Source organism: Mesorhizobium hunchu (genome assembly GCF_040081975.1).
Taxonomy (GTDB): Bacteria; Pseudomonadota; Alphaproteobacteria; order Rhizobiales; family Rhizobiaceae; genus Mesorhizobium; species Mesorhizobium hunchu.
The window spans coordinates 508,543-555,000 of the sequence record NZ_JBEBMG010000002.1 but is presented as its reverse complement, the minus strand read 5'-3'; the positions used below and the strand labels follow the sequence as shown (position 1 = coordinate 555,000).

Here is a 46,458-nt window from a genome sequence, read left to right as displayed (position 1 = left end):
GCACTGCATGGGCTAGGGGGACTCACCGTCTTACCAAACCTAAGCAAACTCTGAATACCCAGGAGTACTAGTCGGCAGACACACGGCGGGTGCTAACGTCCGTCGTGAAAAGGGAAACAACCCTGACCTACAGCTAAGGTCCCCAAGTTATGGCTAAGTGGGAAAGGATGTGAGGATCCCAAAACAACCAGGATGTTGGCTTAGAAGCAGCCATCATTTAAAGAAAGCGTAACAGCTCACTGGTCTAAATAAGGGTCTTTGCGCCGAAAATGTAACGGGGCTAAAGCCATACACCGAAGCTTAGGGTTCACGAGCAATCGTGAGCGGTAGCGGAGCGTTCTGTAAGCTGATGAAGCCGTACCCGTGAGGGGCGGTGGAGGTATCAGAAGTGCGAATGCTGACATGAGTAACGTAAGGGGAGTGAGAGACTCCCCCGCCGAAAGACCAAGGGTTCCTGCTTAAAGCTAATCTGAGCAGGGTTAGCCGGCCCCTAAGACGAGGCGGAAACGCGTAGTCGATGGGAACCACGTTAATATTCGTGGGCCTGGAGGTAGTGACGGATCGCACAAGTTGTCCAATCTTATCGGATTGAACGGGCAGCGGAGCGGTTCCAGGAAATAGCTCCTCCTTATAGACCGTACCCGAAACCGACACTGGTGGTCTGGTAGAGTATACCAAGGCGCTTGAGAGAAGGATGCTGAAGGAACTCGGCAAATTGCACGCGTAACTTCGGAAGAAGCGTGACCCTTCATTACGCAAGTAGTGGGGGGTGGCACAGACCAGGGGGTAGCGACTGTTTATCAAAAACACAGGGCTCTGCGAAGCCGCAAGGCGACGTATAGGGTCTGACGCCTGCCCGGTGCTGGAAGGTTAAGAGGAGGGGTGCAAGCTCTGAATCGAAGCCCCAGTAAACGGCGGCCGTAACTATAACGGTCCTAAGGTAGCGAAATTCCTTGTCGGGTAAGTTCCGACCTGCACGAATGGCGTAACGACTTCCCCGCTGTCTCCAGCATCTGCTCAGTGAAATTGAATTCCCCGTGAAGATGCGGGGTTCCTGCGGTTAGACGGAAAGACCCCGTGCACCTTTACTATAGCTTTACATTGGCATTCGTAGTGGCATGTGTAGGATAGGTGGTAGGCTTTGAAGCCAGGGCGCCAGCCTTGGTGGAGCCACCCTTGAAATACCACCCTTATTACTATGGATGTCTAACCGCGGCCCGTTATCCGGGTCCGGGACAATGTATGGTGGGTAGTTTGACTGGGGCGGTCGCCTCCTAAAGAGTAACGGAGGCGCGCGATGGTGGGCTCAGAACGGTCGGAAATCGTTCGCTGAGTGCAATGGCATAAGCCTGCCTGACTGCGAGACTGACAAGTCGAGCAGAGACGAAAGTCGGTCATAGTGATCCGGTGGTCCCGCGTGGAAGGGCCATCGCTCAACGGATAAAAGGTACGCCGGGGATAACAGGCTGATGACCCCCAAGAGTCCATATCGACGGGGTTGTTTGGCACCTCGATGTCGACTCATCGCATCCTGGGGCTGGAGCAGGTCCCAAGGGTATGGCTGTTCGCCATTTAAAGCGGTACGTGAGTTGGGTTCAGAACGTCGTGAGACAGTTCGGTCCCTATCTGCCGTGGGTGTAGGAATATTGAAAGGATCTGTCCCTAGTACGAGAGGACCGGGATGGACGGATCTCTGGTGGACCTGTTGTGGCGCCAGCCGCATTGCAGGGTAGCTATATCCGGACGGGATAACCGCTGAAGGCATCTAAGCGGGAAACCCACCTTGAAACGAGTATTCCCTGAGAACCGTGGAAGACGACCACGTTGATAGGCCGGGTGTGGAAGAGCGGCAACGCTTGAAGCTTACCGGTACTAATAGTTCGATCGGCTTGATCGTTCTCATTCCTCATGCTCATCGAAAGATGACGGCACAAAATTCAGCTTCTCGAAACAACATGCTCTTCGCCGACCTGGTGGTTATGGCGGGGTGGCTGCACCCGTTCCCATTCCGAACACGGCCGTGAAACGCCCCAGCGCTGATGGTACTTCGTCTCAAGACGCGGGAGAGTAAGTCGCTGCCAGGTCTACAAAGCGCATGTTGTACAATCTTCTCTTTCGATTGCCCGCCAGCAATGGCGGCTTGAGGCCGCCTCGTGCGGCCTTTGTCGTTCAGGGCTTTGAAAACAGGTAAGCGAATGCTTATCTTGTAGCGGTTGACGCGGGATGGAGCAGCCCGGTAGCTCGTCAGGCTCATAACCTGAAGGTCGTAGGTTCAAATCCTACTCCCGCAACCAGCGTTGAAAGGCCCCCGGCATCCGTGCCGGGGGCCTTTGCGTTTGCAGGTGCCGGCGCAGCATGGCGTGGCACCCATCAGGTTCAGTCCGGTTCCATGATGCCGTCGTTGCCCAGCATGGGCATCAGCAAGCCGAAAAGCTCGGCCTGCGAGGAGATTCCGCACCGCGCGTAGAGCTGCTTGCGGAATACCTTCACCGTTTGCGGGCTGATCCCCAGATGCAGCCCGATCGAGGGCGACGAGTGCCCTTGCAGAATGAGCAGCGCCACCTCGGCCTGGCGCCGGCTCAGCCCGACGCCGTGACGGCTTTTCAGGGATACGATCAGATTGTCGATGATCGATGTCGGCCGGCGTTCCCCTGCCGCGCGGACCCCGGAGGCGCTGAAATGCGCGCGCAGCAACGCCATCACCACGGGCTCGTGCTCGCGAAGCTGGTCCTGCGCCTTCGGTGAGAAGAACTGGCCGGACGAGCTGTCCTTGCCGAGCGAGATGGTGATCGTCGTGTTCTCGCCGATCGGCAGCAGCACGGAAATCTCGTCGATTATGCCGATGCGGCCATAATACCATTTGAAGTAGCGGCTGCGACGGAACTGGTCCGGCGCGATGTCGAGCAGGCGGTAGAGACCGGGCGCACCGCGCCTGAGATGGAAATGATAGACCGGATCCAGAAGATACGCGCCGGGAAGATATTGCTCGGCGACGTAGCGGAAGACGTCAGGCCCGCGCACGCTCCGGTAGAGCACATCAGGCACATTGGTGCCGACGAAGACGATGACGATCACATTGTCATAGTCCATGCAGGCGCGCAGGTACTCGGCCAGCGTCGGATAGAAATCGCTGTTCCCGACCCTGTCGATCGCCTGCGCCAGCCTGTCGAAGACTGTCTTTGTCACAGAGAATACCCCGTTGGGGGTATATACCCCCTTATGTCCTGACATATTAGATTAAATCGAGAAAATAGGGGTATATCATTCGGCGGTCTGCAACAGGCGCTGGGAGAAGGTCTCGCGATCGTGAAGAAAAGCGTCGTCCACGACGCCATGGCGGTAGTCGGCTATACATTTCCCTGGCACGCGCCGGCGGGCGGCGCGGTCGATCTGCATCTTTCCACGGACTCGGCCGTGCGCGCCGTACACCTGATGCGCCTCGACACGCCCGAACCTCGGGTCATGGACTGGCCCGTAAAGCGGCTCGGCGATGCGCCCGGGCATGAATGTCTCGACCTCGGTTCCTTCCTCCGCATCGGCACGCCGCAGGTAGCGGCTGCCGGTAATATCGAGGGCATATCCTTTGAGGTCTTCCTCACCCGCAATCATGGCGAGCGCGTCCTCGTCGAGACCGACAGTTTCGCGCTTCTCGTAAATGACGGCGGCCTGCGGTTCCGGCTTGGCGACAAGGTGCTTTTATCCGATCAGCCGCTGCCGCAGCGCGCCTGGCTGCGTGTCGAGATCGGCTCCACCGGTCTCGGCGTTGCGCTCGATATCGTCGGCGGCGACCTGCTGGCACCCTTCCGCTTGCATCGCGAATTCGACGAGAACTGGAAGGCGCCGGGTCGGGAACTGCTCTTCGGCGCCGGCCTTGCGCATGATCGTCCGACGCTCAATGCCAAGTTCGCTGCGGTGGCGCTGCGCCTTTCATCCGGCACGGCGTCCTGGACGTTTCCGACACGGCTGACCGACGCGCCGATGGTATCGTCCGGCGCCGCGGCGCTGGAGCTCGAAGCGATCAACCTGCCCGCCTTCTGCATGACCTCGGCGCGCTGGACCGGAACGAGCTTCGATCCCCGGCTGGTGCCCTCCCACTACGACGCGATCCATTGCCATGACGACGATCTGGGGCCGCTTGACTGGCCCGCGCGCTTCCGCACCGATCTGCCGGACGGTGCCGCTTCCGGCATCTACGCCTTCGAGGTCGAGCATGAACGCGGCACGGAGCAGATCGTCTTCTTCGTCGTGGCGAGCGCGCCGCGCAATCGGCTCTTGTTCCTGGTGCCGACCGCCACCTACCTCGCCTATGCCGACGAGTTCCTGCCCGAGCATCTCTATGAGTGGAAATGCGGGGACCGGGGTCAGCAGTTCGCGATCGATAACAATCTTCGTTCGCTCTACGACTATCACAGCGATGCCAGCGGCGTGTCGATCTGCTCCTACCGGAAGCCGAAGACGACGCTTCGCGCCGACTACAAATACCCGCTGTGCGGCGACCCGCACAATCTTCCGGTCGACCTGCACTTCCTGCGTTTCTGCCATGCCAACGGCATCGCTTTCGATCTGACGACCGACCATGCGCTGCACGAGCGGGGACTTGCGGGCCTCGAAGGCTACGCCGCAGTCATGACGGGCAGCCATCCCGAATACATGTCGGTGGAGATCGAGGACGCGCTGCGGCGCTTCGCTGCGGCGGGCGGCAGCATCGCCTATCTCGGCGGCAACGGCTTCGCCGGCAAGGTCGCGTTCAAGGACGACCTGATGGAACTGCGCCGGTCACCGCTGGAGGCCGGCCGCACATGGGACGGGCCGGTCGCCGAACAGGCGCTTGCCATCACCAACGAGCCGGGCGGGCATCTGCGCGCCAGCGGACGCGGCGAATTCAGCCTGACGGGGGTGGCGATCTCGCTCATGGGCTTCGATCGGGGCCGCCCCTTCACCCGCACGCCGGCAAGCCGCGATCCGGCGGCCGCCTGGCTGTTCGAGGGCGTCGACAGTGATACGTTTGGGAACGACGGCATCGTGCTCGGTGCCGCCGCCGGCTACGAGGTCGACGCGACCGACGCGCATCTCGGCACCCATCCCGACACGATGGTGATCGCCCGCGCCGACGGCTTTCCCGACAGCTTCGTGCATGATGCGACCCGCTGGTACGAGGGCGGCGAGCCGCAGCGCGAGGACCGCCGCTGCGCGGAGATGACGCTGCGCCCGCTGGCGTCCGGCGGACTGATCTTCTCGGCCAGTTCCGTTGCCTGGCTCGGCGCTTTGCCGGCGTCGGGCATGAACGAGGTGGGCCGGATAACGCTCAACCTGCTGACCAGGCTGAGCGCCGCGTCCACCGACAAGACCAGCGAAGAATGACGATAACCACAATGGGAGCAAGGAAAAGATGATGACTATTCGCAAGCACATAGTCGGGGCCGTCGCGGTCGCCGCACTTCTCGCCGGCGCGCTGACGATGCCCCGCGCGGCTTTTGCCGAAGACCCGGCCGTCGAGCCAGGCGTGTTCAAACTGGCGATCCAGCCCTGGCTCGGCTACGGCATGTGGTACATCGCCAAGGAGAAGGGCTTCTTCAAGGCCAACGGCCTCGAAGACGTCGAACTGGTCAATTTCGTCGAGGACAAGGACATGGGCGCGGCGATCGCGTCGGGCCAGGTCGACGGCGACAACGAATCCATCCAGCAACTGCTGGTCAAGGTGCAGGCGGGCATCCCGCTCAAGGGCGTCCTGTTGATGGACGCCTCGACCAAGGCCGACGCCATCCTGGTGAAGGGCGACGACATCAAGACGCCGGCCGATCTCAAGGGCAAGCAGGTGGCCTTCGAGAAGGGCGCGACCAGCGACCTGCTGCTGAACTACATCCTGCAGAAGAACGGCATGACCATCGGCGACATCAGCGAATTGCCGATGCCCGCCGCCAATGCCGGCACCGCCATCATCTCGGGCACCGTCGGCGCGGCGGTCACCTACGAGCCCTACATCTCGACGGCGCTCGCCGCCGACAAGAGCATCAAGGTGCTGGCAGAGGCCGGCGAGGCTCCCGGCCTGATCAGCGACATGCTGACCATTCCCGAAGACGTGCTCAAGAACAAGCCGGGGCAGGTGCACGCCCTCTTGAAGAGCTGGGACCAGGCGCTGGACTTCTACCGCACCCACACAGAGGAAGGCCGCGCCATCATCTCCAAGGGCGTCGGCGCCGAACCGTCCGAGTTGGCCACCGCCTTCGACGGCGTCTCCTATTATTCGGTCGCCGAGAGCCAGGACGCGCTGAACGGCGTCTTCAAGACTGAGACCTATCCGAGCATCGTCAAGGCGGCGCTCGCCGCCAAGATGATCGACAAGGACGTCCCCTACGAAAGCGCCGTCGACGCCAGCGTGTCGACAGCGAAGTAACGGCCGGCGGCGCCGGCTGACCGGAGAATTGGACCGCCGCGTCCGAATGGATGACGGCGGTCCGGACCGGTCGCGCTCCCGAACCGGCATCGGGCATCGCCTCTCGCGAAGGCCAGCGCGAGCCTTCGTGCGACCGATGTCGGGCCGATATCCGGCAAGAGCGGAACAACCAGACCCAAGAGAACGCCATTCATGGACGCCATCGCATTCCACGACCTCAGCAAGCTTGCGCCGGCGCAGCGGGCGGCGCTGCTCGCGCGCACCGAAGCCGACCTTTCGCCGTATCTGCGCGCCGTCGAGCCGATCATCGCCGCCGTCCGCGAGCAGGGCGATGCCGCGCTTGTCGATTGCGCCCGGCGTTTCGACGGCGTGGCGCTCGACATGCTGAAAGTGCCGGTCCAGGCCATAGGCGAAGCGGAGAAGGAACTGGACGACCGCCTGGTCGAGGCGATCAGGCTTTCGGTCGGGCAGGTCAGGCGCTTCCACGAAGCGCAGATGCCCGAGGAACTGTGGCTGTCCGAGCGGACGCCGGGCGCCATGATCGGCGACCGCTGGACGCCGATCGACTCCGTCGCCTGCTATGTGCCGCGCGGCAAGGGGTTCTTTCCCTCCAGCGCCATCATGACCGCGGTTCCCGCCACGGTGGCGGGCGCCGGCCGCGTCGTCATCGTGACCCCGCCCGGGCCGGACGGCACCGCCGATGCGGCGACCCGCTTCATCGCCTCGCTCATCGGCATCGACGAGATCTATCTGTGCGGCGGCGCGCAGGCAGTGGCGGCGGTGGCCTTCGGGACGCAAACCGTGCCGCGCTGCGCCAAGATCGTGGGACCGGGCAGCCCCTGGCTGAGCGCCGCCCGGCAGTTGCTGTCGAGCCGCATCGATCCCGGCAGTCCCGCCGGTCCCAGCGAACTGATCGTCTATGCCGACGACACCGTGCCGGCGGAACTCGCCGCGCTGGAACTGCTGGTCGAATCCGAGCACGGCCCGGATTCCTCGGCCTTCCTGGTCACGGCAGACCCGAAGGTCGCGCGCGCGGCGGCGGCCGCCATACCCGGCCTGTGGGAGAAGATGGGTGACTACCGCGCCGGCTTCTCGCGCACCGTCCTTGGCGGCGACAAAGGCGGCATCGTGCTTGCCCCGTCCGTCGATGCGGCGTTCGATTTCATCAACGACTATGCCGCCGAACACCTGGCCGTGCTCTCGACCGCGGCCTTCGACCTCCTGCCGCTGATCCGCAATGCCGGCGAGATCCTGCTCGGGCCGCATTCGGCCATTCCGATCGCCAATTTCGTGCTGGGGCCGAGCCATGTGTTGCCGACGGGCGGCCGGGCTGCTACCGCATCGCCGCTGTCGGTGTTCGACTTCCTGAAGCGCTCCTCGATAGCCTATGTCTCGCGCGCCGCCTATGAGCGCCTGGCGCCGGCCGCCCGGGCGTTCGCGCACTACGAGGGCTTTCAGGCGCACGAGAATGCCGTATCGGAAATCCGGCAGGACATCCTCTCGCGCGCCCCGGCCGCAGATCGGTGACAAGGACATGAGCGATCCAAACGCGAAAAGTCAGGCTTCGGGAAGGGCGCCCGCCCAGCGCCGCCGCAAGTCCCTGCTCTCCATGAGCGCGGAGTTTTCGACGCCGACCTATGTCGGCATCGCGGTCTGCGCCTTCCTGCTCTTGCTCGCGGCGTGGACGATCGTCGCCATGCTCGGGCTGGTGCGGCCGATTTTCCTGCCATCGCCGCTCGCCGTGGTCACCAAGCTGGTCAAGCTGGCCCAGGACGGCACCCTCGGCAACGATGTCGCGGTCAGCGTCTACCGCATCAGCATCGGCTTCCTCATCGCCTCGGTGATGGCGCTCGCCACCGCGATCCTGATCGGCGCCTATCGCTTCTGGGAAGCGGCGATCGAGCCGGTCCTCGACTTCGTCCGCTACATGCCGGTTGTGGCCTTCGTGCCGCTGTCGATCCTGTGGAGCGGCACGGGCGACGTGCAGAAATTCCTGATCATCTGGATCGGCACCTATTTCCAGCAGGCGCTGATGTTCAAGGACAATATCAAGCGCGTCCCTCCCGATTTCGTCGGCTTCGGCCGCACGCTCGGCATGAGCGATTTGCGCGTGCTGATGCGCATCGTGGTGCCTTCGGCCATGCCGCAGATCTGGGACACGCTGCGCATATCGCTCGGCTGGGCCTGGACCTGGGTGACGCTCGCGGAACTGGTCGCCGCCAATTCGGGCCTTGGCTATCGCATCACCGTCGCCCAGCGCTACCTGCAGACCGACATGGCCATCGGCTACATCCTCGTCCTCGGCGTGCTCGGCCTCGCCACGGACCAGATCATGCGTTTCCTCGGCCGGCAGTTCTTCAAATACGAGAAGAGGAGCTGAGATGGCGCAGCATCCCAAACTGAAGATTTCGGGCCTGAACAAGTCGTTCCGCAACGGCACGGTCAGGGCGCTTTCCGACATCAACCTCGAGGTCGCCGACAACGAGTTCGTCTCGCTGGTCGGTGCCTCGGGCTGCGGCAAGAGCACGCTGCTCGCCATCATCGCCGGCCTGCAGGACAGCGACGACGGCGACGTGCTGGTCGACGGCAAACCCATCTCCGGTCCCGGTATCGACCGCGGCGTGGTGTTCCAGTCCTACACGCTGCTGCCCTGGCTGACGGCGCAGCAGAACGTCGAGTTCGCCCTGCGCGAGACGCGCCACGACCCGAAGGAAATCACCGAGATCGCCCGCCGGCATATCGAGCTGGTGAAGCTGACGCGGTTCGCCGACAGTTTTCCGAGCCAGCTCTCTGGCGGCATGAAGCAGCGCGTCGCGATCGCGCGCGCGCTCTCCTACCGCCCCAAGATACTGTTGATGGACGAACCGTTCGGCGCGCTCGACGCGCTGACGCGCGGCCAGATGCAGGAACTGCTGATGCAGATATGGCAGGAGCACAGACTGACCGTGGTTTTCGTCACCCATGATGTGAGCGAGGCGGTCTATCTCTCCGACCGCATCTTCGTCATGGGCCTGAATCCCGGGCGCATCAAGGAAACCATTCCCGTGCCGTTCGACAGGCCGCGCGCCAGCGAGGAAGGCCATGATCCGAAGCTCCTGGAACTGCAGGCCCGGGTGCTGAGGTCCATCCGCGAGGAAACCGCCAACCACGAAACGCTGGCCTGACCCGACGCCGCGGCCGCCCCGATGAGCGACCCTCTCCGCTTCCCGGCGTAGCTTCCTCAGCCGCCTTACCGGTGTCGGTTGATTCCATCCGGCTGCGAACGTTTTAAAGAGCCAGTCGTGCAACCGTTCCCGTTGCATCGGAATGGAGGGTAAAGGTTCCGCCCAGGGCTTCGCTGCGCGCCCGCATATTGGCAAGGCCGCGTCCGCCGCCCCGGGTGAGCGCGCTGGCATTGTCGATGCCGACGCCGTCGTCGATGACCAGGATGACGAATGAGGGGGTTGTCCCGGCCGCGGAATCCGGCTGCAAGGCCGCGCCGGAGCGTTCGATCCTGAACGTCACCACCCTTGCCTGGCCGTGCCGCACGGCATTGGTGATGCACTCCTGGACGATGCGGAGCACATGGAGCGTCGCTTCGGCGGACAGGACGATGTCCTCCACACCCGGCCCGAGTTCCCAGCGCGTTTCCACGCCGGTGGCGGCCAGGCGGGGGTCCAGCCGGTAGCGCAGGTTGGCCAGCGCATCGGCCAACGTTGCCGTACTGGGGCCGCGCGCGTCGAGAAGCAGGTGGAGTTCCTCCAGCGAGCCTCGCACTGCGTCCTCGACCTCGCCGGCTGCGATCTCGCCCCGGGTAAGACCGCTCAGCAACAGCGACAGCCGGGTCCCGACGCCGTCGTGCATGTCGCGCATCAGCCGCATCCGCTCCTGCGTGCCGATCGCCTCGCGCTCGGTGGCGCGCCTGCTTTCGTACATGGCTTCAAGGTCGCGGCGGGCCGCCGCGACGCGTGCCTCGAGAAGCTTGTTCATGTTCCCGAGCGCAGCCCTGGTCTTTGCCATGTCGTCCGCCAGCAGCACGCTGGTGATGATGAGGACGAGGGGGAAGCTCAGCGCCATCCACAGCACGCTGGAAAAGGAGCCGGTTCCCTGTATCCACAGGATGTCGTGGACGGCCGGACCGATCTGGCCGAGCACGCCGACCAGCAGAACGACGCGATGGAGCGTCGGTCTTGCGAACGTGCCATAGGCGAAGACCCCGACGCAGAACAGGCCGACGACAAACAGCGGAATGTACCAGAGCCAGGGCGCCAGCGCCATGAAGTGGGCGGTCGGAACGGCAAACAGCATGATCGAACCGGCGGTCGCGAAGACCGCCAGCGCGATCTCGAAGGCGCGCCAGCGATAGTCGCACAAGCGCAGCAGGAAGACGAAGATGAAGCAGAGCGACCAGCCGAGGCTGGCGCTGACCAGCGGCCACCAATAGGCGACCGGCAGCGGAAGAAAATCGAATACGCCGTGGAAATTGCGCAATCCGAAGAGGATCGACCCCGCCCCGAACAGTCCGTAATTGGCCGAGCCGACGGGGTCGCGCAGCCAGTTGAACAGCAGCGGCACGGCAAGGATGACGACGGTGAGATTGGCGATCCACAACAGGTCGACCTGGAAGAACCACCGCAGGCGATAGGCGTCGCCCAGCAGTTCGCGCGGGCCGACATAGATATCCGAAAGGCCGGCGCGGCTGTTGGCCAATCCCGTGACGGATATGACGATGCTGTTGTCGCCGGCGTGGAGGTTGTCGGCTGGGATGGCGAGGTAGAAGGGGCGGTTCCAATGCCAGGCGGCGTTGCCGATACCGCCGGGCTCTGTGAGCGGCGCGCCGTTGATCTCGATGGCGCCGTGATTGCTGAGACGCGGCACGTAAAGGGCGCGGTCCGCCAGCGCGTCCGGTTCCACGCGGATGGTGAAGCGATAATGGCCGGTCCCGCCAAATCCGGGATGCTTCCTGTTCCACGGATCCGGCAGGCTGACCGGCGAGTCCGGGGATGGAGCGCCCGAGAGAGAACCGCGGTCGGAGGACCCGCCATCATCGGGAACCAGCGTGAGCGCGGCGCCGCCCAGCCGCCACGGCGCCAGATTCGCGGATGGCGTCAGCCACTCCGCTGCCAGTGGCGCGACGACCAAGACAAGGATGATGCCGATCACCGCAGCCAGACGATGTGTGCCCGAACGCTCGCCTGTCTCCATTCCCGGCCGGCTCAAATCAGTCCCAGGGCGGACGCCTCGAATACGGCTTCGCCGCGCGAGCCGACTTCGAGTTTTCGATAGATGGCCTTTGCATGGCCACGGCTCGTATGCGGCGACATATTGAGGAACTTGGCGACCTCGACAAGCGTGAAGCCCCTGGCGACAAGCTGGAGCACCTCCATCTCCCGGGCCGTCAGTCCGGGATCGTTCAAACTCGTCGCTTCGTCGTCCGCGTTCGGTGCCTGGTCTCCGGCCGGTTGCCGCCCCAGGCCGCCGCGTCCGCGCTGGACGGCGCCGAGGATGTGGCGCGCGATTTTCGGGTCGATCGGAGAATTTCCGGCCCGCAGCTCATCGATCGCGGCGATCCACTGGTCCGGCGCGCTCTCCTTCAGCAGGTATCCCGTGGCGCCGGCATAGATGGCCGCGACCACATTCGCCTCGTCGGCGAAAACGGTCGCGACAAGGATATCGGCTTCGGGCTGATGCCGGCGGGCCGCCCGGATGACGTCGATACCCGAGCCGTCCGGCAGCCCGAGATCGACGATGATCAGGTCGAAGACCGTTTCCTGGACGGTTCGAAGTGCCTGCACAACGTTGCCGCACGTGGCCACGACCCGGTATCCGGGACGATGCTCGATGATCGCCCGGATCGCCTGCTGCCAATAGGGATCGTCTTCAATAACGACGAGCCGCATCTCTATGATCCATACCTCCTTTGTCCGACCGACCGTAGCCGGGCCGTGCAGATCTGTGCGCGCGGCGCGACAGATGCAGATATCGTTTGCCGTGGCAGCCGGGACCACCGAGCCGCCGAAGGGTAGAGCAGCCCGGCGGTGTCAGGCAAGGTTCAAACGCGGCAACGATCGAAGAAAGCAACGATGAGAAGCAGGCGTCGATGGCGCGATCCTACATGTTGCTCGCAGGCCGGTAGGTCGGGGGCTTGGGCTTGTATGCCGGAACCTGGCGCATGGCGCGTGGCTTGCCCGTCGCCAAGGCTTTCGGCGCAGGCCGGGCGCTCTTCAGCTCCGCGGCGTGAACCGCCTTGAACCGGGCAAGCAGCACGGTCATGAAGTCGCGTGTCCTGATCATGGGCGTCTCCTCCACACCCTCCGCGAACGCAATCTGCCCACAACTTGCAGGATGCCGCAATAAACTTTGACATGACGACGGGCCGGAGATGCGGGATCGTCCCGCCGGCGCCTCACGACCGGCCGAGACCGATATCGTGCATTGCCGGCCCGGCGTCGGCTCCGTCAAGGCGCATCGTTCCTGTTCGCCAGGAGGATGTGACAGCAGCTGGAACCGTGGCCGGGCGTCCAGGTCACGTTCTCGAAACGGATGCCGGTCGCCTCGAACAGGCCCCGGTCGAAGGCGCCGGCAATCCGACAGAGCGTCGCCAGCTTCTCGTCGCCGACGCCGGCTCCGACCCAGGCGTCTTTCAGCGGGCAGCGCTTCACCTTGAAGGCGATGCTCGCGTCGGTGCGCGCCACCTCGGTCGGATACATGCGGCCGTCGTCGGGACTGACGGCCAGGAACGCCTCGCCGATGCGCCGGGCGTCGTTCTGGCCGAAATCTGTGAACGCCACAGCCGCGACCTCGCGGCCGCGCTTTTCGATAGCGCGGACAAGCAGCTCTTCGGCCTTTTCGGCGCCCAGTTCCGCCGTCAGTTCGTCCAGCATCAGCCGGTAGAGATCGGCACGGTTGCGGAAGGCCGCGTCCAGTTCGCGCGACAGTTTCTCAGCCCTGGCGGCGGCGTGCGAATATGCGTCGATGTCGGTCATGATGCGTCCTGACGTGTCCTGTGGAGTCTCGGTGCCGCCGCCACCAGCGCCTCGCCGATGGCCGATTGCGGCGAGTCGATGATTTTACGCGCATCGCCCTGCTCGGCGATCCGGCCCCGGTCGAGAAGGATGACGCGGTGCGCGACCGCCCGCACCAGTCCGAGATCGTGGGCGATGAAGAGATAGGCGATCTTCTCCTCGCGCTGAAGGTCGAGCAGCAGTTCGACGATCTGCGCGCGCACCGAGACGTCGAGCGCCGAGACGGCTTCGTCCAGCACGATCAGGGACGGCTTCGTGGCGATGGCGCGGGCGATCGCCACGCGCTGCCGCTGGCCGCCGGAGATTTCATGGATCGCCCGGCCGGCGAGGCTCGCTTCCAGCCCGACGCGTTCGAGCAACTCGGCGATGCGGCGCGGCCGTTTCGAGCGTGGCGCGACGGCATGGATGCGCAGCGGATCGTCCAGAACCCGCGCTACCGTGGCGCGCGGGTTGAAGGCGGCGAGCGGATCCTGGAACACCATCTGCAGCCGCGCTCTTGCTGCCCGCAGCGCCGACCCGCGCAAGGCCAGCCAGTCGTTGCCTTCGAAGGCGATGGTGCCGGCGTCCGGCTCGATCAGCCGCAGGACCAGCCGCGCGACGGTCGATTTGCCGCTGCCGGACGGACCGGCAAGCGCCAGCGTTTCGCCCGGCTGTATCCGGAAAGACACGTCGTCGACCGCCGTGACGGTTTCGCCGCTGCGGGAGAAGCGTTTCGTCAGGCCCTCGACGGACAGGAGCGGGCCGTTCATCGAGCTGTTCCCGCCGTTCTCGCGACCAGCGGAGCCGCGTCGAGGCCGATATGCGCATCGAGCAGCGCGCGCGTGTAGGCGTGGCGCGGCGCTTCGATCACCTGCGCGGCCGGACCGATCTCGACCGCCCGGCCGTGACGGAACACCGCGATGCGGTCGGCAAGACCGGCTGCCAGCGCGATATCGTGGCTGATGAACAGCAGTGTCATGCCGTCCTCTTCGGTCAGCCGGCGAAGCAACGTCACGATCTCGGCCTGCACGATGGTGTCGAGCGCGCTGGTCGCCTCGTCGGCGATCAGCAGTTTCGGTCCGGCGGCAATGGCCGCGGCGATGCAGACGCGCTGCTTCTGGCCGCCCGAGAGCTGGTGCGGATAGGCGGCGAGGGCGCGCCGGGGATCGGGCAGACGGACGCGGCCGAGCAGGTCGGCCGCGCGGGCATAGGCCTCCTTCCAACCGAGGCCGAGATGGGTGCGCGCCACCTCCGCCACCTGCTCGCCGATGGTCAGCACCGGATCGAGGCTTGCGGCGGGATCCTGGAAGACGAAACCGATGTCGCGACCGTGCGCCGGGCCTCGCCGAAGGCCCGGCCACTCGATCTTCCCTTCGATTGTCGCGGAAGCCGGCAGCAGCCCGGCGATGGCCAGCGCCAGCGTGCTCTTTCCCGAACCGCTCTCGCCGATCACCGCCAGCCGCTCGCCGGCCGCGATGTCGAGATCGGTCTCCGTCAGCGCCGGTAGCGGGCGGCCCTTGTGCGCCGCCTCGCCGCCCTCGTAGGTCACGGTCAGGCCGCGGATGGAGACGAGCGGCATCCTTGCCGCCGGCGTGCTCACGACAGGCCCCTGCGCACCGCGGTGCCTTCGACCGCGCCTTCGCCGGCGAGGTAGATGCCGAGCACGGTGAGCACCAGCGCGATACCCGGCACGATCGACAGGAACGGCTGGGAACGCAGCACGGCGCGGCCTTCCGCGATCATGCCGCCCCAGGTGACGCGGTTGGGATCGCCGAGACCGAGAAAGGACAGCGCCGCCTCGGTGAGGATGGCGGCGGCGACGATGACGGACGACAGCGCCAGTACCGGCGGCAGCGCGTTGGGCAGCACCTCGCGAAAGGCGATCTCGAGCGGGTGCATGCCTATGACGCGGGCGCCCGCCACATAGTCGCGCTCGCGGATCGACAGCACTTCGGCGCGGGCCACGCGCGCCGGGCCGGTCCAGGCCGAGAGCGCGATGGCCGCCACCACGACGCCGAGCGACGGGCCGACGACGCTGACGAAGGCCAGCGCCAGCAGGAAGCCCGGCACGGTCTGGAAGGCGTCGGTGACGCGCATCAGCACCTCGTCCGTCAGTCCGCCTGCGAAGCCGGCCAGGGTGCCGACGACGGCGCCGATGGCGAGCGAGGCGGCGGCGGCGGCGAGCCCGACCACCAGCGAGGTGCGGGCGCCGTGGAACAGTTCGGCCAGCACGTCGCGGCCGAGCCGGTCGGTGCCGAGCGGCAGCGCCCAATCCTGGAACGGCGGCGTCAGCGGCGGACCGGCGATGGCCAGCGGATCGCCGGGAAACAGAAGAGGGGCGACAAGTGCCATCAGGGCGAGGGCGGCGAGGATGAGCGCGCCGGCAATCGCCTCGGGCGAACGGAAAAAGCGGGCCCTGCGGCTCATGCCTGGGCCTCTCATGTCCGGGCCTCGCTTGTGCCGACGCGCGGATCGAGGAAGGCGTAGGCGATGTCGACGGCGAGGTTGACGAGGACGACCAGCACGGCGCTGACCAGGATGATGCCGAGTAGCAGCGGCGTGTCGCGCGCGGCGACGGCTTCCTGCGCCAGCCGGCCGAGGCCCGGAACCGAGAACACGCTTTCGATGACGACGCTGCCGCCGAGCATCTGCGCCGACTGCAATCCCAGCATCGTTATCAGCGGCAAGAGCGCGTTGCGGGCGACGTGGCGGATGACGATGCGGCGGCGCGGGATGCCGCGGGCGACCAGGGCGCGGACGAAATCCTGGCGCCAGACCTCCGCCATCCCGGCCCGCATCATCCTGAGGTAGAGCGCCAGGTAGATGAAACCGAGCGCGGCCACCGGCAGGACGAGGTGGTTGGCGATGTCGGCGGCGCGGGCGAACCCGGTCTTGCCCGACGCTATGGTCTCGATGCCGGCGATCGGCAGCCAGCGCAGTTGCACGGCGAAGACGACCGAGAGCACGAGGCCGAGCCAGAAGCCTGGCACGGCGTACAGCGCCAGCGAGCCGATGGAGAGGATGCGGTCGCGCGCCGAGCCCGGCCTGGCGCCGGCGACGACGCCCAGCAGGGAGCCGAGGCCGAACGACAGGGCGGTGGCGCTCACCATCAGGAGAAGCGTGTTGGGCAGGCGTTCCAGGATCAGGTCGCGGATCGGCCGCGAGAAGGCGACCGACTGGCCGAGATCGAGATGGGCGAGCGCCCACAGATAGTTCGCCAGCCGGGTCGGCTCGGACTGGTCGAGGCCCCAGCGTTGGCGCAGCGACTCGACCAGTCCGGCGTCGCCGCCGGTCGAGACGATATAGGCATCTACCGCGTCGCCGGGTGCGGCTTCGAGCAGGAGGAAGCTGCCGACGACGACGATCAACAGCACGAAGACGGAGCCGATGAGCCGGCGGCGCAGCAGGCGGAGCGCGCGGGTCATGAAGATGAACCGGCGCAATGCGCATAACTGTCGGACAGGGCATCCCCTCCTGGCCTGCTTGATATCGTCGGTTCAATGGCAGGCTCGTTGCACATGGATGCTTCCAGAATCCCGATCGTCGTCGCGTACCCCCACCCCTGTCCTTGTCGGGGCGAGCCACGGGTCTCGCCCGTCCTTCGGACCCCCACAAGGAGGAGGGAGACGCTGATGCCACCGCTTTGTCCAACACTGCCTGCGTTAGAAGGGTGTGGCGCAGCTGCAAAGTTCCCCTCCCCCTTGCGGGGAGGGGTTAGGGGTGGGGGTGCGGCGCCATGCGTGATGATACCGCCATTCACGCGCGGATATCGGGCAGGACGGAGTGGGGTTACTTGGGGCCGGCACATGCCAGACCTTACCCGCCGGCGAAGGCCGTGCTCAAGCCGCCACCGTCACACCTGGTCCAGCCAGGTGTCGGCCCAGTTTGAGACCGCCCAGCGCGGATTGTCGGCGATGTTCTTGACCTTGTCGCTGGCGACCGAGATGAAGCTCCATTCGGCGACGTTGATGAGCGGCAGGTCTTCGACGACCTTCTTCTGGAAGTCCTTGTAGAGTTCGGTGCGCTTGTCGGCGTCCAGTTCCACCGCCGCCTTGGCGATGACGGCGTCCAGTTCGTCGTTATGATAGCCGCCCTGGTTGGAGAAGGGCACGCCGTCGGGAATGCCGCTCTGCACCAGGATGGTGGTGGAGATCGCGGGATCGCCGCGGAACACCGGCGGGCCGACGGCGAGGTCGAAATCATGGTCGGTGTAGACCGCCTTGATGTGCGCGGCATCGTCGTTGTTGACCAGCCGCGCGTCGATGCCGACCTTGGCCAGCGCCTGGCGCAGATAGTCGCCGAACTGTTTGGTCTCGTTGAAATAGGGCGCCGGCAGCAGCTTCAGCGTAAAGCGCACGCCGTTGTCGGCGCGCTTGTAGCCGGCCTCGTCGAGCAGCGCGTTGGCCTTGTCGACGCTGAAATCGTAGGTCGGCACGTCGGCCGTGTAGAATTGCGGGTCCGTGGTCGGTACCGGCCCGGTGGCAGCCCTGGCGTAGCCGAGGAACACCGTCTTGACGACGAAATCCTTGTCGATGGCGTGGGCGATGGCGCGGCGCACGCGCAGGTCGGCCAGTTCCTTGCGGCGGTGGTTGATCTCAACCACGAGCTGGTAGGTCAGGCCCTCGTAGCCCTTGGTGACGACCTTGAGGCCGGGGACCTTCGATATGCGGTCGAGGTCGGCCAGCGGCACGGCGGAGAAGGCGGCGAGCTGGATTTCCTCGGCTTCGAGGGCGCTCGCAGCCGAAGCACGGTCGGGCAGGACCTGATAGACGATCTCGTCGAGATAGGGCTCTCCCTCGCCCCAATAGTCCGGGTTCTTCGCTAGGCGGTAATACTGGCCGGGCTTGTATTCCGCGAACTTGAACGGGCCTGTGCCGACCGGTGCGTTGTTGGCCGGGTTGTCCTCAATCTTGCCGGTCTCGTAGATGTGCTTCGGCACGACGCTGGAGAGCGCCGGCAGCGCGTTGCGGATCAGCTGGAAGGGTGTCGGCGCGGCGAATTTGAAGACGGCGGTGAGATCGTCCGGCGTGTCGACCGCTTCCAGATCCTTGAACACGGTGCGGCCGAGATTCTGCAGCGGCTTCCACACATTGAGCGCCGAAAAGGCGACGTCGGCCGAGGTGAAGGGCTTGCCGTCATGCCATTTGACGCCTTCGCGCAGCCTGAAGGTGGCCGAAAGCCCGTCAGGCGCCCCTTCCCAACTCACCGCAAGCCGCGGATCAAGGCCATCCTTGCCATCGTAGGAGGCTTCGGCAAGCGTTTCGACCACCTTGCTGGAGACGAAGAAGACGCCGTTGGAGGCGACGATCGCCGGGTTGAGGTTGCGCGGCTCGGAATCGGCGGCGACGACCAGCCGCCCGCCTTTGGCCGGCGCCTGCGCGCGCGCCATCGTCGGCAGCGCGGTCGAGGCGAGCAGCGCGGCGGAGCCGGCAAGCACCTGGCGTCGCGAGAGCGTGAATTCTGACATGGGCTGGACTCCATCTGGCCGGCGACCGGCATTCGCACGGCCGCCATCGCCGCAGGGTGATTATGGACCACTGGGCCGGTTGCGCCAGAGAAGGAATTGGCGCGGCGACGATCGCCGATGGAATATTTCTCCACGGCGCCTGCGGAAATTCAAGTGCCCGCAGCGGCGATGTCGATTTCGTCGCGGCGGCGGCCGCACGGCGTGTGAAGGATATCTTGAAAATATTCCTATTCCGTCTACCGTGGCGAGTGGTGGGACATTCCAACGGGAGATGACAGATGACCCACCAGGACCATTTCGACTTTATCCGCGAACCCGACCTGCGCCGGCCGCTCAAGCCGGAGCGCGTGTTCTTCGGCCTGTTTGCCGGCGAAGCGGGCGGGCCGATCGTGGCTTGTCGCGAGAGGCTCATGCGCGAGCAGCGCATCTTCGGCAGCCGGATCGCGGAGGAGCGGTTTCACCTCAGCCTCTCCCTTGTGGGCGATTTCAAGCGAATCCCGAGCAAGGTTCCATACGGCGCCGGGATTGCGGCGGACCGGATCGCGATGCCGCCTTTCGAAGTCGTGCTGGACTACGCGGCGACCCTTGAAGGCGGCCGGCCCGGCCGATGCGCGACGGTGCTTCTCGCCAAGAGCGATGCGCTGCATGACCTTGGCGGCAGCCTTTTCCATGAACTTGGCCTGCAGGGCATGAAGGCAAGCCTCCTTACTATGCCGCATGTCACGCTGTTCTACGGTTCGCGGCGCATCCGGCCAACCCGGATCAAGCCGATCCGTCTGTGGATCGACCGGTTCTACCTGATCCATAGCGAACGCGGACTCGGCCGCTACACCATACTGGGCTGCTGGTTCCTTGGCGGCGCGCCGACCGCACCAGTCCATGCTGTGACGCCGCCACTAGCCTTTGGTTCGATGGCTGCCTAAGCTCCCTCGCGCTAGAAAGGCAGCCGTATTCGGATGCTGTCGCGGCAGGGAGGAAGATATGGATTTTTCGACGGTCGACCGGACCTATGCGCATGCCCGCAAAAACTTCAGGTTGGCGATCCCGGAAAGTTTCAATTTCGCCTTCGACGTCATCGACGACTGGGCGCGCCGCGATGACCATACGGCGGTGATCGCCGTTTCGCGCGACGGCGAGACGGTGCGGGAATTGCCGTTCTCGTATTTTTCCGAACAGTCCGGCCGTTTTGCCAACGCCCTCAAGGGCCTCGGCGTGACGGCCGGCGATTTCGCCTGCGTCGTCATCGGGCGCGTGCCCGAATGGTACACGGTGCTGTTCGGCTGCATGAAGGCGGGCGCGGTGTCGATGCCGGGCACCAATCTGCTCACCGCGCACGACATCGAATACCGCGTCAACCATTCCGAGGCGACGGCGGTCATCGTGACGCCGGAGCATTGCGAGAAAATCGACCGGATCCGTGACGCATGTCCCAGCCTGCGGCATTTCATCGTCGTCGGTGACGCGCGTCCGGGATGGCTTTCGATGGAAGCGCTGATCGGGGCCGCTTCGCCGTCGCTCGACAGGGCGGCGTTCGGCACGACGCGCGCCACCGACATGATGATGGCCTATTTCACCTCCGGCACGACCTCGATGCCGAAGATGGTGCCGCGCGACCACGGCTATGCGCTGGCGCACGCCGCCACCGGCCTGTTCTGGCAGGATTTGACGCGGTCGGACGTGCACTGGTCGCTCACCGACACCGGCTGGGCCAAGGCGGCCTGGGGAATCCTGTTCCCGCAGATGCTGCTCGGCACGCCGGCGGTTCTCTACGACGCGCCGGCGGCCTTCGACGCCGACATGCACCTCAGGTTGATCGGACGACTCGGCGTGACGACGTTCTGTGCACCGCCGACCGTCTACCGGCTGTTCGCGCAGCAGGACCTCGCGCAATACGACCTGTCCAGTCTGCGCCGGTCGATGGGGGCGGGCGAGCCGCTCAATCCGGAGGTCATGCGCATCTGGAAGGAAGCGACCGGCACGGTGATCGCCGACGGCTACGGCCAGACGGAGACGATCAACATCGTCGCCAATTTCCCGTCGGAAGAGGTCCGTTACGGCTCGATGGGCAAGCCGGTGCCCGGCTACGACGTCGATGTGGTGGACGACGACGGCAACAGGCAGCCGGACGAGGAGGTCGGCCATATCGCGGTTCGGCTCGGCGAGCCGTGGCCGAACGGGCTGTTCCACGGCTACTACGAGAAAGGCGGCGAACTGGACAAACGGGCCTTCCGCAACGGCTGGTACTATACAGGCGATACGGCGCGGCGCGACAAGGACGGCTATCTGTGGTTCGTCGGGCGCTCGGACGACCTGATTTCCTCGGCGGGCTACCGCATCAGCCCCTTCGAAGTCGAAAGCGCGCTGATCGAACACCGCGCCGTCGTCGAGAGCGCGGTGATCGGCAAGCCCGACGAGACGCGCGGCCAGATCGTCAAGGCCTATATCATCCTCGCCAAGGGTTTTGTGCCGTCGGACGAACTGGCGAAGGACATCCAGGAGTTCTGCCGCAACCAGACGGCCCCGTACAAATATCCGCGCGAGATCGAGTTCGTCGACGCCCTGCCCAAGACCATTTCCGGCAAGATACGAAGGGTGGAACTGCGGCAGGAGGAAGGGGGTAGGTAAATTTCTTCTTACCTTTGATGCCTGATTGAAGACACGAGGCGTTCCGGAGTGGATCCCGGCTCTCGCCTTGCGCTTGGAGCCTGCCCTCGAGCTTGCCGAAGGCAAGACCCGCGGGGCGCTCGGCAGCGGCCGGGATGACGCCCGACATGGCGATATCCGGCCATGACGACAATCCGCGATCGCCAAGGCTGGCGATTGGCCGCCCCTGCTCTGCGACAGGGCGTCATCCCGGCCAAGCGAACTTGTGAGCGCAGAGCCGGGATCCAGTTCGCGACGCCGCCGGCTGGAGACGCCGGCGCTGAAATTGGTAAGACCAGATGACAATAATACGAGGAGATTGCTGCAAGTTGTTGCAGCGCCAGCCGCCGGCGCCTGTTTTCTGGCTGGACCAGGCGGGTTAAACTGGAGCAGAGTGACGCGCGGCAGGTCGCTCCGCGCTGACAATCATCAGGGAGGACAGCATGAACATCGCCCCGGGCAAGACGAACGCCGTGCCGTTCGACCAGGCGCGCGTCGATCGCCTGATGGAGGACGCCGGCATCGATGTGCTGCTGGCCACGTCCAAGCACAACACCCAGTATCTGCTCGGCGGCTACAAGTTCATCTTCTTCTCCGCCATGGACGCGATCGGCCACAGCCGCTACCTGCCGATCGTCGTCTACGAAAAGGGCGACCCCGGTCACGCGGCCTATGTGGGGAACCGCATGGAAGGCGGCGAGCACCAGAACCACCCGTTCTGGACGCCGACGCTGCATCTGTCCAACTGGGGCACGATGGATTCGGTCGCGCTCGCCGTCGACCATCTGCGCGGGATTGGCAAGGCCGGCGCCCGCATTGGCATCGAGCCGCCGTTCCTGCCGTCGGACGCCTATCTGGCGCTCACGCGCGCGCTGCCCGACGCGACGCTGGTCGACGCGACCGGCATGCTGGAGCGGATGCGCGCGCTCAAGACGCCGCATGAACTCGCCATGCTGAGAAAGGCGTCCGGCATCATCACCGATTCCATGCTGGCGACGATCGCCTGGGCGCGCGAGGGCTCGACCAAGACGGAGATCATCGAGCACTTGCGGCGCGAGGAGACCAATCGCGGCGCGCAGTTCGAATATTGCCTGCTGACGCTGGGGGCGAGCCACAACCGGGCGTCCTCCGGACAGGCCTGGCAGGCGGGCGAGGTGCTGTCGATCGATTCCGGCGGAAACTATCACGGCTATATCGGCGATCTCTGCCGCATGGGCGTGCTGGGCGAACCGGACGCGGAACTGGAGGACCTGCTCGGCGAGATCGACGCCGTGCAGCAGGCGGCTTTCTCGATGGTCCGGGCCGGCGTGCGGGGCGGCGACATGATCGTCCATGCCGAGAGCGTGCTGAAGAAATCGAAGGTGGCGCCCTACACGGATTTCTTCGCGCACGGCATGGGGTTGATCACCCATGAGGCGCCGTTCCTGATGACGAACCATCCGGTGACCTATGAAGGCACCTATGCGGACAAGCCTCTGGAGGCGAACATGGTGCTTTCGGTCGAGACCACCATGCTCCACCCGACGCGGGGCTTCATCAAGCTGGAGGACACGGTGGCTGTCACCGAGACCGGCTACGAGATGTTCGGCGACCGGGGCAGGGGATGGAACCGTGGCGGGGCGGCGTAGGCCGATCTTCGGACCGCGACGCGCGATTTGTCGTCCCGGATACGGATATTGAGGGAATAGTCACCGCGCGCCGAACCGCTGCTTTGCCGCGTCCGTGGCGGGCTGGAACAGCGAGACGACGGTGCCTTCGGGATCGCGGAACTGCGCGGCCCGGTTGCCCCAGGGCATCAGCTTCGGCTCGTGCACGATTTCTGCCCTGTCTTTCAGCCGCTCGAAAGTCGCGTCCACGTCCTCGACCATGAATTCGACGATGGCCGTGCGGTTGGCCGCCGGTTCGGCACTGCCTTCCTTGAACAGCGCGACGGTCTCGGCGCTGCCGAAGGCGAGCGTCGCTGACGGCGTCACGATCTCCGCGAAGACGGGCGCCAGCCACTCGGCCTGCGTTCCGGCCACCATTTCATAGAATGCGACCATCGATCCGATGTCGGCGCAGACGAGGCGGGTGGAAGCGAATTTCATGCGGGGCTCTCTTTCCGGTTTTTCGGACGAGGGCCCCTTCTGTCACGAGCCTGCTGCCACCGTTCTGACAGCAGGGATTTCATGCGTGAACCATCTGCCGCCGGAGGCGCCTGATGGATGGAATTGCGTCATCGGGGCCGTGCGCCGCGATCGGCCGGGACAGGCAACGCAGGGTTGACGGCTCAACCGGTGAACGCAATAACCAAAGGGCGGGCGGCGAAGGAGGAGGGATCACCATTGGCCAGACGGTTCATTGTCGTCGCCGTTTCCATGCTTGCCCTGTCGGGCTGCGGCATCTCGCAAGCCAATTATGACGCCAGTCGCGAGGCGCTGCGCGGTAGTCCGAGCCTGCGCAGCGATTTCGTGAGAAACTGTACGCGCAATATTTCCAGGAAACCCTACGCGACCCGGCGAAACATCGCCAAGGTGATGAACACGTCCGTGCGCAATACGCCGCGGCTATATTGTTCCCGCCTGACGCGGGGCATCACGTCGGGCCGCCTGTCGCATTCGGACATCGCCGCCGCCTCGCGCGGGCAGGTCACGCCGGCCATCATAAGGGTGCTGCAGGGGCGGTAGCGGCTGCCCTCTTCTTGGAAGGGGCGATCGCGAAGGGTGACGCACCCCCACCCCTGTCCCCTCCCCACAAGGGGGAGGGGGACTTTGTGACAGCGCCACACCGCCCATTTTGAGCCGGACGGCGGTGCCAGTGGGGGTGCGCGGCCGTCAAACTCCCAGATGCGATTGCCCACTCTTTGGGAGGAAGGCGGTCAGGTTCCGGCCGGTATCAGCCTGAAGTCGGGCAGATCGCGCAGGCCCGTTTCCGGCCCGGCCGGCGAATAGACGACGAAAAGCTGCATCGGCGCGCCCGAAGTATTCAGCGTCGAATGGAAGCGGTTCTCGGGAATGTAGCAGGTGCAGCCGGGGCCGACCTGGCGCACGATCGGGTTGCCCATCTCGTCCTCGATCATCTGCTCGCCATTGCCGGATATGACGAAGATGATCTCCTCGGCGCCCGGATGATTGTGGCGGGCGTGGCCCTGGCCGGGCGGCAGGTCGACCACGCCGCCGGAGAAGCGCGCCGCGCCGTTGACTTCGGGCGCCACCGTCAGCGACAGCTTGCCCCACTCGAAGCCGAACGCGTCGACGTCGCCCGGATAGACGAACATTCTTGTCCTGTCGGTCATTGTCCTCTCCTCAGTCCTGTTTTCCGCCGCCGATGGCGACGGCCTTGAAATCCCGCGTCTGGCCGGCGATCGCGGCCTCGGCTGGCAAGCGCTCCATCGAGGACGCGCCATAGAAGCCGTGCAGGCCCCTGGTTCGGTCGAGGATATAGCGGGCGTCCTCCGGCATGGAGATCGGTCCGCCGTGGCAAAGCAGGATCACGTCCTTGCGCACGGAGCGGGCGGCGTCTGCGATCGCGTCGATTTCTCCCACGCAACTCTCCAGCGTCCTGGCGGAGGTGGCGCCGATGCTGCCGCCGGTCGTCACGCCCATATGCGCGACGACGACGTCGGCGCCGGCCTTCGTCATGGCCCTGGCCTCCTCGGGGTTGAAGACATAGGGCGTGGTCAGCAGGTCCTGCCGGTGCGCCTCTGCGATCATGTCGACCTCCAGCGAAAAGCCCATGCCGGTCTCCTCGAAGCTCTGCCGCATCGTGCCGTCAAACAGACCGATCGTGGGAAAGTTCTGCACGCCGGAAAAGCCCATCTCCTTCAGTTCGGAAAGCAGCTTCGGCATGATGACGAACGGGTCGGTGCCGTTGACGCCGGCCAGAACCGGCGTGTTCTTCACCACCGGCAGCACCTCGTAGGCCATCTCCTTGACGATGGCGTTGGCATTGCCATAGGCGAGCAGGCCCGCCGCCGAGCCGCGCCCGGCCATGCGGTAGCGGCCGGAATTGTAGATGATGATCAGGTCGATGCCGCCCGCTTCCTCCGCCTTGGCCGAGAGACCGGTGCCGGCCCCGCCGCCGATGATGGGCGTGCCGGCCTCGATCATGGCGTGGAATTTCTTCAGTATGTCGCTGCGTGGGATCGCGGGCATCTTGTCTTCCTGATGGTTGGGGAGTTCTTCTATCCGAGGACTTCGCGGAACGCCCTGACGGCCGCCTCGGCGAAAGCCGGATCGTTGATGTGCAGCGGCAGGCGCTCGACGCGGCGCGTGGCGGTCGGGCGGATCGTGCGTTCGATCGCCTGGAAGAGGGCGGCGTCGGCCTCCGGGTCCCAAAACGCGCCGCCTTCGATGTCGAGCGCCGAGACCCCCCTTTCGGGAGTGAGGAAGCGCACCGGGCCTTCGCATTGCGATAGTTTTTCGCCGATCCATTCGCCGATCCGGCGGCATTCCTCGGACGTCGTGCGCATCAGCGTCACGTTCGGGTTGTGCTCATAGAAGAGGCGGGAGCTGTATTTCTCCGGGATGGTCGAAGGTGCCCAGAAATTGACCATGTCGAGCGCGCCGACCGAGCCGACATAGGGCAGCCTGGTGCGGGCGATCGCGCCGAAGCGGTCCGGCGTCGCCGGCAGCACGCCGCCGAAGTGCATGTCGCAGACCTCTGTCGTGGTGATGTCGATGACGCCGGCCAGCAGGCCGCTGTCGGCGAGTTTCTCCATCGTGCGGCCGCCCGTGCCGGTAGCATGAAAGACCATGCAGTCGTAATCGTCGCGCAAGGTTTCGGCGATCGCGGTGACGCAGGGCGTGGTGACGCCGAACATGGTCAGCCCGATCGAGGGTTTTCCCTCGTCGATCCTAGCCGCGCGCGCGGCCATGCCGGCAACGGCCTGGGCGGCGTTGTGCAGGACCACGCGCGAGATGCGGTTCAGGCCGGCCATGTCGGTGATCGACGGCATCATGACGATGTCCGACACGTCGACATAGGGCGCGGTGTCGCCGGAAGCGAGCGTCGAGACCATCAGCTTGGGGACGCCCAGCGCCAGCGTGCGCATGCCGGCGGTGACGATCGAGGTGCCGCCGCCGCCGCCGATGCCGACGACGCCGGCGACGTCGTGTCGCGAGGCGATGAAACGGGCGAAAGCGATGCCCATCGCCGTAACGGCGGTTCCCCGGTCATTGGTGACCAGGACGGCGGACGTTCCATCGGGATGCCAGGACGCCACCTCGCGCGCCTCGACGTCGACCGGAACCACCGCGCCACGGGTGCCGACATCGACGCGGGCGACAGTTGCGCCCGTCGTTGCGATGGCGTCGGCCAGATAGGCGAGTTCCTCGCCCTTGGTGTCGGCCGTGCCGACAACGTAGATGCGCTTCATCGGCGTTCCTCCGTCTCGCCATGCCGCTTTCAGGTCGCGGGCATTGCTTTTTTGTGAGACGCGCGTATCGTATTGACATGAATGTCTCACGTCAACAGGATGCCGGCGCAGGCGCCGAGAGAGGGCCTCGGGCGCGCACGCGCCGGCTGATGCTGGAGACGGCGACGCGGCTGATGCAGTCGGGATCGACACCCTCGGTCAGCGAGGTGGCCGAGGCCGCACAGGTCTCCCGCGCCACCGCCTACCGGTATTTCCCGAGCCAGGCGGCGCTCGTCCACGCGGTGGTCGACGAAGCACTTGGTCCGATCCTGACCTGGCAATCCAGGTCGAAAAACGCCGAACGGCGGGTCGCCGCGCTGATCGACACCGCCATGCCGCGCATCGAGACCTTCGAGGCGACGTTCAAGGCGGCGCTGAAGCTGTCGCTCGAGCAGTGGGCGCAGCGCCAGGCGGGCACGCTGGGAGCGGAGCCCGAATTCGCGCGCGGCCACCGCAAGGTCCTGCTGCAGGACGCCGTCGCGCCGCTAGAGGGCCGCCTTCCGCCGAAAGTCCATCGGCGACTGGTGCAATCCCTGTCGCTCATCTTTGGCGTGGAACTCGTCATCATCCTCAAGGACATGTGGGGACTGGGAAGCGCCGAGATGCTGTCCGTCGCGCAATGGGCCGCGAGCGCGATGGTTCGCGCGGCCGAGGCCGAGGCTTTGAACGAGGAGGTGAAGAGCTGAGGGCATGCTCCTATCTGGTTAGACCAGATTGCCGACCACCAGACGGGAATAACGATCGGGAAAAAAGAAACAGACTGTTTGGAAAGCGCCTTTCCTATCCATTTCTATAAGAAACAATAACATTATGCCGATATCGACGCCTTCGCGGCTGGATTGGCAGGACAAGAAAGCCCTTGACGCGGTCTGTTGATTGGTAATACCAGATTTGCACGATGTGGCCGGTTGGGAAGAGATGGCCGCAAAGCGTTTTCGGGACGGATGAGGAGGTCCGTGCCCGGCAAGCAAGCGCCAGAGGAGAACGGAACGGTCGGGCGCCGGCCGCTACAAGCGCCATGCGCACAAGGGAGGAAGAACAATGCGCAAGTCAGTGACCAGCGTGCTCGCTGGTGTCAGCCTAGCACTCGCATGCGGAACATCGGTTCACGCTCAGGAAAAGCAGCTCACCATCTTCTGGGCGGAATGGGATCCGTCCAACTACCTGCAGGAGCTCGGCAACGAGTATGAGAAGGAAACCGGCGTCAAGGTCGTGGTCGAGACGACGCCCTGGGCCGACTTCCAGACCAAGGCCTTCGCGGAATTCAATGCCCACGGCGATGCTTACGACCTTGTGGTCGGCGACTCGCAATGGCTGGGCGCGGCCTCGGAAGGCGGCCACTATGTCGATCTCACCGATTTCGTGAAGGAGAACCACGTCCTCGACAAGATGGCCGAGGCCACCGTCAAATATTATGCCGAATATCCTGGCGGCAGCGGCAAATACTGGGCGATCCCGACCGAGGGCGACGCGGTGGGCTGGGCCTATCGCAAGGATTGGTTCGAGGACCCGAAGGAGAAGGAGGCGTTCAAGGCCAAATACGGCTACGACCTCGACGTGCCGAAGACCTTCAAGGAACTGACCGACATCGCCGAGTTCTTCAACCGGCCGGACCAGAACCGCTACGGCATCGCGATCTATACGCAGAACCAGTATGACGGCCTCGCCATGGGCGTGGAAAACGCCTTGTTCTCCTATGGCGCGGATCTCGGCGATTATTCCACCTACAAGGTCGATGGCGTCGTCAACTCCGACAAGGCGGTGGCCGCGCTCGAGAACTACCGAAAACTGTTCGGTTTCACCCCTCCGGGCTGGACCAACGCCTTCTTCGTCGAGAACAACCAGGCCATCACCGAAGGCCTGGCGGCGATGAGCATGAACTACTTCGCGTTCCTGCCTTCGCTGCTCAACGAATCCACCAATCCGCACGCCAAGGACACCGGCTTCTTCGCCAATCCTGCGGGCCCCGGCGGCGACCAGTTCGCGGCGCTCGGCGGGCAGGGCATTTCCGTCGTCTCCTATTCCAACAACAAGGAAGAGGCGATGAAATTCCTGAAATGGTTCATCCAGGACGACACCCAGAAGAAGTGGGCCGATCTCGGCGGCTACACCTGCAACAAGTCGGTCCTGGAATCGGAAGCCTTCCAGAACGCGACGCCCTACAACAAGGCCTTCTACGACACGATGTTCAAGGTGAAGGACTTCTGGGCCGTTCCCGAATATGCGGAACTGCTGCAGCAGTTCAACCAGCGCGTCTATCCCTACGTCGTCAACGGCCAGGGCTCGGCCAAGGAGGTGCTGGACGCCGTCGCCTCCGACTGGGACGGAACCTTCAAGAAATACGGGCGGGTGAAATAACCCACGGACTTGGTGGAGGGGGCTTTGCGCCTCCTCCGCTCCCTTTTTTCGACATAGCAAGCAGGGAAACTCGCCGTGGCGACAGCCGTGATGTCCACGCTGGATCCGAAGTCCCGCGCCGCCGCCCGCGGCATGAGCGACCTGGCGATCCGCAATCTCTTCATCGTTCCGACGATCCTTTTCCTGATCGTCTTCAACATCTTTCCGCTGCTCTATTCGCTGGGCTATTCCTTCACCGATTTCCGCGCCTCGACCAACGCGCCCGCCAATTTCGTGGGCTTGCAGAATTATCGCGAGCTGCTCAACGACCCCTACATCTGGAACAATTTCGCGGTGACCGCGAAATACGTCATCGTCTCGGTGGTGGGGCAGGTCGTGGTCGGGTTCGGGACGGCGATGCTGCTCAACCGCGACATCCCCTTCAAGGGCCTGATCACGACGCTGCTTCTGCTGCCGATGATGCTGTCGATGGCGGTGGTCGGCCTGTTCTGGAAACTGCTCTACGACCCGTCCTGGGGCGTCATCAACTGGGCGCTGGGCCTCGGCAAGTTCGAATGGCTGGGCGATCCGCGCATGGCGCTCTACGCCGTCGCCATCACCGACATCTGGATGTGGGCGCCCTTCGTCATGCTCCTGTCGCTGGCCGGTCTTTCGGCGGTGCCGAAGCATCTCTACGAGGCGGCGGCGATCGATCGCGCCGGTCCGCTCTACACCTTCTTCCGCATCACGCTGCCGCTGGTGGCGCCGATCCTGATGATCGCCATCATCTTCCGCACGATGGAGGCGTTCAAGACCTTCGACCTCGCCTATGTACTGTCGACGCAGCCGAGCACGGAGGTCATCTCCATCCGCCTCTACAAGATGGCCTTCCAGGAATGGCAGACGGGGCGCTCCTGCGCGCTCGCCTACATCGTGCTGATCATGGTGCTGGCCATCACCAACATCTACGTGAAGTATCTGAACAAGGTGAAGGAGCGGTAGGATGGGCGATCTTTACCGCTCTTTGTCGGCTAATTTACCCCCACCCCTAACCCCTCCCCACAAGGGGGAGGGGAACTTGGCGTGCGGCAGCTTCCCCTCCCCCTTGCGGGGAGGGGTTAGGGGTGGGGGTATTGCCTCGCCGAACTTCGCAATGGAGGCATAGTCATGGCCGCCGTTCAGACTTCCGGAGAGCGGGCGCTCAACAGGGTCGCCATCGCCGCCGTGCTGATCATCACGCTGATCTTCCTGGCGCCGATCTACTGGATCGTGTCGACCTCGTTCAAGCCGCGCAACCTCGCCACCACCATCCCGCCGACGGTGGTGTTCACGCCCGAGATTTCGCCCTTCGTGAAACTGATGACCAAGCGCTCGCAGTTGCGCGAGCAGCCGACGCCGGAGGAATACGCCGCGGCCCCCTGGTGGGAGCGCATGGTGTTCGACGGCGGCGAGAAGGTGGTGCGCGACGGCAAGGGCGAGGTGCAGTGGTCGGCCTATCCGGGGCGCTTCCTGAACTCGCTGATCATCGCGATCACCTCGACGGTGCTGGCCGTCGGCATGGGCACCTTCACCGCCTACGGCTTCTCGCGCTTCAAGGTGAAGGGGGAGGGCGATCTCCTGTTCTTCATCCTGTCGACGCGCATGTTGCCGCCGGTGGTGGTGGCGATCCCGATGTTCCTGATGTACCGCGTCGTCGGCCTGACCGACACGCATCTCGGCCTGATCATCCTCTACACCGCCTTCAACCTGTCGTTCTCGGTCTGGCTGATGAAGGGCTTCATCGACGAGATCCCGAAAGAGTACGAGGAGGCGGCGCTGGTGGACGGCTACACGCGCATGCAGGCCTTCTTCAAGATCGTCTTGCCGGAGGCGGCCACCGGCATCGCCGCGACCGCCGTGTTCTGCTTCATCACCGCCTGGAACGAATACGCCTTCGCGCTGATGATGACGAACCGGCGCGCGCAGACCGCGCCGCCCTTCATCCCCAGCCAGGTCGGCTCGGGTATTCCCGATTGGACGGTCATCGCGGCCGGAACCTTCCTGTTCCTGGTGCCCGTCGCCATCTTCACGTTCCTGCTTCGCAACCATCTGTTGCGCGGCATGTCCTTCGGAGCGATCCGCAAATGAGCAGCACAACCCTGCAACGGACTGCCGAGATCGTCATGGTGCTCGGCATCGTGGCTCTGTGCCAGCCGTGGAGCCTGTTCCTGCATCGCTACGGCCTGACCATCGTCATCGTCGGGCTGGTGACCTTCATGTTCACCAACTGGTTCGGCAAGCCCGGCGTCACGCCGGAGGACACGGGGTCCGGGGAGAATGGCGGCGTGTTCGACGTCTCCGATCACAATGAGGGCCGGGCATGACGCAGATCGAGCTTCGCGGCGTGCAGAAGTGGTTCGGCGCCGTCCAGGTCATCAAGGACCTCAACCTCACCATCGCCGACAACGAGTTCATCGTGCTGCTCGGCCAGTCGGGCTGTGGCAAGACGACGACGCTGCGCGCCGTCGCCGGGCTGGAGACGATCGACGAGGGCGACATCCTCATCGACGGCCAGAAGGTGCAGCATCTCAAATGCTCGGACCGCGACATCGCCATGGTGTTCCAGTCCTTCTCGCTCTATCCGCACATGACGGTATACGAGAACATCGCCTTCCCGCTGCGTGCCACCCGCATGGCGAAGAGCGACATCGACACGGCCGTGCGCGAGATCGCGCGGGTGCTGCGCATCACCGACCTGTTGGACAAGAAGCCGTCGGCGCTGTCGGGCGGCGACATGCAGCGCGTCGCGATCGGGCGGGCCTTGGTGCGGCGGCCGAAGGCCATGCTGATGGACGAGCCGATCGGCGCGCTCGACGCCAAGTTGCGCGAGGAGATGCGCGCCGAGATCAAGCGGCTGCACGTCAAGCAGGGCTCGACCACCATCTACGTCACGCACGACCAGATCGAGGCGATGAGCCTGGCCGACCGCATCGTCATCATGCACGAGGGCGTGCTGCAGCAGGTCGGAACGCCCGAGGAAGTCTACCAGCGCCCGGCCAATCTGTTCGTGGCGCAGTTCGTCGGCAGCCCGGTCATGAACGTCGCCGAAACCAGGGTGGCGGCACAAGGCGGCGAGGCGTCCGTCTCGGTCGGCGGGGTCGAGCGCGGTTTCGCCTTTCCGCACGAACTGCTGTCGAAACTCAACGGCCACGCCGCCGGCGGCCTCGCGCTCGGCATCCGCCCGGAAGGGGTGCTCGTCCGGCATGAGAAGGCCGACGGCTACCTGCCGGTCGAGGCCCGGATCATCGAGCCGCTCGGCTCGTTCGACATCGTCGACCTCAGGGTCGGCGACGAGGTGCTGCGCGCGCGCACCAAGAGCGGCTTCGTTCCGGGACCCGGCAAGCAGGTGTTTGCCCGCCTCGATCCCGCGCAGGCGCATTTCTTCGACACGGCAAGCGGCAAGAGCCTGGGGGTAAAGTTGTGAGGGCGGGTCAAACAGGGACGGCTGCGGGACAGCGCCCCTCTCTGTCCTGCCGGACATCTCCCCCACACGGGGGGAGATCAGCCGGTCGCACTGATTTCGCCAACCACCAACGTAGCAAGAAGGGCGGCGGGGTTGAAACCGCCGATCTCCCCCCGTGTAGGGGAGATGTCCGGCAGGACAGAGGGGGGCGCGAAGGAATGCGGCGTTTCAAAATTACCGTGGGACGTACCTGACCATGGCGCATATCCAGCTCAGGACCATCACCAAGACGTTCGGCCGCCACAGGGCGCTGGCCAAGCTCGACCTCGACATCGCCGACGGCGAGTTCTTCGTGCTGCTGGGCGAGACGGGCGCCGGCAAGACGACGACGCTGAGGCTGATCGCCGGGCTCGAGAAGCCGACCGAGGGGCAGGTCTTCATCGACGGCGTCGACGTGGCCGACTGGGGCGCGGCGGAGCGCGACGTGGCGCTGGTGCTGCAGCAATATTCGCTCTATCCGCGCTACACGGTGCGCGAGAACCTCGAATTCCCGCTCAAGCCGAAAATCCGGCGCCTGCCCGACGCCGAGATCAAGGAGCGCGTTGCGCGCGCCGCGAAAACCTTGCGCATCGAGCATCTGCTCGACCGCAAGGTGGACAGGCTCTCGGGCGGCGAGATGCAGCGCGTCTCGATCGGCCGCGCCATCGTGCGCAAACCGCGCGTTTTCCTGATGGACGAGCCGCTGTCGGCACTCGACGCCAAGCTGCGCGAGTCGCTGCGCACGGAACTGAAGAACCTGCAGATGCAGCTCGGCGCGACCTTCCTGTTCGTCACCCACGACCAGATCGAGGCGATGTCGATGGGTGACAAGGTGGGCGTGCTGCACAATGGCCGCATCGTCCAGACCGGCACGCCGCAGGAGATCTACAACGATCCGCGCAACACCTATGTGGCGAGTTTCGTTGGGTCGCCGCCGATGAACCTCATGGACGGCCGTGTGGTGGACGGCCGTGCGGTGATGACGCCGATGCGCTTCGAATTGCCTCTCGGGGGAGGGCGCCTGGGGGGCGCCGGGACGGGCGGTGCGGCCGACGGCCGGCCGCTCGTCTTCGGCATCCGCCCCGAAGACCTGCATCTTGAGAGCGGCGCCCCGGTCGAGGCGCTGGTGCACGACATGGAGAACCACGGCGTCGAGAAGATCGTGACGCTCAAGGTCGGCGACACGCATCTGCGCGTCACCGTGCCGGCGCAAACGCAGGTCGCCATCGAGGAGCCGGTGCGTTTCGCCTGGAACCCGGACAAGGTCATGCTCTTCGACAAGGCCACCGGGATGAGCCTGAGGCACGGGGCGTAGTGCCAGTCGTTTGAGGTATCGGAGGCAGCCCGCATGGTAATGCGGGCGCGATAGTTCGGGCAGAGCCCCATCAGCCTCGTCATCCTCGGGCCTGACCCGAGGATCCATGCCGGAACGGTTTTGGCGAAATGAGGCGGTGCAGAAGGTGCTTCATTCTACACCGCGCTGGCCCTCACCAATGGTCAGGCATGGATCCCCGGGTCGCGCCCTTCGCTGCGCTCGGGCTTGCCCGAGGATGACGAGGAGCGAGAGCGTCGGCGAAAAAATCTCTTCACACCTCTCCTGCCTCTCCGATACTCGGCCGGCAGACAGCAGACCCCTCGTCATCCTCGGGCCTGACCCGAGGATCCATGCCGGAACGGGATGGCCAGGTGAGGCGGTGCAGAAGGTGCTTCATTCTGCACCGCGCTGGCCCTCACCAATGGTCAGGCACGGATCCCCGGGTCGCGCCCTCGCTGTGCTCGGGCTTGCCCGAGGATGACGAAGGGAATGGCCTTCGCCAAAAAATCTCTCCACACCTCTCCTGCCTCTTCCATATTTGGTTCGCCGAACAGGAGGCCGGAATGGAGGAATGGGGAACAGACGGAGGCTATGATGTGCTGGGGCGCATCGTGGCGCTGCTGTTTTCCCTCGCCGATCTGGCCGACATCGCCGCCGGCCTTCCCGCTTCTCGCCGCCGGTATCTGCTCGACATTCTTGGTGTCGCTGAAGCCGAGGCGCATGGTTTTCTCATCGGCATCGGCGCCCCGGTCTCGGCCGGCGGACAGGACACGGCCGACGACGCCTTGCGAATGGCTGCGCGTCTGCGGGCGCTGGCGATGCTGCTCATTGTCATGCTGGCGCAGCGGTTCGAGCTGCTAGGCGCGGTCACTCTATGCGCCGATCGAGAGAGGACTGCTCGGATGAAGAGCCTGCTGGCAAGGTTGGCCGCGCCAGACACGTCCTGAGGCGGCCGAAGGCGATAAGGCAAGTCCCTCCGGCGATCAAACCCGGCGTCATCCCGGCCGCTGCCGAACGCCTGCAAGACGTAAGGCGAGAGCCGGGATCCATTCCGGATCGTCTCCAAACTCACGGAATGGGTCCCGGCTCCGAGCTCGTAAACTCGCTTGGCCGGGATGACGATGGCGCTTTGCTTGCTGACCTTCTTCCCGATCTCTCGTCCCGGGCGCGAAGGGAGCTTTCTTCTCAATGATCAGACGGATTAAAATCCGGGCGTGGCGACGATGAAACGCGCGGGTTCCTCCTGCGAGGGGAAAGGTCAGCCGCCGTCGCCCCAAGGTCCGTGAAAAGCCCCCTTGTCGTCGATACGTTCGAAGCCGTGCGCGCCGAAGAAGTCGCGCTGCGCCTGGATGAGGTTCGAGGTGCCGCGGCCCTGACGGTAGGCGTCGAAATAGCCGAGCGCGGAGGCGAGCGCGGGGACCGGCAGGCCGGCTTGCGCCGCGCGGGCGACGATGCGGCGAAGCGAGGGATGCGCTTCCTTCATCAGCGCGACGAAGGCCGGCGCCATCAAAAGATTGTCCTGCGCGCCGCCGCTGGCGAAGGCCTCGGCCATCGTGTCGAGCATGGCGGAACGGATGATGCAGCCGGCCCGCCAGATCCTGGCGATCGTCGGCATCGGCAGGTTCCAGCCGAATTCCTTCGATGCCCCGGCCATCACCGCGAAGCCCTGCGCGTAGGCGGCGATCTTGCCCGCGAACAGCGCCAGCTCCAGGTCCTTCAGGAGGGTCTGCCTGTCTCCGGCGATCGGCGCGACGTCGAGCGCGCCGTAGGTCTTTTCGGCGGCCAGCCGTTCGTCCTTCAGCGACGACAGCACGCGCGCCGCCACTGCCGCCTCGATCGCGGTCGCCGGAATGCCGAGCTGCTGCGCCTCGATGACCGACCATTTGCCGGTGCCCTTCTGTCCGGCGCGGTCGAGGATGATGTCCACGACAGGCCTGCCGGTCTTGGGATCGTCGGCCGCCAGCGCCTTGGCGGTGATCTCGATGAGGTAGGAATCGAGGCGCCCCTCGTTCCATCCGGCGAAGACCGGCGCGATCTCCTTGGCACCCATGCCCAGTCCGTCGCGCAATATGCCGTAGATCTCGGCGATCATCTGCATGTCGGCATATTCGATGCCGTTGTGGATGGTTTTCACGAAATGGCCGGCGCCGTCCGGGCCGAGCCAGGCCGCGCAGGGCTCGCCCTTGAACTTGGCGGAAATGGCGGTGAGCACGCCTTCCACGCGCTTCCAGCTTTCCTGCGTGCCGCCGACCATGATCGAGGGGCCGTGGCGGGCGCCTTCCTCGCCGCCGGAGACGCCCATGCCGATGAAGGTCAGGCCGGAGCCTTCCAGTTCCTTGAAGCGGCGTACCGTGTCGTGGAAATTGGCGTTGCCGGCGTCGATGACGATGTCGTTGGCCTCGAGTTCGCCGCGAAGGGCTGCGATCTGTTCGTCCACCGGCTTGCCGGCCACCACCATGATGATGACGGGCCGGGGCGGGCGGATGGCGGCGGCCAGTTCCTTCAAGCTGTGACAAGGAACGATACGGTCGGCCAGGTCGCCGGCGTTCGCCTTGAATTCGTCGACGCGCGAGACGGTCCGGTTGAACACGGCGATCCGGTGGCCCTTCTCGGCGATATTGAGCGCCAGGTTGGAGCCCATCGTGCCAAGGCCTATCAGGCCGATTTCGGCTTTTTCCATCGTTGCGTCCCTGGTTCAGCGGTGTGTCTGGAAGCGGTCCTATTTGGCGCTGACGGACGCCGGCGTCAACACAGGGAAATCGGTTATTCAATCGGTTCGACCTGCGGCCGGGCGAACCGGCCGGCGGACTCAGCGGGGCCGGATGTCGATCGGGCCTTCGATCTGGATCATGTCGAAGTCGGAGACGAGAATGTCGAGCCTGGCGGTCCATCGCCCGGCGAAGGGCACGACAAGATCGTCGATGCGCCAGGTGCCGTCGCCGGGCTTTCGCGCCTCCCGTTTCAGCGGCTCGACGCCGGAATCGGGCTTGGAGAGGACCAGCGTCACCGCCTTGGCGTCGAGCGGCCCGAAATCGCCGGTCATCACGACGATGGAGGCCGACGTCGTGCCCGCATGGCCGGGCGTGATCGAGAGATCGGCCATCGCCTGCTCAGTGTGGATATGCGTCGAGGCCGGCTGCGCGGCGGCCAGCGCCAATGCGCGGGGCGGCGGCGTGAAGCGCCATCCGGCGGCGACGCCGAAGATCGCCAGGACGATGAGGATCTCGGCGGCCGTCGAGCGCGCCAGCAGCGTGGCAGGGTGGTGCTCGCCCATCTGTGCCGGCACCGTCAGGCGCCATCGATTGATCGCGGCCAGGGCGAACAGCACGGCCAGCAAGGCGAGCTTGGCGAGCAGCAGGCGGCCGTAATCTGTCGCCAGCAATGCATCCGGCGTCCGGACCTGGATGACGGCCAGCACGACGCCCGAGGCGGCGAGGATCGCGACCACCGGCAGGATGGCGCGTGAGAAGCGCGCCAGGAACCGAAGCGCCTCGGGGGCGCGCCTTGTGAAGGCGAGTCCGAGCGGCATGAGCGCGCCGGTCCAAAAGGCGATGGCCGCGCCGTGGAGGAAGACGAGCGGCCGCGTCAGCCATTGCGGCTCGGCGGCGCTGGCATGGCCGCTGGAGGCCAGGGCCATGCCGACGCCCGCGAGGGCGGCAAGGGAGAGAAAGCGGCGATACGGCAGGGTCAGCGACAGCAGCGCCAGCCCCAGCGCGATCGAGGCGATCAGCACCGTCCATGCGAAGCTGGTGGAAAGAGCGGCGCGCCATATGGCCGGATCGGAGAAATGCGATAGCGGCGCATCCAGGGCGTCGAGCCCCTGCAAGCCGAGCGACAGCGGCGCGGCCGCGAGGCCTAGCAGCACAAGGCCGGCGGCGCTGCGCCTTCCGTCTCTTCCTGCCGTCAGCCAGGCCAGCGAAAACGCGCCGCCGACGCCGAGGAAAAGGCCACCGTAGAGCAGCACCTTTGCGGCCCAGATGGCTGTGCGTACAGGCCAGTCCACCGCCTCCGTGACGGCTGGAGCGGCGCTTGGCGCGCCGATCGAGAAAAGAAGCGAGCCGCCGACCGGATGGCCATCGGCGGAGACGACGCGCCAGCTCAGCACATGCGTGCCCTTGCCGAGATCGCGCGGCGCGTCGATGGCGACCGTACCGCCGTCGACCTCGAAGCCGGACAGCCTTTCGGGCGTTCCGTTCGGCCGGACCAGCGTCAACACAAGCGGCGAGACGGGCTCGTTGAAGGTCAGCGAGAAGCGGGCCGGGGCCTGCGCCAGCACGGCGCCGTCGCCGGGGTCGGCGGAAATCAGCGCGGCATGGGCGAAGGCCATAGCCGGCAGGGCCAGCCAGAACAGGAGGGCGATGAGAAGGCGGCTTATCGCGACGGTCGCGCACCTCCACCCCTGTCCTTGCCGGGGCGAGCCACGCGTCTCGCCCGTCCTGCGGACCCCCACAAGAGGGAGGGAGACGCCGACATCACCGTCTCGCTCCAAATCGCAAACGTTGGCGGCCTGTGGCAAAGTTGCAAAATCCCCCTCCCCCTTGAGGGGAGGGGTCAGGGGCGGGGGTGGAGCGCCATATGGAAGAAGAGAGATTGTCATATGCGACGCCTGAGGTCGGTAGGCCGCCTCACGTCTTCGGCAGGAGCTTCAGGCCGGGCGCGGGCGTTTCCAGGTCGTCCTCGCTCTGGCCCTTTTGCGGGATCTGGATCCAGCGCTCCACCGCGCCGCCCTCGCATTCCTGCACGACGGGGAAATAGAGCGTCTCGCCGGCCGGCAGGTCGCCGGCCAGCGTGCCGCGCAGGACGAACTCGTCGTAGAACTCGTCCGGCAGCCTGCCGCCGGTCCAGTCGATTTCCTGCACGCCCTCCGTCACCTTCTCGCCCCACAATTCGTAGGCCTTGGCATATTTGCCCTTGACGGTTTTCAGTTCCCAGCTGGCCTTCGGCATCGGCTTGGCGGCGATGAAGCCCTCCGGCAGCCTGACGCGGACGGCGATGGTGGCCTTGCCGTCGCAGCCGTGCGGAACCCTGAGCACGGCCTTGTAGGTCGAGCCGACGGCGGCTTCGCCTTTCTCGAGCGTGATGTGGGCAAGGGCGGGAACGGCGCCGAACGCCACGAGGGCGGCGGCGGAAAGAATACGCTTCAGCATCGGTCGTCTCCTTCGCTCCGGCTCAGTTGCCCGTATCCATTTTCATGGCGCCCGATTTCATGTGGTCCGTGTGGGCGTCGTCCGGCTTCATGCTGCCGGCTCCCTGGCCGCCCCCTTGGCCGCCCCCCTGGCCGCCCATGCCTTCCACCGCGAACTCGACATCGACGCTGCCGGCCTTTTCGAAGGTCAGTGTGGCCGGGAATGTCTTGCCCTGTTGCGGCGGCGTCTTCAGGTTCATGAACATGACGTGAAAGGCGCCGGGCTTCAGCGCGACGGTGCCGCCGGCGGGGATTTCCAGGCCGCCTTCGACCGGGCGCATAGTCATGACGCCATCCTTGACGGTCATCTGATGGACTTCGGCCTTGCCGGAAATGTCGGAGCTGATCGACACCAGCCGGTCGGCGTCGCTGCCGTGGTTGGTGATGGTCATGTAGCCGCCGGCGACCTGCGCGCCGGGCGGCGTGGCGCGGGACCAGGGATGGTCGATTTCGAGGTCGCCGAGCTTGAACTCGTGCGCGAGCGCGCCGTGCAGTCCGGCGAAAAGCAAGGCGAGGGCGAAGACGGCGATGCCGAGCCGTTCCTCGAAGGAACGAAGGCGGGTGAAAAGCAGGGAAGCCGCAGGGGCGGCGTGACGGGATGTGAACGACATGGGAACTCCATGAATGGAACTGCGCCGGCGGGCCGGTCGCGCGATTGTCTGGATTGGGGAGAAGGAAAAGCCCGGCGGTCGGCGCGCGGGCAAGGCGTCAGGCGGTCAGCGGCGGGGCGCGGGGATTGGCCGTCGCGCGCTCGCGCGGGAACTGGGCCGGCGCGGGCGACGGCACCGCGAAGGCGACCGTCTCGAAGACGACGCCGTGCGAAAAGGCCAAGCCTGCCGGCGGCGCGTTGAAGGTCGCGCCCGACATGACGCAGCCGAAGGCGCAGCAATCGGGAAGGTGCTGTGGTTGCTGGCCGCCGGCGGGCAGTTCGGCGGCGCCCGAGTGGGTGCAGATGACGTTGCCGAAGGCGTCGATCTGGGCGGCCTGCGGACCGCCGCCGAAGGCCAGTGCGCCCAGCGCCGATTGCAGGACGAGCATATAGGCCGCGACGAACGCGACCGCCATGCGTGATCTCCTGTAGCCTGCGCCGGACAAACCATTCCCCTCTGCGACGACGATATATCTAGCATGGCTCGGCACGACAGAACATCGCCAAAGCCGCCATGCGGCAAACTGGTCTGGAGCGGCCTTGCGTGAAGAGACGGAAGGCGTGAGAGGATATGCAGCCGGCCCTGCCGGTCAGGACCCGCCGGCGACTTCGGGCACCGAGGTGAGAAGCGTGTGGCGCGCCGATCGCAGGTGCTGCCGGCAGGTGGCGTCGATCCTTGCGGGATCGCGGGATTTCAGCGCGTCGATATAGGCGAGATGCTCCCGCACTGCGACCTCGTTGCGCTGGCGCTCGCCTGCCTTGTTCCACTGGTAATGGTAGTGGAAGATCATGGCGATGACATCGTAGAAATCAACGATGAAGCGGTTGTGGGAGGCGCTGTGGATGAGCCGGTGCAGCCGCTCGTCCAGTTCGGAAAACGCGGTGAAGCGGGTGGCGATAGCGCCGGCGAGCGCGTGGTGCTCGGCCTCCAGGGCATCGAGCTCGGTCCATACCGGGCTGTCCTGCGGCAGGTCGACGAAAGCGGCGGCGGAGCGCAGCTCGAACATCTCGCGGATTTCCGTCAGCTCCAGCGCGAAGGCGCGGTTGAAGCCCTTCAGCACCCAATGGCTGTTGCGGCGCTTCTCGATCAGGCCGAAGCGGGAGAAGCGGATCAGGAACTCGCGCACGCTGGTGGTGCCGACGCCGATCTCGCGGGCCAGCTCCAGCTCGTTGATCTGCGTGCCTGCCTCGGCGCCCGACTCCAGCAGGCGGCGCATGAAGGACCGTTCGATGATCTGGGAGAGCGAGTCGGTCTCTTCCTCGGGAAAGAAGTCGTCGGCGCCGGGGGAGCGCAGCACCTTCTTCTCACGCTTGTTCCATTCGATGAGGCCGGTTTCCTCCATGCGCGCCAGGATCGAGCGCACGGTTGTGCGGCTGACGCCGAGCATCGCGCCGAGCTCCGGCTCCGAAGGCAGGTTGCCGGTGGTCTCGAGCAGCCCGAGGCCCTTGTTGTAGGCGTCCTTGTAGACGTTGTTGCTTTTCGCCATGATCGCGTCCCCGGCAGGTCGCCTACGCGAAAAAACAATTGACGCAAATTGTTTTTTCCCGATAAAAGACATTAGCCGCGCTTGGCGCGCTGTCAACCGGTTTCGCCCAGGCCGCCCGACCCAGGATCATCTTTCGTGACCGTCTCCAGCAGCATTCTCCTGTCCCCTTCCGACAACGTGGCCGTCGCCAATGGCAGGCTGGAAATCGGAGCCTTGCTGCCGGGCGGCGCCGTCACCGTCGAGGCGATCGAGCCGGGGCACAAGGTGGCGACGCAAGCTATAGCGGCTGGCGAGGCCGTGGTGAAATACGCGCAGGCGATCGGCAAGGCGACGCGCGACATCAAGGCGGGCGAACACGTCCACTCGCACAATCTGGCGTTCGAGTCCGGCCGCATGCCGGTGGTGCCGCCCGGCGAGGCCGAGCACGCCACCGAGGCCGACAAGACGCGCACCTTCATGGGCTACAGGCGCGCCGACGGCCGCGCCGGCACGCGCAATTTCGTCGGCATCATCGCCAGCGTGAACTGCTCGGCGACCGTGTGCCACGCCATCGCCGACGAGGCCAACAAGCGGCTGCTGCCGAAATATCCCGGCATCGACGGCTTCGTGCCGATCGTGCACGGGCAGGGCTGCGGCATGAGCGCGACCGGCGACGGCATGATGGTGCTGCACCGCACGCTCGCGGGCTATGCGCGCCATCCGAATTTCGGCGGCATCCTCATGGTTGGGCTCGGCTGCGAGGTCAATCAGCTCACCCTCTACGGCCAGAAGGGCGTCGCCGCCGGCAAGCGCCATTTCAACATCCAGGACTCCGGCGGCTCTCGCAAGTCGGTCGAGCGCGCCATGGGCGTGCTTGAGGAGATCGCGCAGGAGATCGGCCATCTCGAACGCGAGCCGATCCCGCTCAGCGAGATCGTCGTCGGCCTGCAATGCGGCGGCTCCGACGGCATGTCGGGCATCACCGCCAATCCGGCGCTGGGCGCGGCGGTCGATATCCTCGCCGATGTCGGCGGCGTCGGCATCCTGTCGGAGACCACCGAGATCTACGGCGCGGAGCATCTGCTCGCCTCGCGCGCCGCCAGCCCCGAGATCGCCGAGAAGCTGGACGGGCTGATCAAGTGGTGGGAGAACCACGTCGCCAAACACGGCGCCTCGATCGACAACAATCCGTCGCCCGGCAACAAACGCGGCGGGCTGACGACGATCCTGGAGAAGTCGCTGGGCGCGGTGGCCAAGGGCGGGTCCTCTCCGCTCAACGGCGTCTTCAACTATGCCGAAAAGGTGAGCGGCAGCGGCCTCGTCTTCATGGACACGCCCGGCTACGACCCCGTTTCTGCGACCGGCCAGGTGGCGGGCGGTGCCAATGTCATCGTGTTCACGACCGGACGTGGCTCCTGCTTCGGCAGCCATCCGACACCTTCGATCAAGGTCGCCACCAACAGCGCGCTTTACAATTCCATGGAAGAAGACATGGACGTGAATTGCGGGGTCATTGCCGCGGGCGACAAGACGATCGCCGAGATGGGCCGCGAAATCTTCGAACTGATCGTCGAAACGGCCTCCGGCAAGAAGACCAAGAGCGAACTGTTCGGCTACGGCGACAATGAATTCGTCCCCTGGCATCTGGGCGCAACGCTCTAGCGGGACTTTACTATCGCCTGGCTGGACAAGGCGGGCAGGGAGGAAATCAGGTATGAAGAAACGGCGGATCGGCAAGACCGCGCTGGAGGTCACCGAATACAGTTTCGGCGGCGCCTCCCTCGGCAATCTTTACGAGGCCGTTTCGAACGAAAACGCCATGGCCACGCTGGACGCGGCCTGGTCGGCGGGGATGCGCTATTTCGACACCGCGCCGCATTACGGTTTCGGCCTGTCGGAACGGCGCTTCGGCGATTACCTGCGGACGAAGCCGCGCGACAGCTACGTGCTGTCGACAAAGGTCGGCCGGCTGTTGAAGCCGGTGCCGCAGGACCAGGTGCCGAACCTGGGTTTCGTCGATCCGCTGCCGTTCAACCTGACATACGACTACAGCTATGACGGCATCATGCGCTCGGTCGAGTTCAGCTATGCGCGTCTGGGGCTGAACCGCATCGACATTCTCTATGTGCACGACATCGGCGTCTATACGCACGGCGTCGAGCTTACGAAAATCCATCTCGCGCAATTGCTGGACGGCGGCCTCAAGGCGCTGGAGGAGCTGAAATCGGCGGGCACGATCGCGGCCTACGGGCTGGGCGTCAACGAGGTCGAGGTGTGCCTTGAGGTGCTACGGCGCGCGCCGCTGGACTGCATATTGCTGGCAGGGCGCTATTCGCTGCTCGACCGCTCAGCGGAGGCAGAACTGATCCCGCTTTGCCGCGACAAGCAGACGTCGCTGGTGATCGGCGGGGTGTTCAATTCGGGCATCCTTGCGACGGGGCCGAGACCCGGCGCCCATTTCGACTACGGTCCCGCCCCGCAGGACGTGCTCGACAAGGTCGCGGCGATGGAAGAGATCGCACGGCAGGGCGGCTATCCGCTGGCAGCCGCGGCGATGCAGTTTCCGCTCGCCGAACCCTGCGTGGCGACGGTGCTGATCGGCAGCGCCAAGGCGTCCAGCATCGAACGCAACATGGCGCTGCCGGGCGTCGCCGTCCCGCGGACCGACTCTGAGACATACCGTCCCTACACGATCGTCCAGCCGCCGCTGACCGGCGCCGTGCGCGAGTGAGTGGGAGATGTCGGGTCGGTCCGGTTTTGGCCGGGCTGCAAAACAGGCTTGCAAGCCATTATGCGATGGCTTAACAAAACAGGCGCAATTGTTTTTTATCGATAAAGACCTGTTTGGGGCTCGCCTCTCCGGCAGGGATTGACCAGTCACCAGGCGACTTAGGGAGGAAGCCTATGAAATTCGTCACCACCATGCTCAATCGCCGTTCGCTCGTCGCACTGGCGGCGGCGTCCATGCTTGCCGGCGCGCTGCCCGCCATGCCGGCCGCAGCCGCCGACGTCACCATCCCGATCATCGTCAAGGACACGACCTCGTTCTACTGGCAGATCGTGCTCGCCGGGGCGCGCAAGGCTGGCGAGGATCTCGGCGTCAAGGTGCCGGAGCTCGGCGCGCAGGCCGAGACCGACGTCAACGGGCAGATCTCGATCCTCGAGAACGCCGTCGCCAGCAACCCCGCGGCCATCGTCATCGCGCCGACCGAAGCCAAGGCGCTCGGCAAGCCGATCGACGACGCGGCCAAGAAGGTGAAGGTCATCGGCATCGATTCCAGCGCCGATTCAAAGGCCTTCACCTCGTTCCTGACGACCGACAACGTGCAGGGCGGACGCGTCGCCGCCGACGGTCTGGCCGAGGCGATCGGGGCAGCCAACGGCGGCAAGATCGAGGGCAAGGTCGCCCTCATCACCGCGCAGCCCGGCGCCGGTTCGCTCGAGCAGCGCCGCCAGGGCTTCACCGAGGAGCTGAAGGCGAAGTATCCGGGCCTCGAACTGGTGGCCGACAAATATGCCGACGGCCAGGCCACCACCGGCCTCAACATCGCCACCGACCTGATCACCGCCAATCCGGACCTCAAGGGCATCTTCGCCTCGAACCTGATCATGGCGCAGGGCGTCGGCCAGGCGATCGCCGAGAACAATCTCGGCGGCAAGGTGGCGCTGGTCGGCTTCGACAATGACGACAAGCTGGTCAAGTTCCTCGAAGACGGCGTCATTTCGGCTCTGGTGGTCCAGGACCCGTACCGGATGGGTTATGACGGCATCAAGACCGCGCTCGCCGCCTCCAAGGGCGAGAAGGTCGAGGCGTTCGTCGACACCGGCGCAAACCTGGTCACCAAAGCCAATATGAAGGATCCGAAGATCGACGCGCTTCTCAATCCGAAGCTCAAGTAAGATTCGGCCTCGCGCATCCGGGGCAGGGCACCGCCCCGGATGCTTCATCTCCTGACCGTCGCTCGACGGCTTGCAAAAATCCGCAAGTGGTTCAGGCTGGCCAGAAGAGCACCTGGTGCGGTGCCGGCCATGCCGATCGGGGAGGCCAATCGGGGAGGTCAATCGGGGAGGATTGTCATGTCATCGACGACAGCGGAACGGCATCCGCCCGCGAATGCCGCGCCAGGCGGCGCCATTCTCGAATTGCGCGGGCTGGAGAAGAAATATCCAGGCACGCATGCGTTGAAACCGACGACGCTTGCCTTCAGGGCCGGTGAAATCCATGCCATCGTCGGCGAGAACGGGGCGGGCAAGTCCACCCTCATCAAGCTGCTCACCGGCGTCATGCCGCGCACTTCCGGAGAGGTGTTGTGGGAAGGCGGGCCGGTGGCGCTCGCCACGCCGCACGAGGCCATGGACCTCGGCATCAACGCCGTGCACCAGGAAATGGTGCTGTGCCGGCACCTGACCGTCGCCGCCAACATGTTCCTCGGCGAGGAAACCGTCCGTTACGGCCTGCTCCAGCAGCGCGCCATGGTGCGCGACGCGCAGAAGATCATCGACGATCTCGGTTTCGACCTGCCCGCCCGCGCCCTGCTCGGCGACCTCACCATCGGCCAGCAGCAACTCATCGCCGCGGCGCGCGCAACCGTGCGCGGCACGAAATTCCTCATCTTCGACGAACCGACCGCCTATCTCACCCGCAAGGAGGCCGACCAGCTCTTCGCGCTGATCCGGCGGCTGAAGGCCGAGGGGGTGACGATCATCTACATCTCGCATCGCATGGAGGAGGTGTTCGAACTGGCCGACCGCGTGTCGGTGCTGCGCGACGGCACCTATGTCGGCACCCGCGACATCGGCGAAACCGACGAGGCCGAACTCGTGCGGCTGATGATCAACCGCTCGATCGAGCAGATCTATCACAAGGAACGCTTTACGCCCGGAAAGGTAATCCTCGAGACGCGTAGCCTGTCGGGCAAGGGGTTCGAGGACGTCTCGATGACGGTCCGCGAAGGCGAGATCGTCGGCCTTTACGGATTGGTGGGAGCCGGCCGCAGCGAATTCGTCACCACCGTCTACGGCCGCCATGCGAAGTCGGCCGGAACCGTCCTGTGGAACGGCGAGGCGGTCGACATCCGCTCCGAGCATGACGCGATACGGCTCGGCATGGCGCTGGCACCCGAAAGCCGGCGCGATCAGGGGC

General features: G+C 65.2%; 41 protein-coding genes, 1 tRNA gene and 2 rRNA genes (2 of these 44 cut by a window edge). 24 read left to right on the top strand and 20 right to left on the bottom strand.

Annotated features, from left to right (window positions below):
* From ABMA46_RS06155 to ABMA46_RS06145, 3 genes are all read left to right on the top strand, one after another.
* Positions 1-1,897 (top strand): 23S ribosomal RNA (locus tag ABMA46_RS06155) (it extends 901 nt beyond the left edge of the window).
* Between the two features lie 72 nt (positions 1,898-1,969).
* Positions 1,970-2,084, top strand: a 5S ribosomal RNA gene (gene rrf, locus ABMA46_RS06150).
* 133 nt (positions 2,085-2,217) lie between these two features.
* A tRNA-Met gene (locus ABMA46_RS06145) sits at positions 2,218-2,294 on the top strand.
* Positions 2,295-2,376: 82 nt separating this feature from the next.
* Here ABMA46_RS06145 and ABMA46_RS06140 read toward each other — a convergent pair.
* On the bottom strand, positions 2,377-3,186 hold the full coding sequence (locus ABMA46_RS06140; RefSeq protein WP_348998420.1) for a helix-turn-helix transcriptional regulator: 810 nt from the start codon (positions 3,184-3,186) through the stop codon (positions 2,377-2,379).
* Between the two features lie 120 nt (positions 3,187-3,306).
* On the opposite strand from ABMA46_RS06140, the gene ABMA46_RS06135 reads away from it, so the two are divergent.
* From ABMA46_RS06135 to ABMA46_RS06115, 5 genes are all read left to right on the top strand, one after another.
* A complete protein-coding gene (locus ABMA46_RS06135; protein ID WP_348998419.1) occupies positions 3,307-5,361 on the top strand; it encodes a N,N-dimethylformamidase beta subunit family domain-containing protein in 2,055 nt (684 codons plus the stop codon).
* Between the two features lie 31 nt (positions 5,362-5,392).
* Positions 5,393-6,394 (top strand): ABC transporter substrate-binding protein, encoded by a 1,002-nt coding sequence (locus ABMA46_RS06130; protein ID WP_348998418.1) that lies wholly within the window; start codon positions 5,393-5,395, stop codon positions 6,392-6,394.
* Positions 6,395-6,586: 192 nt separating this feature from the next.
* A complete protein-coding gene (hisD, locus tag ABMA46_RS06125) occupies positions 6,587-7,921 on the top strand; it encodes a histidinol dehydrogenase (protein ID WP_348998417.1) in 1,335 nt (444 codons plus the stop codon).
* 7 nt (positions 7,922-7,928) lie between these two features.
* The gene (locus tag ABMA46_RS06120) at positions 7,929-8,774 is read left to right on the top strand and encodes an ABC transporter permease (RefSeq protein ID WP_348998416.1); all 846 of its coding nucleotides are present in this window, start codon (positions 7,929-7,931) and stop codon (positions 8,772-8,774) included.
* Between the two features lies 1 nt (position 8,775).
* Positions 8,776-9,558, top strand: a complete 783-nt coding sequence (locus ABMA46_RS06115; RefSeq protein ID WP_348998415.1) for an ABC transporter ATP-binding protein — start codon at positions 8,776-8,778, stop codon at positions 9,556-9,558.
* A 103-nt stretch (positions 9,559-9,661) separates the two neighbouring features.
* Here ABMA46_RS06115 and ABMA46_RS06110 read toward each other — a convergent pair whose 3' ends face one another.
* The 9 genes from ABMA46_RS06110 to ABMA46_RS06070 all read right to left on the bottom strand — a co-directional run bounded on the left by ABMA46_RS06110 (position 9,662) and on the right by ABMA46_RS06070 (position 18,844).
* Positions 9,662-11,578: a sensor histidine kinase gene (locus ABMA46_RS06110; protein ID WP_348998414.1), complete on the bottom strand. Its 1,917-nt coding sequence runs from the start codon at positions 11,576-11,578 to the stop codon at positions 9,662-9,664.
* Between the two features lie 11 nt (positions 11,579-11,589).
* Positions 11,590-12,273: a response regulator gene (locus ABMA46_RS06105; protein ID WP_348998413.1), complete on the bottom strand. Its 684-nt coding sequence runs from the start codon at positions 12,271-12,273 to the stop codon at positions 11,590-11,592.
* A gap of 211 nt (positions 12,274-12,484) precedes the next feature.
* Entirely contained in the window at positions 12,485-12,667 is a 183-nt protein-coding gene (locus ABMA46_RS06100; protein WP_348998412.1) for a hypothetical protein, read from the bottom strand.
* Between the two features lie 164 nt (positions 12,668-12,831).
* Entirely contained in the window at positions 12,832-13,359 is a 528-nt protein-coding gene (locus tag ABMA46_RS06095) for an L-2-amino-thiazoline-4-carboxylic acid hydrolase (RefSeq protein ID WP_348998411.1), read from the bottom strand.
* Positions 13,356-14,147 carry an ATP-binding cassette domain-containing protein gene (locus ABMA46_RS06090; RefSeq protein ID WP_348998410.1) on the bottom strand — a complete coding sequence of 264 codons (792 nt, stop codon included), beginning with the start codon at positions 14,145-14,147 and terminating at the stop codon, positions 13,356-13,358. Before ABMA46_RS06090 ends, ABMA46_RS06095 begins: the two co-directional genes overlap by 4 nt.
* Positions 14,144-14,956, bottom strand: a complete 813-nt coding sequence (locus ABMA46_RS06085; protein WP_425475701.1) for an ABC transporter ATP-binding protein — start codon at positions 14,954-14,956, stop codon at positions 14,144-14,146. The genes ABMA46_RS06090 and ABMA46_RS06085 overlap by 4 nt, the downstream gene beginning before the upstream one ends.
* Positions 14,957-14,973: 17 nt before the next feature.
* Positions 14,974-15,804: an ABC transporter permease gene (locus tag ABMA46_RS06080; RefSeq protein ID WP_348998408.1), complete on the bottom strand. Its 831-nt coding sequence runs from the start codon at positions 15,802-15,804 to the stop codon at positions 14,974-14,976.
* An 11-nt stretch (positions 15,805-15,815) separates the two neighbouring features.
* A complete protein-coding gene (locus ABMA46_RS06075) occupies positions 15,816-16,802 on the bottom strand; it encodes an ABC transporter permease (RefSeq protein WP_348998407.1) in 987 nt (328 codons plus the stop codon).
* A 428-nt stretch (positions 16,803-17,230) separates the two neighbouring features.
* Positions 17,231-18,844: an ABC transporter substrate-binding protein gene (locus ABMA46_RS06070; protein WP_348998406.1), complete on the bottom strand. Its 1,614-nt coding sequence runs from the start codon at positions 18,842-18,844 to the stop codon at positions 17,231-17,233.
* Positions 18,845-19,122: 278 nt separating this feature from the next.
* Here ABMA46_RS06070 and ABMA46_RS06065 point away from each other — a divergent pair, with 278 nt between their 5' ends.
* From ABMA46_RS06065 to ABMA46_RS06055, 3 genes are all read left to right on the top strand, one after another.
* Positions 19,123-19,767 (top strand): 2'-5' RNA ligase family protein, encoded by a 645-nt coding sequence (locus ABMA46_RS06065; RefSeq protein WP_348998405.1) that lies wholly within the window; start codon positions 19,123-19,125, stop codon positions 19,765-19,767.
* Between the two features lie 58 nt (positions 19,768-19,825).
* Positions 19,826-21,469 (top strand): acetate--CoA ligase, encoded by a 1,644-nt coding sequence (locus tag ABMA46_RS06060; protein WP_348998404.1) that lies wholly within the window; start codon positions 19,826-19,828, stop codon positions 21,467-21,469.
* Positions 21,470-21,930: 461 nt separating this feature from the next.
* The gene (locus ABMA46_RS06055) at positions 21,931-23,115 is read left to right on the top strand and encodes a M24 family metallopeptidase (RefSeq protein ID WP_348998403.1); all 1,185 of its coding nucleotides are present in this window, start codon (positions 21,931-21,933) and stop codon (positions 23,113-23,115) included.
* Between the two features lie 60 nt (positions 23,116-23,175).
* On the opposite strand, the gene ABMA46_RS06050 is transcribed toward ABMA46_RS06055, so the two are convergent.
* Entirely contained in the window at positions 23,176-23,574 is a 399-nt protein-coding gene (locus ABMA46_RS06050; RefSeq protein WP_348998402.1) for a VOC family protein, read from the bottom strand.
* 237 nt (positions 23,575-23,811) lie between these two features.
* Here ABMA46_RS06050 and ABMA46_RS06045 point away from each other — a divergent pair, with 237 nt between their 5' ends.
* A complete protein-coding gene (locus tag ABMA46_RS06045) occupies positions 23,812-24,153 on the top strand; it encodes a hypothetical protein (protein WP_348998401.1) in 342 nt (113 codons plus the stop codon).
* 191 nt (positions 24,154-24,344) lie between these two features.
* Here the strand turns inward: ABMA46_RS06045 and ABMA46_RS06040 are convergent, their stop codons facing one another.
* From ABMA46_RS06040 to ABMA46_RS06030, 3 genes are read right to left on the bottom strand one after another with little or no spacing between them, the layout of a single operon-like run.
* Positions 24,345-24,761: a cupin domain-containing protein gene (locus ABMA46_RS06040; RefSeq protein WP_348998400.1), complete on the bottom strand. Its 417-nt coding sequence runs from the start codon at positions 24,759-24,761 to the stop codon at positions 24,345-24,347.
* A gap of 10 nt (positions 24,762-24,771) precedes the next feature.
* Positions 24,772-25,620, bottom strand: a complete 849-nt coding sequence (locus ABMA46_RS06035) for a phosphoenolpyruvate hydrolase family protein (RefSeq protein WP_348998399.1) — start codon at positions 25,618-25,620, stop codon at positions 24,772-24,774.
* Positions 25,621-25,649: 29 nt separating this feature from the next.
* Complete coding sequence (locus ABMA46_RS06030) at positions 25,650-26,843, bottom strand: Tm-1-like ATP-binding domain-containing protein (protein WP_348998398.1); 1,194 nt, start codon at positions 26,841-26,843, stop codon at positions 25,650-25,652.
* 77 nt (positions 26,844-26,920) lie between these two features.
* Here ABMA46_RS06030 and ABMA46_RS06025 point away from each other — a divergent pair, with 77 nt between their 5' ends.
* The 8 genes from ABMA46_RS06025 (at position 26,921) to ABMA46_RS05990 (ending at position 34,962) form a co-directional block, all read left to right on the top strand.
* The gene (locus ABMA46_RS06025) at positions 26,921-27,568 is read left to right on the top strand and encodes a TetR/AcrR family transcriptional regulator (protein WP_348998397.1); all 648 of its coding nucleotides are present in this window, start codon (positions 26,921-26,923) and stop codon (positions 27,566-27,568) included.
* Between the two features lie 355 nt (positions 27,569-27,923).
* The gene (locus tag ABMA46_RS06020; RefSeq protein ID WP_348998396.1) at positions 27,924-29,240 is read left to right on the top strand and encodes an ABC transporter substrate-binding protein; all 1,317 of its coding nucleotides are present in this window, start codon (positions 27,924-27,926) and stop codon (positions 29,238-29,240) included.
* A 90-nt stretch (positions 29,241-29,330) separates the two neighbouring features.
* A complete protein-coding gene (locus ABMA46_RS06015; RefSeq protein ID WP_425475700.1) occupies positions 29,331-30,221 on the top strand; it encodes a carbohydrate ABC transporter permease in 891 nt (296 codons plus the stop codon).
* Between the two features lie 165 nt (positions 30,222-30,386).
* A complete protein-coding gene (locus tag ABMA46_RS06010; RefSeq protein WP_348998394.1) occupies positions 30,387-31,346 on the top strand; it encodes a carbohydrate ABC transporter permease in 960 nt (319 codons plus the stop codon).
* The gene (locus ABMA46_RS06005; protein ID WP_348998393.1) at positions 31,343-31,582 is read left to right on the top strand and encodes a hypothetical protein; all 240 of its coding nucleotides are present in this window, start codon (positions 31,343-31,345) and stop codon (positions 31,580-31,582) included. The genes ABMA46_RS06010 and ABMA46_RS06005 overlap by 4 nt, the downstream gene beginning before the upstream one ends.
* The gene (locus ABMA46_RS06000; RefSeq protein ID WP_348998392.1) at positions 31,579-32,682 is read left to right on the top strand and encodes an ABC transporter ATP-binding protein; all 1,104 of its coding nucleotides are present in this window, start codon (positions 31,579-31,581) and stop codon (positions 32,680-32,682) included. The genes ABMA46_RS06005 and ABMA46_RS06000 overlap by 4 nt, the downstream gene beginning before the upstream one ends.
* 235 nt (positions 32,683-32,917) lie before the next feature.
* Positions 32,918-34,015 carry an ABC transporter ATP-binding protein gene (locus ABMA46_RS05995; RefSeq protein WP_348998391.1) on the top strand — a complete coding sequence of 366 codons (1,098 nt, stop codon included), beginning with the start codon at positions 32,918-32,920 and terminating at the stop codon, positions 34,013-34,015.
* 467 nt (positions 34,016-34,482) lie between these two features.
* Complete coding sequence (locus ABMA46_RS05990; protein WP_348998390.1) at positions 34,483-34,962, top strand: hypothetical protein; 480 nt, start codon at positions 34,483-34,485, stop codon at positions 34,960-34,962.
* A 311-nt stretch (positions 34,963-35,273) separates the two neighbouring features.
* Here ABMA46_RS05990 and gndA read toward each other — a convergent pair whose 3' ends face one another.
* From gndA to ABMA46_RS05960, 6 genes are all read right to left on the bottom strand, one after another.
* Positions 35,274-36,695: an NADP-dependent phosphogluconate dehydrogenase gene (gene gndA / locus ABMA46_RS05985; protein ID WP_348998389.1), complete on the bottom strand. Its 1,422-nt coding sequence runs from the start codon at positions 36,693-36,695 to the stop codon at positions 35,274-35,276.
* 129 nt (positions 36,696-36,824) lie between these two features.
* Positions 36,825-38,342, bottom strand: coding sequence for a copper resistance CopC/CopD family protein (locus ABMA46_RS05980; RefSeq protein WP_425475695.1), 1,518 nt, complete (start codon positions 38,340-38,342; stop codon positions 36,825-36,827).
* A 298-nt stretch (positions 38,343-38,640) separates the two neighbouring features.
* Complete coding sequence (locus ABMA46_RS05975) at positions 38,641-39,162, bottom strand: YcnI family copper-binding membrane protein (RefSeq protein WP_348998388.1); 522 nt, start codon at positions 39,160-39,162, stop codon at positions 38,641-38,643.
* A 22-nt stretch (positions 39,163-39,184) separates the two neighbouring features.
* Positions 39,185-39,811, bottom strand: a complete 627-nt coding sequence (locus ABMA46_RS05970) for a copper chaperone PCu(A)C (RefSeq protein WP_348998387.1) — start codon at positions 39,809-39,811, stop codon at positions 39,185-39,187.
* A 97-nt stretch (positions 39,812-39,908) separates the two neighbouring features.
* Positions 39,909-40,265 (bottom strand): hypothetical protein, encoded by a 357-nt coding sequence (locus tag ABMA46_RS05965; RefSeq protein ID WP_348998386.1) that lies wholly within the window; start codon positions 40,263-40,265, stop codon positions 39,909-39,911.
* Positions 40,266-40,439: 174 nt separating this feature from the next.
* A complete protein-coding gene (locus ABMA46_RS05960; RefSeq protein ID WP_348998385.1) occupies positions 40,440-41,336 on the bottom strand; it encodes a GntR family transcriptional regulator in 897 nt (298 codons plus the stop codon).
* Between the two features lie 135 nt (positions 41,337-41,471).
* Between ABMA46_RS05960 and ABMA46_RS05955 the strand changes: the two genes are divergently transcribed.
* The 4 genes from ABMA46_RS05955 to ABMA46_RS05940 form a co-directional block, all read left to right on the top strand.
* A complete protein-coding gene (locus ABMA46_RS05955) occupies positions 41,472-42,977 on the top strand; it encodes a UxaA family hydrolase (protein WP_348998384.1) in 1,506 nt (501 codons plus the stop codon).
* A 52-nt stretch (positions 42,978-43,029) separates the two neighbouring features.
* Positions 43,030-44,046, top strand: coding sequence for an aldo/keto reductase (locus ABMA46_RS05950; RefSeq protein ID WP_348998383.1), 1,017 nt, complete (start codon positions 43,030-43,032; stop codon positions 44,044-44,046).
* A 173-nt stretch (positions 44,047-44,219) separates the two neighbouring features.
* Positions 44,220-45,215 carry an ABC transporter substrate-binding protein gene (locus ABMA46_RS05945; RefSeq protein ID WP_348998382.1) on the top strand — a complete coding sequence of 332 codons (996 nt, stop codon included), beginning with the start codon at positions 44,220-44,222 and terminating at the stop codon, positions 45,213-45,215.
* Positions 45,216-45,392: 177 nt separating this feature from the next.
* Positions 45,393-46,458, top strand: the 5' portion of a protein-coding gene (locus ABMA46_RS05940; RefSeq protein WP_348998381.1) for a sugar ABC transporter ATP-binding protein. It continues 488 nt past the right edge of the window; the window shows 1,066 of its 1,554 coding nt (coding positions 1-1,066); the start codon lies at positions 45,393-45,395; its stop codon lies beyond the right edge, outside the window.

Excerpts from the sequence above, each read along its gene's own strand:
- ABMA46_RS05945 (WP_348998382.1), top strand. The coding sequence starts at position 44,220 with ATGAAATTCGTCACCACCATGCTCAATCGCCGTTCGCTCGTCGCACTG.
- ABMA46_RS06025 (WP_348998397.1), top strand. The coding sequence starts at position 26,921 with ATGAATGTCTCACGTCAACAGGATGCCGGCGCAGGCGCCGAGAGAGGG.
- ABMA46_RS06035 (WP_348998399.1), bottom strand. The coding sequence starts at position 25,620 with ATGCCCGCGATCCCACGCAGCGACATACTGAAGAAATTCCACGCCATG.
- ABMA46_RS06095 (WP_348998411.1), bottom strand. The coding sequence starts at position 13,359 with ATGACCGACATCGACGCATATTCGCACGCCGCCGCCAGGGCTGAGAAA.
- ABMA46_RS06100 (WP_348998412.1), bottom strand. The coding sequence starts at position 12,667 with ATGATCAGGACACGCGACTTCATGACCGTGCTGCTTGCCCGGTTCAAG.
- ABMA46_RS06080 (WP_348998408.1), bottom strand. The coding sequence starts at position 15,804 with ATGAGCCGCAGGGCCCGCTTTTTCCGTTCGCCCGAGGCGATTGCCGGC.
- ABMA46_RS05975 (WP_348998388.1), bottom strand. The coding sequence starts at position 39,162 with ATGCTGAAGCGTATTCTTTCCGCCGCCGCCCTCGTGGCGTTCGGCGCC.
- ABMA46_RS06010 (WP_348998394.1), top strand. The coding sequence starts at position 30,387 with ATGGCCGCCGTTCAGACTTCCGGAGAGCGGGCGCTCAACAGGGTCGCC.
- ABMA46_RS06000 (WP_348998392.1), top strand. The coding sequence starts at position 31,579 with ATGACGCAGATCGAGCTTCGCGGCGTGCAGAAGTGGTTCGGCGCCGTC.
- ABMA46_RS05965 (WP_348998386.1), bottom strand. The coding sequence starts at position 40,265 with ATGGCGGTCGCGTTCGTCGCGGCCTATATGCTCGTCCTGCAATCGGCG.
- ABMA46_RS06105 (WP_348998413.1), bottom strand. The coding sequence starts at position 12,273 with ATGCGGCTCGTCGTTATTGAAGACGATCCCTATTGGCAGCAGGCGATC.
- hisD (WP_348998417.1), top strand. The coding sequence starts at position 6,587 with ATGGACGCCATCGCATTCCACGACCTCAGCAAGCTTGCGCCGGCGCAG.
- ABMA46_RS06015 (WP_425475700.1), top strand. The coding sequence starts at position 29,331 with ATGTCCACGCTGGATCCGAAGTCCCGCGCCGCCGCCCGCGGCATGAGC.
- ABMA46_RS06040 (WP_348998400.1), bottom strand. The coding sequence starts at position 24,761 with ATGACCGACAGGACAAGAATGTTCGTCTATCCGGGCGACGTCGACGCG.
- ABMA46_RS06120 (WP_348998416.1), top strand. The coding sequence starts at position 7,929 with ATGAGCGATCCAAACGCGAAAAGTCAGGCTTCGGGAAGGGCGCCCGCC.
- ABMA46_RS05960 (WP_348998385.1), bottom strand. The coding sequence starts at position 41,336 with ATGGCGAAAAGCAACAACGTCTACAAGGACGCCTACAACAAGGGCCTC.
- ABMA46_RS06070 (WP_348998406.1), bottom strand. The coding sequence starts at position 18,844 with ATGTCAGAATTCACGCTCTCGCGACGCCAGGTGCTTGCCGGCTCCGCC.
- ABMA46_RS06060 (WP_348998404.1), top strand. The coding sequence starts at position 19,826 with ATGGATTTTTCGACGGTCGACCGGACCTATGCGCATGCCCGCAAAAAC.
- ABMA46_RS06075 (WP_348998407.1), bottom strand. The coding sequence starts at position 16,802 with ATGACCCGCGCGCTCCGCCTGCTGCGCCGCCGGCTCATCGGCTCCGTC.
- ABMA46_RS05950 (WP_348998383.1), top strand. The coding sequence starts at position 43,030 with ATGAAGAAACGGCGGATCGGCAAGACCGCGCTGGAGGTCACCGAATAC.
- ABMA46_RS06085 (WP_425475701.1), bottom strand. The coding sequence starts at position 14,956 with ATGCCGCTCGTCTCCATCCGCGGCCTGACCGTGACCTACGAGGGCGGC.
- ABMA46_RS05970 (WP_348998387.1), bottom strand. The coding sequence starts at position 39,811 with ATGTCGTTCACATCCCGTCACGCCGCCCCTGCGGCTTCCCTGCTTTTC.
- ABMA46_RS06130 (WP_348998418.1), top strand. The coding sequence starts at position 5,393 with ATGACTATTCGCAAGCACATAGTCGGGGCCGTCGCGGTCGCCGCACTT.
- ABMA46_RS06030 (WP_348998398.1), bottom strand. The coding sequence starts at position 26,843 with ATGAAGCGCATCTACGTTGTCGGCACGGCCGACACCAAGGGCGAGGAA.
- ABMA46_RS06050 (WP_348998402.1), bottom strand. The coding sequence starts at position 23,574 with ATGAAATTCGCTTCCACCCGCCTCGTCTGCGCCGACATCGGATCGATG.
- ABMA46_RS06005 (WP_348998393.1), top strand. The coding sequence starts at position 31,343 with ATGAGCAGCACAACCCTGCAACGGACTGCCGAGATCGTCATGGTGCTC.
- gndA (WP_348998389.1), bottom strand. The coding sequence starts at position 36,695 with ATGGAAAAAGCCGAAATCGGCCTGATAGGCCTTGGCACGATGGGCTCC.
- ABMA46_RS06110 (WP_348998414.1), bottom strand. The coding sequence starts at position 11,578 with ATGGAGACAGGCGAGCGTTCGGGCACACATCGTCTGGCTGCGGTGATC.
- ABMA46_RS06065 (WP_348998405.1), top strand. The coding sequence starts at position 19,123 with ATGACCCACCAGGACCATTTCGACTTTATCCGCGAACCCGACCTGCGC.
- ABMA46_RS05995 (WP_348998391.1), top strand. The coding sequence starts at position 32,918 with ATGGCGCATATCCAGCTCAGGACCATCACCAAGACGTTCGGCCGCCAC.
- ABMA46_RS05980 (WP_425475695.1), bottom strand. The coding sequence starts at position 38,342 with ATGGCCTTCGCCCATGCCGCGCTGATTTCCGCCGACCCCGGCGACGGC.
- ABMA46_RS06055 (WP_348998403.1), top strand. The coding sequence starts at position 21,931 with ATGAACATCGCCCCGGGCAAGACGAACGCCGTGCCGTTCGACCAGGCG.
- ABMA46_RS06020 (WP_348998396.1), top strand. The coding sequence starts at position 27,924 with ATGCGCAAGTCAGTGACCAGCGTGCTCGCTGGTGTCAGCCTAGCACTC.
- ABMA46_RS06090 (WP_348998410.1), bottom strand. The coding sequence starts at position 14,147 with ATGAACGGCCCGCTCCTGTCCGTCGAGGGCCTGACGAAACGCTTCTCC.
- ABMA46_RS06115 (WP_348998415.1), top strand. The coding sequence starts at position 8,776 with ATGGCGCAGCATCCCAAACTGAAGATTTCGGGCCTGAACAAGTCGTTC.